This window comes from Exiguobacterium profundum, from assembly GCF_001909285.1.
GTDB lineage: Bacteria > Bacillota > Bacilli > Exiguobacteriales > Exiguobacteriaceae > Exiguobacterium > Exiguobacterium profundum.
The window spans coordinates 394,864-449,716 of record NZ_MRSV01000001.1 but is presented as its reverse complement, the minus strand read 5'-3'; the positions used below and the strand labels follow the sequence as shown (position 1 = coordinate 449,716).

The window sequence follows — 54,853 nt, the reverse complement described above, 5'->3', positions numbered from 1 at the left end:
TTGTAAAACTTATTTTTGCCTCATCGTTCAGTTTTCAAAGTTCGTCTGCCGCTCTTAGCGACTCATTTATAATAGCACCTGTAATTATATCCGTCAACTATAAAAAGAAAGTTTTTTAAAAAAGAATAAATAAAGACGATTCCATTTCATTTTGTTGAATGGAATCGCTAGTTTCTTCTTATTGTAATGCAACAATGCTCACATCGGTTAATCGCGATAAATCATATTCTTTCTCCCCTGTCGCTTCAAGCACAATCGGTTGTTCGACACGATTCGTATAGGCATGTATCGTTCCTCGTACTCCACTGCTCAATAAAACAGGGCGACCGATTTCATAAAATCCAAGTAATGTCGCAAGAAGCGACAAAGCTTCTCCATCATAGGCTTTGTTCTGCCACATATAGAAATATGCTTCCTCTGGAGAGAGCGGCTTTCGGAACGTTCGGGGTGCTGTTAACTGACAGAAGCGATCGGCGACAATAAATAGAGGAGAGGCTGGATTCAACTCGCGTTCCGTCAGGCGTTTCGGAAACCCGGATCCATCCAATCGCTCATGATGCTCGGTAATCAATTGATACACTCTTCCTCGTAACGTTTGAGTACTCGGGAGCATCGATGCCGAAACGAGTGGGTGTTGATACAATAGCTCCCGTTCCATTTTTGTGAAATAACGCATATGAGACCATTTCCGAATTTTAGCGTAGCTCGCATCTGCAAAATAAGAAGCAATCCCGTAATCAAATTGGAGTTGATGTTCGTCCCCTCGATATTTCGATAAGGCACGGGCGACGAGCGCTCGATAGACGGAATGGTAAATGACATGATTTTTCCGCAACGGCTGATGCGTAAAGAAATGAACGATCGCTGTAAGCGGAACTTCCTGACGAAATAGTTGATGAATGAATTCTAGACCTTCATATGGGTTAGGTGCGATCCGTTCTTCCCACTGATTATAATGTTTCTCATATTGAAGGACCTGATTACAGAGGCGCTGTTCTTCTTTAGACGTGAAGAGCTTCTGTTCAACAGGTGCGACATCGATATCTTCGATTTTTAAGAAACGGAGCAAACGTAAATGTTCATTGGTTAAGTGGATTCCGGCTTCTAAAGAAGAAACGGGTGACAATAGCGTCATCCCAACATGTACAGTGGATAAGTTCAAACGCACGCGAATCCCTCCTAATATATGAAAAGGTCGAACGGAAACACCGTTCGACCTCTCGTCTTACTCATTCACATCAGACGATTCATCGGTTTCAGGTGCTTCATCCTCAAACCCATTCTCCAAATCGACTGCTGATTCCTCTTCTAACTCATCTTTTTTTAACTTTGCGATAGTCGCTAAACGATCGCCCTCTTCGATGTTCATCACTTTCACACCGCGAGTACTTCGACCCATTTGAGAGATCGTTTGTGAATCAATCCGAATCGCAACACCGAGTTCGGTCATCAGCATGATGTCATCGTCTTCATCGACGACACGCATCCCGACGACTGTTCCACGATCTGTCTTAATTCCGATGATACCGGAACCGCCACGACCTTGTGTGCGGAACTGTTCCATGGCCGTACGTTTTCCGTATCCTTTTTCAGTGATAATCAAGACGTCTTGCGTGGTACGAACGATTTCCATCGAGACGACCAAATCGTCTTCCTTCTTCAATCGAATCGCGCGAACGCCTCGTGCCGTACGTCCCATCGAACGAACTTCTCCTTCGAGAGGGAAGCGAATCGACATACCTTGGCGTGTGACGATCAACATTTCATCGTCGCTCTTCGCTAAACGGACCGTAACGAGTTCATCTGTCTCATTCAAACTGATGGCACGTAGACCGTTTTTTTTTTTTTGGGCGTATGCCGAAAGTGGCGAACGCTTAATCAATCCTTCTTTCGTGATGAAGACGAGAGACAACTGCTCGTCCGCTACTTCTTCAGACTCATCCTGTGTCTCTTCCGCTACCGTTTGGTTAGCCAAGTAACTATTGAAATCGACAGGAATCATCGTTTCGACTTTTTCACCTTTGTCGATTTGAAGCAAGTTAATGATCGGCATCCCTTTCGCGGTACGGCTCATCTCAGGAATTTCGTATCCTTTGAGACGGAAGACGCGTCCGAAGTTGGTGAAGAACAGGATGGTATCGTGTGTCGACGCGGAGAGCAGACGAAGCACAAAGTCTTCATCATTCGTTCCCATACCTTGTTTCCCACGTCCACCACGGCGCTGTGTCCGATATGAATCCGATGGGATCGACTTGATATATCCTTCGCTCGTGAGCGTAATCATCATGTCGCGAACTGGGATCAAATCTTCGTCCTCGAGTTCAACGATATCCGTACGAATCACCGTACGACGAGCATCACCATATCGCTCTTTGATTTCGATTAACTCGTTACGAATGATATCGAGTAGCAATTCTTCGTCTCCGAGAATCGCACGAAGTTCTTCGATTAACGCTTTCACTTCACGATATTCGCCTTCAATCTTCTCACGTTCCAAACCAGTCAAGCGTTGGAGACGCATATCTAAGATTGCTTGCGTCTGTTCAGTCGAAAGTCCAAAGCGGGCAATCAACTTTTCACGAGCCTCGTCACCTGTGCGTGTGCTACGGATGATGGCGATGACTTCATCCAAGTGATCCAAGGCAACACGAAGACCTTCTAAAATGTGGGCACGTGCTTCCGCTTTGTCTAAATCGAATTGCGTCCGACGACGCACGACCTCTTTTTTGTGTTCGATGTAGTAATAGATTGCTTGTTTGATGTTCAACGTTTTTGGACGACCGCCTACAAGCGCGAGCATGTTAACACCGAACGTCGTTTGCATCGGTGTTTGCTTGTACAAGTTATTCAAGATGACACTCGCATTCGCGTCGCGGCGAACTTCAATCACGATGCGCATCCCGTTACGGTCTGATTCATCGCGTAAGTCCGTGATTCCCTCGATTTTCTTGTCGCGAACCAAATCGGCAATCTTTTCAACGAGACGCGCTTTGTTGACTTGGTAAGGAATCTCGTGCACGAGGATCCGTTCACGACCATTTTTCAAGACCTCGATTTCAGCTTTCGCACGCATCGTAATCGATCCGCGTCCAGTTTCATATGCACGACGAATCCCACTACGTCCCAAAATCTCTCCCGCAGTCGGGAAATCAGGACCCGGGATATGTTGCATCAATTCTGCAATCGTGATGTCCGGGTTGTGAGAAAGCGCCAGTACACCGTCGATGACCTCGTTCAAGTTATGAGGCGGAACGTTCGTCGCCATACCAACGGCAATCCCGCTCGTCCCGTTCACAAGGAAGTTCGGGAAACGTGCCGGAAGTACGACTGGTTCTTTTTCTTCACCATCGAAGTTTGGTTGATAATCAATCGTGTTTTTTTTTATGTCTCGTACGAGTTCCATCGCAATTTTAGACATACGTGCCTCGGTATAACGCATCGCAGCGGCCGAGTCGCCATCGACTGAACCGAAGTTCCCGTGACCGTCGACTAATTCGTAGCGATAACTGAAGTCCTGAGCCATGCGGACCATCGTCTCATAAACGGCTGAGTCACCGTGTGGGTGGTACTTACCGATGACGTCCCCAACGACACGCGCCGACTTCTTATGTGGCTTGTCCGCGCGAATACCTAGTTCGTTCATCGCATATAAAATACGACGGTGAACCGGCTTTAATCCATCTCGCACGTCCGGAAGGGCACGTGATACGATGACGCTCATCGCGTAGTCCATGAACGACGTTCGCATCTCCTGGCTAATATTTATATCCTTGATATTTTCTTGTTCTGCCATTCGTTATTGCCTACCCTTCTTATTAAATATCGAGGTTCTTCACGTAATGGGCGTGAGATTGAATAAAGTCACGGCGTGGTTCGACGTTGTCACCCATGAGCGTTTCGAAGATTTCATCCGCTTCGATTGCATCTTGCAGGTCGACACGAAGCATCGAACGCGTTTCCGGGTTCATCGTCGTATTCCATAACTGTTCAGGATCCATCTCTCCGAGACCCTTGTAACGTTGAACGCTATAACGTGCATTTTCAGGAAGTTGTGCAATCGCTGCCTGCAACTCACGGTCGTTTTGAACGTAGATGGTTTCTTTCCCGTGCTTCACACCATAGAGTGGTGGTTGCGCGATATAAACATATCCACTTTCAACGAGTGGGCGCATGTAACGATAGAAGAACGTCAACAATAACGTCCGAATGTGCGCACCATCGACATCGGCATCGGTCATGATGATGAGTTTATGATAGCGCGCTTTCGATAAGTCAAACTCATCGGCAATCCCTGTTCCGAGAGCCGTGATGATGGTCCGAACTTCTTGGTTGGCCAAAATCTTATCAAGACGTGCTTTCTCAACGTTGATGATTTTCCCTCGAATCGGAAGGATGGCTTGGAAGTGACGATCACGTCCAGATTTCGCAGAACCTCCCGCTGAGTCACCCTCAACGATGTATAGTTCAGATTTCGATGCATCTTTTGACGAACAGTCTGCCAATTTCCCTGGCAATGAACTGACTTCGAGAATCCCTTTACGACGTGTCATCTCGCGTGCACGTTTCGCAGCAAGACGCGCACGTGCCGCCATCAAGCCTTTGTCGACAATGAGGCGGCCGACCGACGGGTTCTCGAGTAGGAATTGTTCGAAAGTGTCGCTGAACAATGTGTCCGTTGCCGTACGCGCATCGGCATTCCCGAGTTTTGTCTTCGTCTGCCCTTCAAACTGAGGAGAAGGGTGCTTGACCGAAACAATCGCCGTCAATCCTTCACGGACATCATCCCCTGAGAGGCTACCATCGGCTTCCTTCATCAATCCGAATCGCTTCGCATAATCATTAATGGCACGGGTGAGCGCCGTCTTAAATCCAGTCTCGTGCGTCCCACCTTCATGCGTCGGAATGTTGTTCGTGAATGAATAAATGTTACTTGCGAAACCTTCGTTGTATTGAAGCGCGATCTCGACTTCGATTCCGTCTTTCGTACCGTGTACGTACACAGGCTCCTCATGAATCGACGCTTTTGACCGGTTCAAGTGCTCGACATAAGACTTGATTCCGCCCTCATAGTGATAGTTCCGTTCAATCGTCTCGTCACTACGATCATCTTTAGCCACGATTCGTAACCCTTTGTTCAAGAAGGCGAGCTCACGTAAGCGTGTCGCTAACAGATCAAAGTCATATTCGAGTGTCTCCTGGAAGATGTCTCCGTCTGGGAAGAAACGAACTGTCGTCCCAGTCGTGTCAGTCGTCCCGACGATTTCGAGTTCACCTTGTGGGACACCACGTTTGAACGATTGGTAATATACGTTTCCATCGCGACGAACGAACACTTCAAGTTTCGTCGATAAGGCGTTAACAACCGACGCCCCGACACCGTGAAGACCACCTGATACTTTGTATCCGCCACCGCCGAACTTACCACCTGCGTGCAACACCGTGAAAATAACTTCAACGGCAGGTCGACCCGTTTTCTTTTGAACATCGACCGGAATCCCACGTCCGTTGTCTTCAACAACGATCGAGTTCCCTGGTTCAACCGTCACTGTGATCGTGTCACAATAACCAGCGAGCGCCTCATCGATTGAGTTATCGACAATCTCCCATACCAAATGGTGGAGACCGCGAGAGCTTGTGGAACCGATATACATCCCTGGACGTTTACGGACAGCCTCTAAGCCTTCAAGGACTTGAATCTGATCGGCGCCGTACGCTTGCAATTCTTTTTCATTTTCATTACTCATCGGTTATTTTCACCTACTATACATGATTTGGTGTTCCTTCTTGCCACGATTACACGGACTCCGTTTCAACCTCACCTTGTTTCACGTGAAACACTTTAGCTTGTTGAATGGTCTCATGTGCAATCCCGTCAATGTTTGTTGTAGTCAAAATCGTTTGTACTTTCCGTCCCATCGTATCGAGGAGATGGGTTTGGCGATGATCGTCAAGCTCAGATAACACATCGTCTAATAACAACAGAGGATATTCGCCTACTTCTTCATGAATCAATTCAATCTCAGCTAGCTTCAATGACAAGGCCGCCGTTCGTTGCTGACCTTGTGAACCGAACGTTTGAACGTTTCGATTGTTGACATACAATTCAAAATCGTCACGATGCGGACCAAACAAGGTCACACCTCTTCGTCGTTCGTTCTCTCTTATTTTATCAAACTTTTGACGATACGTTTCAAACATCTGTTCTTTTGAGAAGCGTTCTTTTTGGAACGTGTCGGAAACGTATTGAATCGTCAGTGTTTCGAGTTCTCTCGTGATTCCGGAATGGATGGGATTGGCCCATTTTTTTTTCTGGTCGATGAAGTGATAGCGTCTCATCACAATTTTTACGGCAAGTTCAATCAATTGATCCGTCAAGACTTCAAGTAACGTCTCGTCGCCACCTTTTGTGGATAACTGCTTCAACAAGGCGTTCCGTTGTTTCAACGTCTTCAAGTATTGATTGAGCTCGTGTAAGTACACCGGACTGACCTGACCGATTTCCATATCTAAAAATCGCCGTCTCCCTTGCGGACTGCCTTTGACGATGGCTAAGTCTTCTGGGGCGAACAAGACGACGTTAAATGCGCCGACATAGTCACTGAGACGACGTTGTTCCAAATGATTGAGCTTTGCTTTCTTGACTTTAGGAGAAAAAGAGAGACTCTGCACCGATTCGCCCGTCCGTTTATGAATCCGTCCTTCGATACTCGCAGCATCGGCTTCCCAACCGATTAACTCACGGTCTTGTGTCGTCCGATGCGATTTTGCGAGCGCAAGTACGTAAATCGATTCGAGAAGATTCGTTTTTTCTTGGGCGTTCTCACCAATCAGAACATTCGTCTGTTCTGAAAAATCTAGCTCGAGGGTTTCGTAGTTGCGATAGTTTTGCAATCGGATCGACTTTAAATGCACGTCAGTTTCCCTCGATTTGATATTCCCCGAAGCCTTCGACTTCGATTGTATCTCCATCTCTTAATTTACGACCGCGGCGCTGGTCCTGCTCACCGTTCACTTTAATCATGACATCCTCTAAAAAGAACTTTGCTTGTCCCCCACTCGAGATGATATCAGCTAATTTTAAAAATTGTCCGAGCGTTACATACTCGGTTGTAATCGACACTTTTTCCATGTCGTCACTTCCTTTCTCACATGATGATCTGAAAAAATCGCCATACATATTAGTTTATCGAAAATCAACGAATAAGGCAAAAAGAGGGATGACAAGGCAAGACACCTCATCATCCCTATCCGCAGCTTACGATGTGCGGACTGGCAAAATCAGTTGAAGAACACTATCTTGTTCAACCGGTCGTAAAATGAACGGTCGCATCGAACCCGTGAACTGGATTTCGATTTCAGATGCATCGAGTGCGCGGAGCGCGTCCATCACGAATTTCGAGTTGAAGGAAATTTTTAGTTCTTCTCCTTCAAGAGACAGGATGCTGACACGTTCCGATACTTTTCCGACTTCCGGCGAGTGTGAAGAGACTTCAACTGCCGTTGTATCTTCCGCCACAAATTTAATGACGTTGTTGCGATCGGCACGTGCTAAGAGCGATGCACGGTCAATGGCCTGTAAGAACTCTTTCGCATTCATCCGAACCGCTGTGCGATATTCTTCCGGAATGAGACGTGACGTGTCTGGATAGGCACCGTCTAACAAACGAGAGAAGAATGAGATGTTTTTCATACGGAATAAAATTTGTTGGTCCGTTAAGACGATTTCAATCGGCAACTCTTCACGGTCGAGTAATTTTGCCAATTCGTTGAGTGAGCGACCAGGAACGACGACATTTTGGAACGTCAAATCGTTATCTGTCTCAAAACGTGCGCGACGAAGCGCCAGACGGTGGCTATCGGTTGCGACACATGTAAGGAAGCCCTTCTCTGCTGAGAAGTTAACCCCTGTCAATACGGGACGTGTCTCCTGTGAAGAAACAGCGAAGCTCGTCTGACGGATGATGGTCTTCAATAGATCAGCCGGCAAATAGAAGCGACGATCACTCGCAAGTTCAGGTAGGCGTGGATACTCATCCGGGTCGAGACCGTTTAAATGGAACTCTGCCTGACCAGACTCAATGCGCGTCATGAAGTTCGGTGAAACTTCGAGTGTGACCTCGTTCGTCGGTAACTTCTTCACGATTTCTCCTAAGAAGCGTGCGTTCAACACGACGCTTCCAGCACGTTGAATTTGAATGAGTTCAATTCCACCCTCTTCGATTGGAATCAAGCGTTCAATCGAAATCTCGGTATCACTTCCTGTCAGTGTTAAGCCATCCGCATGTGCCTCAAGTTTCAAGCCTGTCAAAATTGGAATAGTCGTTCGTGAAGCCACAGCTTTTGATACGTCTTGTACGGCTTGCATGAATACATCTCGTTGAATCGTTAAATGCATGTGGATAATTCCTCCTAAGGTGAAATGAGTCCATTTCCTAATAATATAATAGTATTAATTAAATCATAATAGTAATAAGGGCTGTGGATACTGGGGATAAGTCCCCTAAGTCATACGTGTTAAGCGATTTCGCCTGTGAATAACTTGTGGATAACTGAGGTGGTTTATCCACAGGATATCCACAGAGAATTCTTCATTAGTTAGAAAGTGCCTTCTTCAACGTTTGAATCGTCTCTTGCATTTCCACATCGTTCTTTAGAAGGGTGCTAATTTTTTCATGTGCATGAATCACAGTCGTGTGATCACGCCCTCCGAACTCTTCCCCGATTTTTGGCAAGGAGCTCTCCGTCATCTCCCGCGAGAGATACATTGCGATTTGACGTGGGAATGCCAACGTCTTAGTTCGCTTTTTTGAGTTCAATTCTTCTACTTGAATGTTGAAGTGTTGACCGACAACTTCTTGAATATCGCGAATGACAATTTTCTTCGCTTCCTGGACAGGCATGATATTATGAAGCGCTTCGGCTGCCACGTCCGGGTCGATTGGTCGCCCGACAAGTTTTGCATAAGCGACGACTCGTGTCAGTGCCCCTTCTAGTTCCCGAATGTTCGTATCGATTTGATTCGCGATATACAGCATGACTTCATTCGAGATATCAAGCCCTTCCGCGGTCGCTTTTTTGTGAAGAATCGCAATTCGCGTCTCAAGGTCCGGTGGTGTGATGTCTGTGATTAGGCCCCATTCAAAGCGTGAACGAAGTCGATCCTCTAGCGTCGGGATTTCTTTTGGTGGTCGATCACTTGAAATCACGATTTGTTTCTGATCGTTGTGCAATGCATTGAATGTGTGGAAAAACTCTTCTTGGGTTTGTTCTTTCCCTGCTAAAAACTGAATATCATCAATCAATAGTACATCAATGTTTCGATAACGGTTCCGAAACTCACCGGTCTTATTATCCCGAATCGAATTGATAAATTCATTTGTGAACTTCTCAGAAGAGACATAGGCAATGCGAGCCCCCGGTTTTTGACCTTTTACATAATGACCAATCGCATGCATCAAATGTGTCTTACCAAGTCCAACGCCTCCGTATATGAAGAGCGGGTTATAGGCGCGTGCAGGTGCTTCGGCGACAGCAAGTGATGCGGCGTGGGCAAAACGGTTCCCCGATCCGATGACAAACGTCTCGAAAATGTATTTGTCATTCAGTTGACCAAGATCCCCTTCCTCTTTTGAAGGTAATAGCACGGGCTGTTCTTTTGTTTCTGTCACGGCGATGGACTCATTTGACGATCCATCCGCTGGAGCATACTTGTGTGCTTGAGATTCCTCGATGAAATGAATTTCAAGCTTGTTGTTTGTGATCTCTTCAACCGTATCTTGTAACAGAGAGAGATACTGTCGCTCTAACCACGTGACGATAAAACTGGCGGGTGCCGACACAACGAGCGTCGTTCCCATCAATGATATCCCCTCGGTTGATTTCAACCACATGTCAAAACTGGCTTTTGGAGTTCGTTCTTCTTCCTCGATTACCGATAAGACATTTCTCCAAATCTCGCGAGCATTCTTCAATGAAAGACCTCCTTTACTCACATGTTGGGTAAAACTTATTCACACGATATACACATACACTATTCTATAGTAGAAACTAGGGTTATCCCCAGAGAACAAAAACTGTGGATAAAGTTATCCACATGGTGTTCATTATGGGGATAACACTTATCCACAGCCTGTGTATATCTTGGAATCACGAATTGTTCATCCACAAGTTTGTGCACATTCAGTTTAGCAAAATAAAATAGACGTGGCAATGCTTTTTTTTATTTATCCACAGATAAAGAAAAGTATCCACACCCACTTATCCACATGCTGTGTGTTTTGTGGATAACCTGTGGATATATTGTGGATAAAGCACTAATGATAGAATATGAGATGAAAAAGTTATACACAAAAGAGGAAGAAGTGAAATGAAAGATTGTTTTTGTAAAAGAAGAAAAAGAAAAAATAAAGAAAAAAAAAAAGAAAAAAGAGGAGTTATTCACATATAAATGTGGATAACTTCGAGATTTTGTGGATAAAATGGCTCAACATGGCTATTTATAAAGACCGTTTATAAAATACGTAAAGGTTGTGTATACATTCATCCCCTACTCGTCCTTCGGATAAGGATCGAATCCATGTGGATGAATGCTTTCTGAGTGCCTCATTCTATGAATTTGAAAACCATCCGAAAATACATTGACAATTGTTGAATCGATTTATATAATCTTAAAGACTGCCTTAAATGAAACTATAACTTGCTAATAGAGCGTTAATCTTGAGGAGGTGCTGTAACCATGAAACCAACTTTCAACCCTAACAACCGTAAGCGTAAGAAAGTTCACGGATTCCGTGCACGCATGGCGACTAAAAACGGTCGCAACATTCTTGCTGCTCGTCGTCGTAAAGGCCGTAAAGCCTTGACTGTATAATTCCGAATGAAGATTGCCCGGGGATCCTTTCCTCGGGCAATTTTTTAGTTTGTCACAGAAACGTAGTATTTCATGGATTCTCCCTCGTTCAAATGATGTGGATATGATATGATGTTAGTTGACGATTTTTGAAGCGAAGGATGGAGTGAGAATAAAGAAAAAAGAATACCGCCTGCAAAAGAATGAAGAGTTCCAAGCGGTGTTTCGCGAAGGACGCTCCGTGGCCAATCGTCAGTTTGTCGTCTACACGCTCAAAGCGGATCAAACACATTTCAGAGTGGGTCTTTCCGTCAGCAAGAAACTTGGAAATGCTGTGGAACGGAACCGGATGAAACGATTGATGCGTGAGTCGCTTCGCTTGCTCGAACCAAACGTTGCACCGAATGATTATGTCATCATCGCTCGAAAGCCTGCGACCGCATTGACGCAGTCGGAAGTAACCGAGAGTTTGAAACACGTATTCAAACGGGCCAAGGTTTGGCAAAAGCAGGGCCGGTGACCATGACAATCTGAATTTATTCTCTCATATAATTAGAGTCTGATAAGATTGCCCGATCGACGTGTGCGTTAAAAAGAATTGATAAAGAAAGCGTAGGAGGAACTATGAGCAAAAAGCTAAAATTAGGATTACTCGCTGCCATGACCGCGGTCATCATGCTGATGGCAGGCTGTGTGGATCCGTCTACCATCCAAGCCGAACCAGTAACGGCTGACACAGAAGGTTTCTGGGCGAAGTACTTTGTATGGCCGCTCGCATGGCTTTTGAAGGAAGTTGCTTACTTGGTCGGTGGCCCGTGGCAATACGGGATTTCAATCATCATCGCGACGATTATCGTCCGGTTATTGATTCTCCCACTCATGATCAAGCAGACGAAGAGTATGGGTGCGATGCAAGTGTTGCAACCAGAAATGCTGAAGCTTCGTGAAAAGTACAGCTCAAAAGACCAGGAAACACAACGTAAACTCCAAGAAGAGATGATGAAGCTTTATCAGGAATACCAAATCAACCCGCTCGCGGGATGTTTGCCGATCTTGATTCAAATGCCGATTCTCTTCGCATTCTATGATGCGATTCGCCGTACACCTGAGATTTTCGAAGCGAACTTCTTATGGTTCGACCTCGGTGCTCCGGATCCAACGTTCGTCTTGCCGATCTTAGCGGCAATCTTGACGAACGCACAACAAAAAATCTCAATGGCGGGTCAAGAACAGAACCCGCAGTTGAAGATGATGCTTTATATCTTCCCGGTTATGATCTTCGTCATGTCGATCAACCTCCCAGCTGCCCTTTCGTTATACTGGGTAGTCGGTTATATCATCTCGATCATCGTCACGATGGCAATCATGCTCCCGATGCGTGAGAAGATGAAGGTTGCGGCTGAAGCGAAAATCGCTGCGAAAGAAGCAGAGCGTGCAGCGCTTGCTGAAAAAGAAAAGAAAAACAAAAAGAAAAAGCGTAAATAATCGCTAAGCTGAGTGTCTTCTGACGCTCAGCTTTTTTTTTGGGATTGCAAGCCGGTCAGAGGGGAATAGAGATAGAAACGAGTAAACGGAGGTGTGGGAAAATGGAGGCATTCATTCAGCGTTTGGAACGTTCGACGTTATGGCAAGCGGTCATTTATTTTGTACTTGGTGTTCTCATTTTGTTATATCCTCGATTTTTCTTTTTTGTCATGGTGTATGTCATTGCCGGTTATTTAGCAATCATGGGGATTTGGATGATCTTTCAAGGGTTGCGTCGACGTCAGGGAGGGTTGCCACCCACTTTCTTTATGGGTCTCATCTATTTGATTTTGGCAGCGGTCGTCTTTTTCTTCGCAGAGACGCTAGCTAGTCTTCTCCCGATTTTGATCGGAGCCTTGTTCTTATTCGGTGGAATTATCCGCCTGATTCAGGCACTCGGTTACCGTCAATCGATGTCGGGACGATGGCTTTGGTTTTTTTTTGGAAGTCTATTGTGGATAGGTGTCGGGATTCTCATGTTGACGAATCCGTTCAGTAGCCTACTTGTCTTGTTCCAACTGTTCGGCGGCATTCTCATCGCCATCGCGATACTGGAACTGTTCCTCTATTTCACGATTCGTTCGACGAAACGCCAAAAAAAAAACTAAAAAACAAGCCGCCCTATATGCCAGGACGGCTTTTTTCTCGTTGAATCAACTGTTCCATGAACGGTCCGAACACGTTGTAGCCAGGTAGTGATGCGAAAAAAGTTTGCTCTACCTGAAGTCGCTCCAGATAGATGTGGGCGGCTTTTTCGTGTGAGGCGGGGGTCAAATGGTCATAAAATGAGCGGAGGTCGATTTTTTGTCGCTGCGTCACATCTTTTAAACCAAGGGAAGCCCGGTCCGGTGTGTGGTGAGCGGCTAACACATATGCGAAATGGACCATTCCTTGCCGGAGCATCTCCGTTGCCCACATCGCGTTGCCTCGATTGCGTGATTTTGTATATTGGAAAAAGAACCACACGGTATCGAACGCATGGTCACTGATTGCCGCTTCGTCTAATTGCAAGGAAGTGGCGTGTCTAGCAAGTCGCTGTTGTGGGTCGTAGAGCACATGAATCGAGTCTTGATGATTCAACGTCTCTTGCGTGACCGTGAACAGGTCGAGGTGAAGAAAATCATCAAAGACGGCGATGAGTTGTGGAGCGACGATGTGAATCTCGTCTTTTAACAGAATCGGACGATAGGCGGTTACATGCTCGAGGCGTCTAGATAGAAAAGAGACCTCTTCATCGGGGTGTACCATGACATAGAGGTCGATATCTGAATGTTCATCGGCTTCTCCCCGACCGAATAAACCCTTCATAAAAATCGCTTGAACCGCTTCATCGTGCTCTAATCGTTCGGTGATGATTCGGATTGCGTCTTGCTGTTTCATCTTTAGATCATCTCTCTCCTATGTAAATATATTCCTTTATTGTACGAAAACGATGAGTCGAATGGCAATGACTTTATCAATGGTCCAACTCTTTCGTTCAAGTCGAATATCGTGTATAGTAGGTTCGTTATGCATATGATAGAAGAAGATGTTTAGGTTTGGAGGGAGAAAGATGCTAGAGTTTGACACGATTACAGCGATTTCGACGCCGATGGGTGAAGGTGCCATCGGGATCGTCCGACTATCGGGCGATTTGGCGGTCGAAACGGTGAACAATGTGTTTTCTGGGAAAGACTTAACAACAGTCGATTCACATACGATTCATTATGGAACGTTAAAATATCCTAATACGGGCGAAATCGTCGATGAAGTCATGGTCAGTATTATGCGCGCGCCGAAGACGTTTACGCGAGAAGATGTCGTCGAAATCAATTGTCACGGAGGCGTCGTAGCGGTCAATCGTGTCCTTGAGCTCATTCTCGATCAACCCGACATCCGCCTAGCAGAACCGGGCGAGTTCACGAAGCGCGCCTTTTTAAATGGTCGGATCGATTTATCTCAGGCGGAAGCGGTCATGGATTTGATTCGCGCGAAGACGGACCGAGCAATGAACGTTGCGATGGCGCAAATGGAAGGACGTTTGTCACGTCTCGTTCGCGAGTTACGTCAACAATTGCTCGAGACGATTGCGGCGGTCGAGGTCAACATCGACTATCCAGAATATGACGCAGAAGAGATGACCCAGGCCATCGTCGAAGAGAAAGCGGGCGAGGTCAAACGTGTCCTCGAACAGTTACTCGAGACAGCGCGACAAGGGAAAATCTTACGTGAAGGCTTGGCCACGGCAATCATCGGTCGACCGAACGTCGGAAAATCTTCTTTGATGAACACGCTCGTTCAAGAGACAAAAGCGATTGTCACCGAAATTGCCGGTACGACACGTGACACAATTGAGGAATACGTCAACGTGAAAGGTGTTCCGCTCAAATTGATCGATACGGCAGGGATTCGCGAAACGGAAGATATCGTGGAACGAATCGGTGTGGAAAAGTCGAGAAAAGCGTTAGAAGCGGCAGATTTGGTCCTTCTCGTCTTGAACGGACATGAGGGATTGACTGTCGAGGATGAGGCGTTATTTGAGGCAGTTAAAGGAATGAATGCCATCATCATCATCAACAAGACAGACTTGCCACAAAACATGGATTCTTCTAAGCTAGAGAAACTAGCGGCAGGACGTCCAATTGTGGCGACATCGCTCTTGCTAGATGAAGGAATCGATGCCCTTGAAGCGGCCATCGCAAATCTATTCTTCGCAAAAGGTGTCGAGTCACAGGATATGACGTATATCTCAAACGCTCGACACATTCAGTTAATCAAACGAACGATTGGTCAAATTGATGAGGCGCTCGGTAGTGCCGTCATGAATATGCCGATCGACATGGTTCAAATCGATTTACGTCGTGCGTGGGATACGCTCGGTGAAATCAATGGAGATACCGTACAGGAGAGCTTGATTGATCAGCTCTTTTCACAGTTTTGTCTTGGGAAATAATAAGGAGGAACGAATATGGCTTATACGGCAGGCGAATTTGACGTCATCGTCATCGGGGCCGGACACGCAGGGATTGAATCAGCACTCGCATCGGCTCGAATGGGCGCGAAAACAGCGATGCTCACCATGAACCCTGATATGGTCGGATTCATGTATTGCAACCCATCAATCGGTGGGCCGGCGAAAGGGATCGTCGTACGTGAAATCGATGCGCTCGGTGGCGAGATGGGGCGTGCGATTGACGCGACATACATCCAAATGAAGATGCTCAACACATCGAAAGGGCCGGCGGTACGTGCGCTACGTGCACAGGCGGACAAATTCCAATACCAAAATCATATGAAGAAAGTGCTAGAAGATGAGCCGAATCTGCTGCTTCGTCAGGCGCTAGTCGAGCGCTTGTTGATTGAGGACGGAGAAGTACGTGGCGTGGTAACGAACACAGGTTCAGAATATCGCGCGAAAGCGGTCATCGTCACAACGGGAACGTTCATGCGTGGTCAAATCATCATCGGGGAATTGGCTTACGAGAGTGGTCCGAACAACCAAATGCCATCGGTCGAGCTATCGAAGCATCTTGAAGAGCTCGGTCTCGACTTAGTTCGATTCAAAACGGGAACACCGCCACGAATCGACGGCAAGACGATTGATTATTCGAAGACGGAGATTCAGCCAGGGGACGAGAATCCATCATTCTTCTCGTACACCTCGACGGACTTGGATCCGATCGAACAAATCCCGTGCTGGCTCACGTACACGAGCGAACGTACACACCAATTGATTGATGAGAACTTGCATCGCTCACCCATGTATTCGGGTGCGATTAAAGGAACGGGGCCCCGTTATTGCCCATCAATCGAAGATAAGGTCGTTCGCTTTAATGATAAACCGCGTCACCAAATCTTCTTAGAGCCAGAAGGTCGCGATACGGAAGAAATCTATGTCCAAGGCTTTTCGACGAGTATGCCAGAAGACGTGCAACATCAGATGCTTCGCACGATCCCGGGTCTTGAAAATTCAGAGATGATGCGTCCCGGTTATGCGATTGAATACGATGCGGTCGTACCGACACAGCTTTGGCCAACTCTCGAAACAAAAGCTGTCCCAGGTCTTTTCACAGCGGGACAAATCAACGGGACGAGCGGGTACGAAGAAGCGGCTGGACAGGGCATCATGGCGGGAATCAACGCCGCATGCAAAGTGCTCGGAAAAGATCCGGTCATCTTGGACCGTTCGCAAGCGTACATCGGCGTCTTAATCGATGACCTCGTGACGAAAGGTACGAACGAACCGTATCGCCTTCTCACATCACGTGCCGAATACCGTCTTTTGTTGCGTCATGACAATGCGGACTTGCGACTCAGCGACATCGGGTATGAGATCGGCTTACTTTCAGAAGATCGTCACACTCACCTTAACGAGAAGCGTGTAGCGATTGAAAAAGAAGTGAAGCGACTTGCGTCACTTGTCGTCAAACCGACACCTGAAGTCAATGCGATGCTCGAATCGGTCGGTGCGCACCCGCTTAAAGAAGCGACGCATGCCAACATCTTGTTGAAACGTCCGGAAGTATCTTATGAAGCACTCATGACGGTCGTTCCGTCAACGGAAGAATTGTCGTATGAAGTGAAAGAACAAGTCGAGATTCAAGTGAAGTATGAAGGTTATATTTCCAAACAGCTTGAACAAGTCGAGAAGATGCGTCGCATGGAAGAAAAACGAATCCCGGAAAACTTGGATTACGATGCGATCGGTGGTCTCGCGACAGAAGCGAAACAAAAACTAAAACAAGTTCGTCCTCTTTCGATCGGTCAAGCGTCTCGTATCTCAGGCGTAAACCCAGCAGACGTGTCAATCTTGCTCGTCTATATCGAACAAGGACAATACGCAACGGTGGAGTGAAACGATGAACGAATCTCAATTTATTGAAGCGTTACGAGCTGAAGGGTTTGAGCTGAGTGAGACACAACTCAGTCAGTTCAAGCGTTACTTCGAAATGCTCGTCGAATGGAACGAGAAAATGAACTTAACGGCCATCACGGACCGAGAAGAAGTATATTTGAAGCATTTCTATGATTCGCTCAGCGCAGCGTTTCATTTCGATTTCACGAAAGTCGAAACCGTATGTGATGTCGGGGCAGGAGCCGGATTCCCAAGTCTTCCGCTCAAAATTTTATTCCCACACTTACACGTCACGATCATCGATTCGTTAAACAAACGCATCACCTTTTTGAACGAGTTGGCCCTTGCCCTTGGACTCGAAGGTGTCGCGTTCCATCATGGTCGTGCCGAAAAAAAAAGAAAAAATAAAAAGTTCCGCGAACAGTTTGACGTCGTCACAGCACGTGCGGTTGCCCGCATGACCGTGTTGGCAGAATACTGTTTGCCACTCGCGAAAGTAGGCGGAAGCTTCGTTGCGCTTAAAGCGGCCAAGGTTTCTGACGAGATGGCAGACGCCAAAAACGCTTTAGCCGTTCTAAAAGGGAAAGAAAAAGCGACACACCAGTTCCTATTGCCAGGAGAGATGAGTGAGCGTAATATCGTAGTTGTAGAAAAAAAACGAAAAACGCCCGGGAAATATCCGCGTAAAGCGGGGACACCGGCGAAAGAGCCACTTATCTGATGATGTCGTTTCACGTGAAACAAAAGCAGATTCCAGTGGTGGAGTCTGCTTATTTTTTTACATAAAGGGGTGCCCGACGTTGAAGAATAGATTTGCGAAATTGTTCGGTGTGAATCGAAAAGACGAAGTTGCCGTGACGCAGATTGCGGAAGTTCGAGCGGATGACACGGTACAAGAACTCTCGTTATCACGGTTGCGTCCAAACCGTTATCAACCGCGTAAAGTGAAAGAACCGGCAAAAATTGAAGAGTTGGCAACGACGATTTCGGAACATGGACTCCTTCAACCAATCGTGGTTCGAAAGGCAGATGGGGACTGCTATGAAATCATTGCCGGGGAGCGTCGTTTCCGTGCGGTGAAATCGCTTGGTTGGTCAGCGATTCCGGCAATCGTTCGCGATATGGACGATGATACGACGGCTGCACTCGCCTTGATTGAAAACTTGCAGCGTGAGCAGTTAAGCCCGATTGAAGAGGCGGAAGCATATGATCGTTTACTGGCCTTGAACGGTTTGACGCAAGATGCGCTCGCGAAGAGTCTAGGCAAGAGTCAATCCACGATCGCCAATAAGTTGCGCTTGTTAAAATTGCCGGAGGATGTTAAGCAGTCGCTTCGCGATCGTCGGATCAACGAGCGACATGCGCGTGCGTTGTTGCCGTTGAAGGAAGAAGGATTGCAACTTCAAGTGCTCGCAGAAGTGTTAGAACAGGATTTTAACGTCAAGGAGACAGAAGAACGCGTCGCCTTTTTAACAACACCGATCGAAGAAGAGAAAAGAAAGCCGAAAAAACAACGTCGTCGGACGAAAAGTTTTGCGCGTGACACGCGAATCGCCATCAACACGATTCGTGACTCAATCGATTTGATTGGGAAAACAGGGATTGACGTCCAAACTGAAGAAGTAGACGAAGAGGAATTTGTTGAAATTCGAATTCGCATCCCGAAAACGCGGCCTCAAAAATGAGTCCGTGCTTTTTTATACAATGAAGGAGGTTTGTAGATGGAACGATTAGCATTAAAATTCATTCGCCCAAACCCGAATCAGCCCCGGAAACAATTTGAGGTGGAAAAATTAGAAGAGTTGCGTCAATCCATTGAGCGATATGGCGTCCTACAACCAATCGTCGTTCGAAAAGCGACAGGATACTATGAAATCATTGCCGGGGAACGACGGTTTCAGGCGGCGAAGCTCGCTGGGAAAGAAGACATTCCTGCCCTCGTCGTCACGGCGGACTCCGATCGCGTCATGGAGTTGGCGCTGATTGAAAACATTCAGCGGGCAGACTTGAATGCCATCGAAGAGGCTGTCGCCTATGAACAGTTGATGCAGACGCTAGGTCTGACGCAACAACAGTTGGCCGATCGCGTCGGGAAGAGCCGCAGTCATGTGACGAACAGTCTTCGCCTCCTTCGATTGCCGAGTGCCGTCCAGCATGCGGTCATGGTCGGAGATTTGACGATGGGACATGCACGTGCCATCACGGGTATGAAATCGGAACAAGCGATGGAACAGATTGCGAAACGGGTCATTGCCGAGCATTGGACGGTCCGTCGCCTCGAGCGTTACTTACAAAAAGAACAAAAAGAAAAAAAGACGCTGAAGCGATCGAACGCCGATATCGAAGCGGTCGAAGCGGTGCTTGCGGAGCGTCTTCAGATGGATGTGTCGATTCGTCCGCGCCGAAAAGGCGGCGTCCTCGAGTTGAAGTATTTTTCACAAGACGACTTGGAACAATTGTTGACGTTATTATCGCCTCAAGACTTTGATTCATCTCGTGACTGACGAAGACGCGTGATGGCCGCCTCTTCGTGATGCAGGCGCCCGATCCGTGTATCAAAATCGGCGAATCCGTCTGTGATGAAACGTGCGAGTTCATATACAAGATGGAGACGGGTATTCTGTAGAATCATCATCTCCATGAATCCACTTACGTTCACGACGGCTTTAATATTGTAAGCACCGACTGCCGGAAGTTCTTTTTGGACACCGGCCCCTGGAGCGAGCGGACCTTCCGAAAAGAAGACATAACCGACACTTGATAAACGTCCGAGACAGGCGTCGATAGCGATAATGAGCGGTTGATGGAAGCGCGTTTGAATCTCATGTAACGTTTCCACCAAATTGAGTGCGTGTACAGGCTTCGTTAATGTGCCGTATACATGTAAATTTCGGATATTACGTTCTTCTAAAAACGTTCCGACGAGCGGACCGAGTGAATCACCGGTCGAACGGTCCGAACCGATGCAAACAAGGACGATGGGGCGATGGATTTCATTGACCAACTGTTCATGAAGCTGGTCCGCAAGCAATCTGGATCCACTCCGCTCAGTGTGTTCAATGAAGAAAGAGTATGGTTTATGAGGTTTTAAGCGAAACGGCATGAATCTCATCCTCTCTTCTAAGCTGCCTATTCCTAGTTGCAGTTGGGGGATTGATCTCGTATTAACCCATTCCCAAAAGTGGAAAACTTCTAACTTCCGAATGCAGTGTTTGAGAAAAGTCGTGAAATATGTTTTGATGATTTAGAATCTACGACTTTGAGGTGAAAAGATGGCTTCGCAAAATACAGAAAAAGATTTAAATACGGTTGCCGATGAGACAATCGACAGCGTGAACCGATTCGTCGAGTACTTTAAAGATACAGACATGTGGATTGGTTTAGGGATCAAGCTCGCCGGTGTGGCGCTCATCATCCTTGGTTTATATATCGCAACACGCATTTTGACAACGATGGTCGAGCGCGTGTTTACGCTCCGCAAAATAAAAGAACATGATATCGTCGCCCAGCGACAGAATGAAACGTTATTAAAATTAGCCCAAAACACAATCCGCTATGTGATCGGGTTGATTATGGTCTTGACGGTGCTCGGACAATTCGGTGTGAATATCGCCGGTTTGATTGCATCAGCCGGGGTCGCGGGTCTTGCAATCTCATTCGGGGCACAAAGTTTGGTGAAAGACGTCATCACAGGGGCGTTCATCATCTTTGAAAACCAATACAAGAACGGGGATTACGTCAATTTGAACCAACAAGTCGACGGGACGGTCATCGAGGTCGGAATCCGGACGACGAAGTTAAAAGGATTAAACGGACAAGTGACGATTATTCCGAACGGACAAATCTTACAAGTGACGAACTACTCGCTTGAAAACAGCGTCGCTGTTGTCGATATTGGGGTTGCGTACGAAGAAGATATGTCAAAAGTAGAGCAAGCGCTCAAGGAAATTGCGAAAACGGTCGAAGCACGCTATCACGACTTGTTCATCAAACCAATCGACTTAGCTGGAGTGCAGTCGCTCGGACCGTCGGAAGTGGTGTACCGATTAATGGCGGAAGTCCCGCCGACCCAGCACTTCGCAGCTGGTCGAATTTTGCATAAAGAGTTAAAGGCTGGACTTGACGAGCGGGGGATTGAAATTCCATACCCACGTACGGTCATGATGCCACCGAACTCGGCTCCTAAAGGAGGAGAAGCAGAAAATGCAAAGTAAAACCTATGCATTGAACGATATAAAAGAAATGAAAAAACCACATGCCTGTAAGACGAACCGTTGGCAAATCACGCGTGTCGGGATGGACATTCGAATCAAGTGTCAAGGCTGCGGAGCCAGTGTGCTCATGCAACGCCGTGATTTCGATAAGCGATTCAAGAAAGTGCTTGAACAAGGGAACGCCGCCGAATAAGCGGCGTTTTTATTTAGGTTATGAACGTGAGTTGCGGTTTAATCGTGGACTATCTATAATTGTGAAGGATGTGACGGTGTGGTGTACTGAATGTACCCACTCCACAGACGGCTTAACATTTCCCGGGAAACACCGGATGAGGAGGAAATACTAGTGGGATTAACAGCAGGAATTGTCGGATTGCCAAACGTCGGGAAATCGACATTGTTTAATGCGATTACACAAGCAGGAGTCGAGGCGGCCAACTATCCGTTCGCGACGATCGACCCGAACGTCGGCGTCGTAGAAGTACCGGATGCGCGCCTTGATCGATTGACAGAAAACGTCAAACCGAAAAAGACGGTACCGACAGCATTTGAGTTTACAGATATCGCTGGAATCGTGAAAGGTGCGTCAAAAGGTGAAGGTCTCGGAAACAAATTCTTGGCGAACATTCGCGAAGTGGATGCGATTTGCCAAGTCGTCCGTTGTTTCGAAGACGAGAACATCACGCACGTCGCAGGCCGTGTCTCACCAATCGACGACATCACGACAATCAACCTTGAATTGATCTTAGCTGACCTTGAGCAAGTCGATAAACGCATCGCACGTGTTCAAAAAATGGTGAAGGCAAAAGATAAAGGTGCGGTACAAGAACTCGAAGCACTCGAAATCGTGCGAGATGTTCTTGAATCAGAGCGCCCGGCACGTGTCGCTGAATTATCAGAAGATCAACTCGCGATCGTCAAACACTTCCAATTGCTTACGATGAAGCCGATGCTTTACGTGGCGAACGTGAGTGAGGATGAAGTGGCAGATGCCGATTCGAACGAGTTTGTACAAGCAGTCCGTGATCACGCGGCAACAGAAGGGTCGAAAGTCATCGTCATCTGTGCACGAATCGAAGAAGAAATTTCAGAACTCGAACCGGAAGAACGCCTCGAGTTCTTACAAGATCTCGGAATCGAAGAGTCAGGACTTGATCAATTGATCCGTGCGGCTTACTCGACACTTGGTCTTGCGACATACTTCACGGCAGGTGAGAAGGAAGTTCGTGCATGGACGTTCAAACAAGGGATGAAAGCCCCACAATGTGCTGGTGTCATCCACTCTGACTTCGAACGTGGATTCATCCGTGCCGAAGTCGTGTCGTATGACGACCTTTCAGCAGCAGGAAACATGACGACGGTGAAAGAACAAGGAAAACTTCGTTCAGAAGGAAAAGAATACGTCTTCCAAGATGGCGACGTTGTCACGTTCCGCTTCAACGTATAAGTTGATTTACGGAAACGTATTGTAAAAGTCAAGGAAGTTTGATAGTATATTATGACGTGAGTAAAACAATTGTTTGCTCCTTGCTCCTACAACCGGTAGGGGCCGTTAGTCCAAGAGGAGGTGAAAGATAATGCGTAAATATGAACTTCTTTACATTATCCGTCCATCAGTTGATGAGGAAGCGAAGAAAGCTTTAATCGAGCGCTTCAACAACGTCATCACTGAAAACGGTAATACTGTTGAAAAAACAACAGACATGGGTAAACGTCGTTTCGCTTATGAAATCAACAAGATGCGCGAAGGACACTACGTTCTTCTTAACATCGTTGCTGAACCTAAAGCGATCTTAGAAACAGAGCGTCTCATGAAGATCTCTGACGACGTTGTCCGTCAAATGACAACAAAAGACGAGCGTTAATCCTTAACGTTTCGTATCGTGAAAGGGGAGCTTGGAGATGATTAACCGAGTTGTGTTAGTTGGTCGATTGACTCGCGATCCCGAAATGCGTTATACGCAGAGCGGAATCGCCGTAACACGCCTTACTCTCGCTTGCGATCGTCCATTCGCTGGACAAGATGGGAAGCGCGAGACGGACTTTATTGATTGTGTCGTTTGGCGCAAACAAGCAGAGAACGTAGCACAATACTTGAAAAAGGGCAGCATGGCCGGCGTTGACGGTCGCCTTCAAATCAGTAGTTACGAAGGACAAGATGGCCAACGTCGTTACCGGGCAGAAGTAGTCGCAGACAGCGTACGCTTCCTTGAACCACGCGGAGCCTCAGGGCAACGTGAGCAAGCACCATCTGGAGATGTCTTCGGTGGTGGTGAATCAAGTGGATCAGGATGGGGCGCAGGAGCCGCTTCGACTTCATCTCAGTCCTCGAATTCGAATAAAGGTTTTGACGCAGATCCGTTCTCGGGTGGCGGCAAAATCGACTTGTCAGATGATGATTTGCCATTCTAATCATCATGGACAATAAAAACTAACCTATAAAGGAGGTCTTCACATGGCACGTCGTCCAGGAGGTCGTCGTCGTCGTAAAGTATGTTTCTTTACGTCGAACAACATCACTCATATCGATTATAAAGACGTAGAATTGCTCAAACGCTTCGTTTCGGAGCGTGGTAAAATTCTTCCACGTCGTGTGACTGGTACTTCAGCGAAATACCAACGTCCACTTACTGTCGCTATCAAGCGCTCACGTCAAATGGCTTTGCTTCCATACGTTGCAGAGTAATTGTTTGACGAACGGCTTATCCTCTTGGATAAGTCGTTTTTTTGTTTTTCATCTCGTCTGTAAGTGTGTAAGTGAAACCGACGAATATGGTATGATAGAGCAGAAACCTTTACGATTCCATGGGTGAACATTACTCATTTTAGGAGGCATACATGCACAGTGGTGAAGCATTAACATCCGTGAAGAACCAATACGCGCGGCACATGATTCCATACGTGATTGGATTCCTTGTCTCGTTAGGATTGGCGTTCTACAACATTGTGGCGGCAATCACCCTGTTTATGGGCACGCTGATTTTTTTTTTCTATCAGCAAGTGACGATGCGAAAGGAGCGTAAAAATTGGGAACAGTATGTCCTCTCTCTCTCTCATCAAATCGAAGAGGTCGGAAAAGAAGCATTGACGACGATGCCGATTGGGATTTTAGTCTTTGACCAGGACCGACGGATCAGTTGGTATAACGAACAATCACGATTGATTTTCGAACTCGATATGGCGATTGGAATACCGCTTGATGCGCTCCATTCCGCCTTCGATGAATTGATTGAAGAAGAAGAGGATGAAGCCACGATTGAAGTGGGTGACCGTGTCTATCGTGTTTATTACAATCAAATCCATCAAACCCTCTATTTATTTGATATGACCGAAGAAGCGGAGATGGAACAAAAGTATGTTCAAACGCAGACGGTTATCGGTATTTTGTATTTAGATAACTATGACGAGATGTCGACTGCGGTGGATGAACAGGTCCGTAGTGAAGTCAATCGTCGGGTGACGGTGCTCCTCAATCAATGGGCGCAGCGGCATCATATCTACATGCGTCGTACAGCTGCGGACCGCTTTTTCCTCGTCATGAATGAACGGACGCTATCTGAACTTGAAAACAACCGCTTTTCAATCTTGGATGAAGTGCGTGATGCGACGAAGGAACAAAGAATCCCGTTGACGTTATCAATCGGGATTGGGTGCGGTGAAACGACATTGACGGAGCTCGGTAATCTCTCTCAGTCGAGTCTAGATTTAGGACTTGGCCGTGGTGGTGACCAGGCAGTCGTTAAGCGTCATAATGGGAAAGTTCGTTTCTTCGGCGGGAAGACAAATCCGACCGAGAAGCGAACGCGTGTCCGGGCACGTGTCATCTCGAACTCGATGCGTGACCTCATTCGGGAATCGAGCCGTGTCCTTGTGATGGGACATAAGAATCCAGATATGGACTCGCTCGGGGCTTCCATCGGTGTCATGAAATTGGCCGAGTTTGTCGGGCGCGAGGCGTATGTCGTCATTCCATCCGGTGAGACGAGTGTCGGCATTCAGCGGCTCGTCCATGAAGTAGAGAACGATGACTCGTTATACAGCCAATTCTTGACCGAGTATGAGGCGCAGCCACTCATCGATGAACAGACATTACTCGTCGTCGTCGATACACACCGTCCGTCCCTCGTCATTTCAAAAGACATTTTGGATCGGTCGGAGCGGGTCGTCGTCATCGACCACCATCGTCGCGGGGAAGAGTTTATCGAAGATCCGGTTCTCGTGTATATGGAGCCTTACGCATCATCAACGAGTGAGCTCGTCACGGAATTGATTGAGTATCAGGCGGGAAGTCGAAAGCTCTCTATTTTAGAGGCAACGTCACTTCTCGCGGGGATCATGGTCGATACGAAAGGATTTACGCTCCGTACGGGATCCCGTACGTTTGATGCGGCATCCTTCTTACGGATTCAAGGTGCTGACACGGTTCTCGTACAGCACTTCATGAGACAAGATCTCGATGCTTATATCGAGCAGTCTCAGATTTTGAGAAACACCGAAATTTATGCAGGTGGGATGGCGATTGCGGTCGCTTCTGACGACGAGGCACACCATCAAGTGTTGATTGCTCAGTCTGCAGACCAGTTGCTGAATATGGAAGGCGTCAAAGCCTCGTTCGTCATCGCCGTCTTACCGGACGGGCGTACGGGAATCAGCGCGCGGTCGCTCGGTGACGTCAACGTCCAGGTCATCATGGAAATGCTCGATGGCGGTGGCCATTTGACGAATGCGGCGACGCAACTTGAAGTGAGTCGCGAACAAGCGAAAGTCATGTTGAAAGAGGCAATCGATCATTACGTAACAGATGAAACTGAAGGAGAGGAATTAGAATGAAAGTCATTTTGAAAGTAGATGTAAAAGGACAAGGGAAAGCTGGAGAAGTGAAAAACGTGGCAGACGCTTACGCTAAGAACGACTTGTTCAAGAAAAACTTGGCAGTGGAAGCGACACCAGGAAACCTGAAAGCATTCGCGGCTAAAGAACGTCGTGCCGAAGAAGCAGCAGAAGAAGAGTTGAACGAAGCGAAACAACTCAAAAAAAAGCTTGAAAAAGAGACGATTGCCGTCACGACGAAAGCCGGTGAAGGCGGTCGCGTGTTCGGTTCGGTCACGAGCAAGCAAATCGCGGATGCCCTTAAATCAATGGGCTACAAAATCGATAAGCGTAAAATTGAACTCGAGCATCCGATCAAGGCGCTCGGTTTCACGAAAGTGCCAGTGAAGTTGCACCATGACGTCGTCGCGACGTTGAATGTACATGTACAAGAAGCTTGAAGGTGAGGTAGAGACGGATGAGTGATGCGATTCAAGTCAATACACCACCGCATAGCGTGGAAGCGGAGCAAGCCGTCTTAGGGGCAATCATCCTCGATTCGGATCGGTTGATTACGGCCTCAGAGCGGGTCGACCCGGACGACTTTTATCGTGTCAGCCACCAACGCATCTTTGAAGCGATGCTAAAGATCAATGACCGAGGCGAGCTCGTCGACTTGGTCACGCTCAGTTCCGAGTTACAGGCGCAAGGGATTTTGGACGAAATCGGGGGCCTCAACTATTTGGCGGAGGTCGCGGAATCCGTTCCCGCCATCGGGAACATCGGCTATTACTTGAACGTCGTCGACCAAAAGGCGGCACTCCGTCGCCTGATTCGAACTGCGACCAACATTGTCTCGGATGGTTATGAGCGTCAAGATGAGGTGGATTCTGTTTTATCTGATGCCGAGCGAAATATTCTAAAAGTATCGCAGCGAAAAGGACAATCGAGCTTCCACCCGATTGGTTCTGTCTTATCCGATGCGTACTCGACGATTGAAAAGCTGCATCAGTCGAGCGGTGAAATCACCGGGATTGCGACCGGGTTCACGGATTTGGATAAGATGACGGCCGGTTTCCAACGAAACGATTTGATTATCGTGGCCGCCCGTCCATCTGTCGGGAAGACCGCGTTCGCCTTGAACATCTCGCAAAACGTCGCGGTCCGTACGGGTGAGAACGTCGCCATCTTCAGTTTGGAGATGGGTGCCGAGCAACTCGTCATGCGTATGTTATGTGCGGAAGGGAACATCGATGCCCAGCGCCTCCGGACCGGTCGTCTTGAAGCGGAAGATTGGGGTCGTCTCTCCCTTGCGATGTCGTCGCTCTCCCAAGCAGGCATCTACATCGACGATACACCGGGTCTTCGGGTCAACGAAATCCGAGCCAAATGTCGCCGATTGAAGCAGGAACATGGTCTCGGGATGATCATGATTGACTACTTGCAGCTCATCGTCGGGAACGGGAAACCGGGCGAGAACCGCCAACAAGAAGTATCGGAAATCTCACGTACGCTCAAAGCAATCGCACGGGAACTACAAGTACCGGTCATCGCCTTGTCTCAGCTCTCACGTGGCGTAGAGAGTCGTCAAGACAAGCGACCGATGATGTCCGATATCCGTGAATCGGGAGCAATCGAGCAGGATGCCGATATCGTCGCCTTCCTCTATCGTGATGACTATTACGATAAAGAGAGTGAAGACGCCAATACGATTGAAATCATCATTGCGAAACAACGTAACGGTCCGACCGGTACGGTCAAGCTCTCCTTCAGGAAAGAGTACAACAAGTTCGTCAATATGGAGACGCAAGCCTTCGCACCACCGATGTAACGTCGGTGGTGTCTTTTTTTGTATTTTATTAGATCAAAATGACGAACGAATAGTTACATCTTATATAAAACGTTCGGTATTCAATTGACTTTCTTGCTTTTCAAGTGTACACTTACGGATGGTTTGAACAGAACGTTGATTAATAAGGAGGATTCATTATGTCATCAGTAGTCGTAGTGGGAACGCAGTGGGGCGATGAAGGGAAAGGGAAGATCACCGATTTCTTATCGAAACAAGCCGAAGTCGTCGCGCGTTATCAAGGGGGAGACAACGCTGGTCACACGATCGTCTTCAATGATACGAAATATAAACTTCACCTCATTCCGTCTGGGATTTTCTATTCGGATAAGACGTGTGTCATCGGGAACGGGATGGTCGTCAACCCGAAATCACTCGTGACAGAACTCGCTTACTTACATGAACGGGGTGTGAGCACGGATAACCTCCGGATCTCGAACCGGGCGCATATCATCTTGCCATACCACCAGCTTCAAGATCGTCTCGAAGAAGAGGCGAAAGGTGACGCGAAAGTCGGTACGACACTGAAAGGAATCGGTCCAGCGTATATGGACAAGGCAGCACGTATCGGGATTCGCATCGCCGACCTTCTCGACAAAGAAGTGTTTGCGGAGAAGCTAAAGACTGAACTTGAACTAAAAAATCGCATGTTCGTGAAAATGTATGAAGTCGATCCAATCGAGTTCGATGACATCTTTGAAGAATACTACGCGTATGGTCAACAGTTCGCGAAATACGTGTGTGATACATCGGTCGTGTTGAACGATGCGCTCGACGAAGAGAAAAAAGTTCTCTTTGAAGGGGCTCAAGGGGTCCTTCTCGATATCGACCATGGAACGTATCCGTTTGTCACATCGTCGAATGCTGCATCAGGCGGCGTATCGAGTGGTGCCGGAATCGGGCCATCGAAGATTCATCACGTGGTTGGTGTCTGTAAAGCATATACGTCACGCGTTGGAGACGGTCCGTTCCCGACAGAGCTCGACGATGAGATTGGTCATACAATCCGTGAAGTCGGGAAAGAATATGGAACGACAACAGGTCGTCCACGCCGTGTCGGCTGGTTCGACTCGGTCGTCGTGCGTCACTCACGCCGCGTCAGTGGGATCACAGATCTTTGCCTCAACTCAATCGATGTGCTGACAGGTCTTGAGACGCTTAAGATTTGTACATCGTATGAGTATGAAGGAAAGCATCTTGACGAGTATCCACCGAACTTCCGCGTCCTTGAGAAGTGTGTACCGGTATACGAAGAGCTTCCTGGCTGGACAGAGGATATCACAGGGGTTCGTCGCTTTGAAGACCTTCCGGAGAACGCACAGCGTTACGTGCGTCGCATCGAGGAATTGACAGGAATCGAATTGTTGACGTTCTCGGTCGGACCGGCTCGTGAACAGACAGTCATCTTGCGTGATATTTACGAAGCATAAGAAAGGGAGCCACCGGGCTCTCTTTTTCTATTTCCACGGAAATGGACCACGCTTTCTAAGCTGTTTAAAAAGAGTTACAATGTAGGCATGTACGTTTAATGATAAGAGGAGGACTCACTGAATGGATCGTACGATTTTAGTGGTAGATGACGAACAACCAATCGCAGATATATTGAAGTTTAAACTTGAAAAAGAAGGTTACCAGGTGCACGTTGCCTATGACGGTGAAGAAGCACTCGTCAAAGTAGAAGAGATTCAACCGGATCTCATCTTGCTCGACATCATGCTTCCGCTCAAGGACGGCATGGAAGTATGCCGTGAGGTGCGGAAGAAATACGATATGCCGATCATCATGTTGACGGCAAAAGATTCCGAGATCGACAAAGTACTCGGACTAGAGCTCGGCGCAGACGATTACGTCACAAAGCCGTTCAGCTCACGTGAATTGTTAGCCCGTGTCAAAGCGAACATGCGACGTCATGCGACAGCACCGGCGCCAGAAGCAAAAGGAGCCAACGCGAACGATATCGTGATCGGCGACTTGACGATTCATCCGGATTCGTACATGGTGACGAAACGGGATGAGAAGATCGAATTGACACATCGCGAGTTCGAATTGATTCATTACCTCGCCCAAAACATCGGGCAAGTGATGACGCGGGAGCACTTGCTCCAAACGGTATGGGGCTATGATTACTTCGGTGATGTGCGTACCGTGGATGTCACAGTACGTCGTCTTCGTGAAAAAGTTGAGGACAATCCATCGACTCCGACGTATATCATTACGCGTCGTGGCGTCGGGTATTATTTGAAGGCAGGAGAAGAAGATTAAACGATGAAACGGACGAACTTCTTTAAATCAATCCAGTGGAAGCTCGTCGTCATCTATGCGCTGCTCATTCTCGTTGCGATGCAAGTCATCGGCGTGTACTTTGTGCGTTCTTTGGAACGGCAATACATCAACAACTTCTCGCAGTCACTTGTCGACCGGGCGAACCTACTGAGCTATAACATCAGTGAGGGGACTGCCGCGAACGAGAGTGACTTGACCACGGACCAGCAGTTGAACCAGTTACTGGATCAGCTGCTGTCTGAATTTACAGAGAGCACGACGCTAGCTGACGACATTCGAGAAGTCCAAATCATCGACACGAACAGTGTCGTCCGGGCAACCTCGAACCAAAATAATCAAAGTCTCGTCGGACAACGGACCGCGAGCACGTTCATTCAAAAGTCATTCGCGACAGGCGGGGCGCAAGAGACGCTCGTCTATGAAGATTCAAATGACCGAATGCGCGTCGTTGCCGTTCCGATCAAGTCGGAAGTGGACGGTACGACGACCGGGATGATCTATATCGAGGCATCGATGAAGTCCATCTACAACCAGATGGAACAAGTGACACGTATCCTCGCAACAGGGACGTTGATCGCACTCATCATCACCTCGTTCCTCGGAATTCTCTTATCGCGCACCATCACGCGACCGATTGCCGATATGCGGAGGCAGGCCGTCGAGATGCGGAAAGGGAACTTCTCACGAAAAGTTAAAGTGTATTCGGATGACGAGGTCGGTCAACTCGCTTACGCATTCAATGAATTGACGGACGAGTTGATGGAGGCGAACGCGACGACGGAAGCCGAACGACGCCGCTTGACGAGTGTCCTTGAGAACATGTCCGACGGTGTGGTCGCGACCGATCGCTCGCTACGGGTCATTTTGATGAACGACCAGGCGCGCGATATGATTGGGGTCGATGAAGAAGAGGCGATGGGGACGAATCTACAAAATCTCCTCGCATTCGAAGAGGAAATCATCATTCCGGAAGACGGCACGATGCCGACAAAACTGATTGACCTCAGTACAGACGAAGAATTGTTCCTCGTTCGTGCCTATTTTTCACCGATTCAAAAACATAGTGGACCAATCACAGGTCTCATCGTCGTCTTGCATGACGTCACGGAACAAGAACAGGTCGAACAGGACCGCCGTGAATTCGTTGCGAACGTCAGTCATGAATTGCGGACACCGCTCACGACGATGCGTAGTTACTTGGAGGTTCTTGCAGAAGGTGCTTATCAGGATGAGGAATTGGCGCCACGTTTCTTAGAGACGACGCAAAACGAGACGGAACGGATGATTCGCCTCGTCAATGACTTGTTGCAGCTCTCGAAGATGGACAGTAAAGAATATAAGATGCAGAAGGTGAAATTCGACTTCGTGCAGTTCTTTAACGATATCATCGACCGTCATGAGATGACGAAAGGGGATGCGATTCAATTCCGTCGCAAACTGATGAAGCGTCGCGTCTACGTGCATGCCGATCAAGATAAGATGACTCAAGTCATCGACAACATCATCACGAACGCCATCAAGTTCTCACCAGAAGGTGGGACGATTACGTTCCGGACGATGCTTCGGGCGAAACGCCTCGTCATCGGCATCAAAGACGAAGGGGTCGGGATTCCGAAGTCGAACTTAAAGAAAATTTTCGAACGTTTCTATCGTGTCGATAAGGCGCGGGCGCGTAACATCGGCGGTACCGGACTCGGTCTATCGATTGCCAAGGAAGTTGTATCCGCTCACGGTGGCGACATCTGGGCAGAGAGTGAATTTGGAAGAGGTACAACGATTTACTTCACAATCCCGTTCGATACGATTGTGGAGGTGAATGATTGATGAAACGGTTTACGATTGCAAAGCCGGAACTGTGGAAGTCGTTCATTTTGCTCACGTTAATCGTCACGTCGATTGTTCAAACCATCATCTTGTGGGACTACCATCCCACGTATCAGGCCGTCCAATCTGAAACGCAACTCACGACGGTGGACGAGTCATTGCAGCGTCGAGCGGACCAGGTCATCATTCCCGTTCAAGCGGTCGTGCATGACAACAATGCTGTGTTCGCTTCAAAGAATACACCGAAGCAACTGATGCGTGTCATTCGGGATTCGTTTGAAGCGAGTGAGTTCAAGCAACTCGCTGTGAAAAACGTCCCGAGTTTCTATACGGATATCAACGAGGGACTGGAGTTGATCTTACCGGAGGCCTACTATGCGGACACGCTCAGCTATATGCTTCCGGGAACGTATAGTCTGTCTGGGAAGATTCCACAGCGAATCCTCATCTATATGGATGACAGTGCGTTCAACATTCGTGCCATCATGAGCGACCAGTCCATTTGGGAAGGGAAGTTGACGAAAGTCGGAAACGGCGATGTGAACAGTCTTTTCTTAAAAAACTCGAGTCGAACGATGAAGCGCGTGACGTATACGGATGAACGCGTGAATTATATCCCGGTCGTCGGACCTGAGATGAATGAGTTGTTCGCGTATGACGTGTCGTCGATTCAAATCGACACTCGTCTCGACTGGATGCGAGATACGTTCTTCCCAGGTGACCCGAACGTTCAAGAAGTCGACCCGGCAAGCTCGGTCGGGGCGTTGACGAATGGTGTCAGTGTGGCGGAATATGATGCGAAACTGAACGCCAGTCGCTATCGAAACCTGTCTCGGAATAGCACCGAGCGTGATACAGCAATCGGGTTAGATTCCATTGTGGAATTCGTGAACTTCCACGGGGGATGGGTCGATGAAGCGTCTGAGAATCAAGGGCTGTCCCTTCGATTCGATGCCATCACACCGGCCAATAAAGGATTTGAAACGACCGTGTTCCGTTTTCACGTGAAAGGGTATCCCGTCTTCAGTCAGCGTGAGGCGTTTATCAACAACGATGCCATCGACTTATCCACATTACGTGTGGAAAACGACGGGGCACAGGTCCGGTCAATCACACGTAACCACTTGGAAATCGATCGCCTGATCACAGTCGGCACGACACAGTTGGCTGATGCGGATGAGGTACTCGGTACGCTCATCAACTCCGGACGATTTGAGAACGTGACCGAGATTCGAATCGGTTATGAGATCGAATATAACGAGGACACAAGCCGCTATGTGACGTTTTCACCGAACTGGTTCGTGCGTGAGGCGGGCCGTTGGGTCCCATACAATCAAGGAGACGATTGGACAGAAAGGATGATGTATCGTGGATTGGAGTAAAGCGAAATCGATTTTAATCTTCGCCTTCCTCGCCTTGAACATCTATCTGTTGTTTCAATTGCTGACGGAAACATGGGCGACCGAAGTCGTGACGAATGACAACACCTCGATCACGCAGATTTTAGACCAGCGGAACGTCGATCCGGCAAAATTGCCACGGATGGGTCGAGATATCGGCTATTTGACGGGTTCGTCTGAAGAGATGTCAGCTGAGATGATCACGAAAAATCGGGAGGCGCAGCTCGCGACGACGCTCGACAACATGCAACTCGAAGTCGAGTTGAAACAACCCGTGCCGCTCGATGCGAAGGATTTGCGGACGACCGCTTCGACGTTTGTGGCGGAATATGTTCCGTTTGGAAACGAGTACGCCTACTGGCAATACGATGAAAAAACGAGACAGGTTGCTTTCGTACAAACATTCGAGGACAACAAGATTTTTTCAGCACCTGAAGTCGAGGGTGGCACGGAAATGTACATCGGTCCGTCCCTCATCCTCATTCAGTTGAACGAGTCGTTCGAAGTGACGGATTATAAACAGCGTCATTTAAAAAACCTCTCCTCAAAAACGCAAGATGACCTCGTGTTGACGGCCAGTGAAGCCATCTCACAACTCGCGTCTCGGAAGTACTTCCAACCGAACCAGGAGATGCGGGCCATCAATACCGGATTTTACAGTTTACCGCTCGACAGCTCTGGCAGTTTGATTATCATGCCACCGCTTTGGTCGATCGGAATTGATGATCAGGTCTACTTCGTCAATGCAATCGATGGAACAGTCGAGCACGTGGAGTTTGAAACGAAAGAATGAAAGGAGTGATTGCGTGACTTTACAGTATAGTGTGTTAGCGAGCGGGTCGACCGGAAACGCCCTCTATATCGAGACGGAACGGACGAAGCTGCTCGTCGATGCCGGATTGACCGGAAAAGCGATGCAACAGCGCATCGAAGCCATCGATCGGTCATTTGACGGAATCGACGCACTGCTCGTCACCCATGAGCACTCCGACCATATTAAAGGTGTCGGGATATTAGCACGTAAGTATAATTTACCGATTTATGCGAATGCGAAGACATGGGCGGCGATGGAATCACTGATTGGAAAGATTGATCCTGCCTTGAAGTTTCAAATCGAAGTCGGAGATGTGAAACAGTTCGGGGATATTGAAATCGAGACATTCAACGTAAGCCATGATGCGGCAGACCCGATGTTTTATCAGTTTGCCCATGACGGGAAACGATTAGCCCATATCACCGACACGGGTTATGTCTCGGACCGGATGAAAGGAATCATCCGTGGAGCGGACGACTTCATCTTTGAGTCGAACCATGACGTCTCGATGTTGCAGATGGGGCGTTATCCATGGAGTGTCAAACGACGAATCCTCGGCGACTATGGCCACGTCTCGAACGAGGATGCAGCCATCGCGATGAGTGAGGTCATCGGTGACCGCACGAAACGAATCTATTTGGCCCATTTAAGTAAAGACAACAACATGAAAGAGCTCGCACAGATGAGCGTCTCACAAACACTCGGCATGCGAGACGTCGACTTAGGTCGAATCAAATTGTGCGACACGGACCCGACAATCCCCACTTCACTCGTTTCTTTATAAGGAAACTTGGGAAAAGACAGTTATCACACTGTCTTGAAGGGGGGACGCGTCGTGAACGAAGAGAGACACCATGAGTATGAACCTCAAGACGTCGAACCTGAAGTACACGAAGCAACAGAAGAGAAATCGACGTATCCGTCTCGGAGCGAATGGCGACCGAAGCAAGAGGAGCACGTACGCCATAAGCCGAGACCAAATATAAAACCGTTGTTACTCGGAGGGGTTGGCGGATTCTTAGGAGCGGCTTTGTTTTTTGTCATCGTGATGCTCTGGGATTCGCCGACCTCTCGTTTTGTGACGAATGAACTGACGCGGACCGAACAGGCCGTCACCGTCACCGAATCGGACGTCACGACCGCTGTCCTTGGGGCGAAGACGTCCGTCGTCAGCATCACCAATATCCAGCGTGCGTTCACCTCGGACTCGCAATGGGAGGCGGGTGCCGGATCCGGTGTCATCTATAAAGTAGAAGGAAACACGGCCTATATCGTCACGAACTTCCATGTCATCGAAGAAGCGGACGAGGTCAACATCGCCTTTTCCGATGGTCAAATCGCATCGGCAACCATTTTAGGCGAAGACCCGCTCAACGACTTGGCTGTCGCTGAGGAAGAGTTACCAAAAAACATCGATGTGGAGCCGATTGTTCTCGGTGACTCCACCGTTCTCCAAGCTGGCGAGACCGTCATGGCCATCGGAAATCCGCTTGGTGTCTTCTCAAACTCGGTTACGCGTGGTATCGTCAGTGGTGTCGAGCGGACGGTGCCGGTCGATACGAACAGCGACGGCTTGATGGATTATAACGCGGAAGTCATTCAGACGGATGCGGCCATCAACCCGGGGAATTCGGGTGGTGCGCTCATCAACATTCGTGGAGAGCTCGTCGGAATCAATTCGATGAAAATCGCCGAGGCGAGCGTAGAAGGGGTTGGATTCTCCATTCCCGTCAACGTGGCGCTACCGGTCATTGACATGTTAGAACGCGACGGCAAGGTGACGCGGGCACAGCTCGGTGTCACGATTCAGGAAGTCATCGCTGTACCCGGAAACATCCGAGAAGAGTATGGAATCTCCTTCGACCAGGAAGACGGTGTCTTCGTCGAAGAAGTGACACCGGGTAGTCCGGCTGAAGAAGCGGGACTGCGTGTTGGAGATGTCATCACGAAAATCGGAAACCGGGAGATCAAACGATACGTCGATTTACGCGATGCGCTCTATCGTGATGCGACGGTCGGTGATACGATTACCATTGAGTATTTACGTCGCGGGGAAGCAAGAAAAACCGAGGCGACATTAACTGAAGCAACATAAAGAAGCGGCGACGCTTCTTTTTTAAGGAGGAAAAAATAAAGAAAAAAAAGTATGCAAGGAACATGTTGAAATCGCTTTAGACATCATTGTGGATGAAACAGGTGAATACCCGTTGCTAGAGGAATTATCCACAAGTGAACACGTGACATGTGAGTTCTGTGAAGCCGATGCAACATATATTGTGTCAAGCAAAAACTAATTATCAACATGTGGATTTGTGGATAACTCTGTGGATAACCCTATGGAAAAAAACAAAAAAACAGTGGAAAAAGGAAGAATTGGATGAATATTTCAATTATCACGGTCGGAAAAATGAAAGAAAAATATTTAAAACAAGGAATTGCCGAGTATACAAAGCGGCTGTCTGCCTACGCAAAAGTGCAGGAAATCGAGAACTCAGACGAAAAAGCACCCGAGCATTTGAGTGAGGCAGATATGTTACTAGTAAAACAAAAGGAAGGCGAGCGGATTTTGGCGAAGATATCCCCAGATACGCACGTCATCGCGTTGGCGATTCAAGGAAAGCAGCGGACGAGCGAAGAGTTCGCCCGTGAACTCGATCAACTCGCGACGTATGGAAAGAGTAAAATCGCCTTCGTCATCGGAGGATCGCTCGGTTTGTCGGACGATGTGATGAAGCGAGCCGATGATACGATTTCGTTCTCGAAGATGACATTCCCCCACCAACTCATGAAACTCGTGTTGTGTGAACAGATTTATCGGGCGTATCGAATCAATCGGAATGAACCGTATCATAAATAAATAAAGTAAAAAAATCTTTAACAATATCAAATTTTAAGTGAATTTGGTGTCCTACTATATTAATTAAATATTGTAAACTCGAGAGATCTTAATAAATTTTTAGATATATCTTTCATGTTTTCTCAATTCAAACTATATATTTTTATTTATGAAAATCAAAAAGACTACAGATGAAAATAATGTCTGTAGTCTTTTTAATGCGTTATGGGGTTGCAAATTATAGAAATGACTAAATAATATTAAAAGTTTTTTCATCTTCAAATATTCTATTTATAAGCTCCAATTTTTCATCTGATTCAAACATCTCGAATTCATGAATTGAAGCAATGATTATTTGATTTTCACTAAAATCACTTTTTAATATCTGAAGAGTTTCTTCAATATTAACTTTATCAAGTTCCCTACCGCTTGGCGAATCTAATACTATTGGAACTTTGTAACCTAAATAATTTTGTAACTCAGTAATATAAGCCATTTTGAAGGAGAAAACAATTTTATGTAGTACAGCTCCACTTAATGACTTTAAATCTGAAGTAAAAATATAATCTTTCTTTTGATTTATATACTGACCAACGTTCAGAAGGTCGGCGTATTTTAAAATATTTGAATGCAAGTTATTTAATACAGTGTTGTTAGCAGAAATTTTTTTTTTGATTTCAGCATTTAATAATTTCTTTTGTTTTTTTAAAGAAGATATAGTTTTTTCCAAATGTTCGAAAGGTATATTAACTTTAGAAATCAAATAATCAACTTTTTTTATTTCACTTTGAAGTGAAAATAAGTTGCTTGATTTTTTTATTTCTAATTCTAACTCTTTTATTTCTTTATTAACTTTAGAAAAATCATTTTTCAGCATTAATAGTCGAGTTTCAATATATCTTTGGTTTTCAGAAAAATGAATGATGTTATCTTTTTTTACTGGGATTTCTAGCCCAGTTTCATTATCTTTAACTATCAGGTTCATTTTTTCAACATATTCGATGAATTTGCTATTTTCGTTCAAACTTTCTTCTAAATCATTAATTTTACTTTTTTATTCTGATTTTTTAATTGCTAAAAAATTTAACTTGTTTTCTAAATTCACTGTGTAATCTGAAGAAAATATAGAGTTTGAGCTTTCTTCAGACAAATGACTTTTGTATTCAATAATATTAAGTATTTGAGTATACTTTTTTAATTCTAAGTTAATACTTTCTAACTCTATTTTTTTTTTTGTTAAGTCTCTATCAGAAAGCCCTTCTATAAAATCTTCTATTTTAAATTTCAAATTACCAATAACTGTACCTCTATTTAGTAAGGTCCATCCTTTTTTTTTATCCATATATATTGCACCAAGTAGGTTGTTGAGCACATTAGAGTTGTTTACTCCCCAAATTTGAGAAAATACTAAATTTTCATAAAANCACATTAGAGTTGTTTACTCCCCAAATTTGAGAAAATACTAAATTTTCATCATTCGGCAAAAAAAAGTTTGAAGAGGAACCATCTTTAAAACGTATAAATAAATGATTATTTTCACGCTGAATTTCCTTGATGCCATCTGCATTATCTAAAAACAAAGTTGTCTTAACTTTAGAAAAATTAATTCCTTTTGTTTGAGGGATGCTATATCCCATAGAATAGAAAATCATTCTAAGTAGAGTCGATTTTCCTGAACTGTTATTTAAACTATGAATAAGTGTTTTTTTGCCAAAGTCAACCGTCCTTTTTGAACCTTTGTAGTCTAGAATTAAAGAAACTAGTTTCATAAGCCCACCTCCTTATTGAGTCGTTTTATCACCTTAATTTTTTTGATTATTCTCCATAGAATTAATTGAGTTACAGGTTCAGACATGTCATCTAATTTCCCATAAAATATCTTTCTTGAGTAATAAAGACAATGTTTATCAATAAATTCTCTGGCGGCATTTCTTTTATTTTGATAACTTTTACTTTCAGTAAAATCTAAAAAGTGGTTACTTACTTCATTAAACAAAGTAAATTCAAGGGTCTTTTTTTCAATAAAGCCTGTATATATACTCTCGATAGCATCTTCTTCTGATACATCTAGATTAAATTCCTCGTAAAATTCATCACTAGTAGTATCGAGTGAGTATACTATTATTGGCCATGCAAAATCTTTTTTGTATATATTTATTTTTTTTGATGAATTTTGCGTAAAAAGAAGTTGATAGTGAGTAAAAATACTATTTATTTGCGGTGACTTTAAGCCTAAACTATCGAGAAGATTCTCAACACGCTGTTTAATAACACGATATCTAGTTTCATCGTCATCACCAAAAAACGGCAGGGTAGTAATTCGCAAACGATTATAATCAAATTTATCTAAAGATAAATTCTCACTAATAGAAACTTCATGAACATATTTTTCTATCTTCGCTTTAATCTTAGGTGGTAGTTCATTAAATGAATAGTCTGTAGCACCTACTCCAAAAAGCCCACCAAATTCTTTAAATACGAAAGGATTAGAAATGTTTGATCCATAATAAAGAACAGAGTAATCGGTTTTCGAAGTTGCATCAATTAATGTCTTAAGTGCATTCTTAAGATGAGAATTTGTATTAGACGAATTGTACGGCTCTAGTTGTGATTTTGCTTGAATAAAAGTCCTACGGCCGTCTTCATAAAAAAGTTCAATATCTTCTGTTGGACCTTCGACTTTAACTCTGCTCAATGACTTTAAATCTTTAGAAGCAAAATATAAGGCTAAATTACTTTGAAAGTCCCATCCAAAAGCACCGGCTTGTGCATTTCTATCTGTCATTATTATCGGACCCTTCACTTTAAAATAAGTACTATAAAAAAAGAAAAAAGGATTATAAAGTTAATTATATCCTTTTATTAAAACAAAAAAATTGAATATTTCAAAATTTTTAAATGAATTAGTGAAAGCCCTAATAATCATATGCTCTGTATAAAAAAGCAATAAAGCAGAATTCTAACTTTTTTACCTTAACCCTAACAAAAATAATTAAATTAAAGAATAGACTTAAAAACCTCATTTTGATTCGATAAGGAGAACCGTACCATAAATAACATGAAATTCAGACGGTTTTATTATCAACCGTCTATTTTTTATATCATAAAAAAATGAATGGCATGTTCTCTTCCTAACTCATGTAGTTTTATCATTCATGTTTTATAATGAACGTATCAGAATGAGAGGGTGAGATGAATATGGCTGTTCCAGGCTACCAAGAATTTATGTATCCGTTTTTACAACATTTAGAAGATGGTAAAGAACATACGTTGCAAGAACTTTATATATCACTCGCCAATTATTTTCACTTATCCGACGAGGAAATCGCAGAAAAACTTCCAAGTGGCAAGCAAACATTACTCGTGAATCGAATCGGATGGACTAGAACGTATTTAAGTAAGGCAGGATTAATTAAAGTGGTAAGAAGAGCGGTCTTCACAATTACGGATGAAGGATTGAGAGTGCTTGAAGATCCTCATGTAACAAAGATTGATCGAAAATTTTTAATGAAATATAAGAGTTTTATTGAATTCATGAGTCGCACTTCGGATGAATCAACGAAACACATCGCCCCTCCAAATGATACTCAGACGCCATTAGAGCTAATCGACTATAACTTTAATGTACTTAAAACTGAATTGCAGGAAGTGATTTTAGAAAAAATCTTAGATTGTTCTCCAGCTTTTTTTGAACGACTGATTGTAGATTTAATTGTTGCCATGGGGTATGGAGGATCAGTTAATGATGCTGGAAAGGCGATTGGGAAATCCGGAGATGAGGGAATTGATGGCATCATAAAAGAAGATGTATTGGGATTAGAAATGATTTACTTACAGGCAAAGCGATGGAAGACAGATTCAACAGTTTCGCGACCGGATATACAAGGATTCGTAGGTAGTTTAGTAGGAAAAAAAGCGTCAAAAGGTATTTTTATGACTACAGCTAAATTCTCAAAAGAAGCAAGAATGTATGCGGAATCGATAGATAAACGAGTGATTTTAATTGATGGAAAAGAATTGACCAACTTAATGTTTATATACAATGTTGGTGTGTCTATTGAAGAAATGTACACAATTAAGAAAATTGATTTAGATTTCTTTGATGAGTGATCATCTAACATATTCTTAAACCTCGAAACGTATGTACAGTAGACGATATATAGATGAGTGCTTGAATCAAACCTCAAGTACTCATTGTTTTTATACTGTGACGAAGGGAGTGAAGCAGATGGTGTCATCGTATTCGAAAATCTACAATCTATTACGTCAATCCGACTCTAATCCCTATGAAGATTACTTGACCGAAATCATCGCTCCGATTTTCGAACAACCGGATCTATTGACGGATTTTTTTAAACGGTTTGCGAATGTGAACCTTTCTGAAATTAGTCGTGTGAAGGCATATACACAAAAAACGTACAGTAAACTACATACACATGATACCGACAGTCGACCTGATCTCGTCACCACGTTTAGCGAAGGGGACACTAAACATCTCGTCTTCATTGAGAACAAGTTAGGTAGCGGCGAGGGACATCATCAATTGAAACGTTATCGAGAACATCTTGAGCAAAGTGAGGCAGAAGGATTTTCGACATATCTGTTTTATATCACCCGATACTTTGACCCAAAACATGTCGCTTCAACCTCAACCAAGTTCTTTCAATTGCAGTGGTTTCAACTCTACATATGGCTTCAGGAATACAGCAATCAGGATTTATACTACAGACAAGTACTCAAGTATATGGAGGACATTGAATTGAATAAATCAAGAACATTCCTACCTCAAGATGTATATGCGATTCAAAACTTAGGGAGAACCATTTCGATGTTGGATCAATGTTTGAATGAACGAACGACGCATACATTTACGAATTTGTTTGGAAAGCCGAAACCATGGGGGAATCGTGCGATTGAACTCCGTGAGTACAATCGATACGTCATTCAGAATGATCAGAGTGATTGGAAATATATCGGTTGTGGATTCAGTTTTGAACAAACCGATTATCCTGAAGTGTCTGTTTACATAGAGGTCCATCCAAACAGTAAGCATAAATCGGTTCTGATGGATGCGTTTAAACAATTCGCAGAAGTGAATGAGGGATGGATCTATGAAGCGCCAGAAGATCGAGATGACTGGTTTATGTTGTACACTGATGAATCATTGACGGATTTCTTAAGTGCACCAGACCATATCGATGCGATTGAGACGTTTTTCATTCAAAGATTAGAAAAATTGAATGAACTGAAACAGGGTTTGTCACAATTGAATTGGATTGTAGTCGAGTAAAACTTGATGATGCTGAGTGAGTAGATGGGTCTCAAACCATCTACTCTTTTATTTGAAAAAAACTAATTTAATTGAATAAAAATTAAATTTATGGAATTAAAGTAGGTATAATATGTATATGAAGGATTCGTTACATAATTTTAGAAGGTACTTGAATACATAAAAAGGAGATTGATTATGAAAAGAATGATTGGAAGAGTTTCATTTGTTTTACTCACGCTCATCTTGATTGGTGTCATTGCGATTGTAATGATCAAGCCGAGTGTATTTTCAACTAATCAACAAGCTGATGTATCGCTCGTCAAAGATCGACTCGTCGAATTGACGGAGTTGACAACGTTAAAATATGAATACAGCAACGTTATTGTTAGTCGAAACACGACATCCGTATCGTTAATCGGATTAAAAGACGTCAAACTAGCCGAAGCAATCAAGCTGATTGAATACTCAGGATACCTCAAAGCAGGTACGGACCTCTCTAACATGGAGGTCTCTTATAATGACACGACTGAGCAATTGAACGTCACTGTACCGCACTCTACCATTTTAGACAACGTAGCGAATACAGATGATGCGAAAGTGACAGATGTAAAAGGGACAATTTTTTCTGACTATCCCTCGCAATTGATTTTTGATGAAATCAATAAAGAAAAAGCGAAAATGGAAAAGACTAAGATTGACCAGGGTTTGTTGACAGAGGCCGATGAGCGCATTGAAGCGTTCTTGACAGAGTTTTTAAAGAATAGCGGTTATGAAACGGTGGCAATCGAGTTCAAATAATCGTTGTATCATTATGATCTGATAGGTTGAGAAGATCGTGCCAGAAGTGTACGAGGAAGAACCACTCGATCTACAACTCGAATATGTTTTATCATCTCCTGAGACCGCATCGTAATGATGTGGTCTTTTTCATGCAAAGAATCGCTCCACTCCAAGCTTTATCTCCTATGAAGAATTGAGGATTTCGAAAAATTGTGATAGAATCACAAGGCAAATGATTATCATTATCAGTCGATAAGAATAGATGGAATCGAATAAGTTTGAGTGAACGTGAAAGGATGAATATAATGAGCACGCTTGAAGCATATAACATGGCATTTCGAAATGGATTGGAACTAGAGGACGATGTGGTCCTTGAAGAGATGAAGCTCGGGGAATCAACGGAGTGGGATTCGATTGGACATATGACCCTCATCGCCGAGATCGAGGATGCGTTTGACGTCTATATCGACTCGGATGAAATGACAGAGTTCCATTCGTACCATTCTGGCATCGCGTTGCTGCAGCGCCTCGGTGTGGACATCCAGTCATGACGCTTTTTCACACACTCGAGCAGTACATGCATCGTGAGGCGGTCTATGCGGACCGCTCTTATTCCTATAGAGAGATGCTGGAAGTCGGGGACTCGATTTGTCAGGAGGTCGGCGAACGGTCGCTCGTCTTCTGCTTATGTGCCAACCGAGTCGAGTCGCTCTTCGGATACATCGGCTTTCTCCGTGGACGGGTCGTCCCGGTCTTGCTCGATGCAGATATTCCAGTAGACCAATTGCAGAAGTTGATGGAACGGTATCAACCGACGCACGTCTGGGCTCCGGAGACGAGGGAGGATTTGGCGAACTCGTTGGATGCCTTCTATGGCTATGGTGGCTACGCCTTATTTGAAACCGAAACATCGGTTCGCCACCAACTTCATGAGGAGCTGGCCCTTTTGTTGACGACATCAGGTAGTACCGGAAGTCCGAAACTTGTTCGCCTCACATACAAAAATCTGACGGCGAACGCTTCATCCATCATCGACTATCTCGACATCGATCAGACAGATAAACCGATTACGACCCTTCCGATGAACTATTCGTATGGACTCTCCATCATCAACAGTCATCTGTTGAAAGGGGCGACCCTCATCCTGACAGACCGCTCGATCGTTCAAAAGGAGTTTTGGGAGCTGTGTCGTGCCGAGCAGGCGACGACGTTTGGTGGGGTCCCGTTTCATTACGAGATGTTGAAACGATTAAAGTTTGAGACGTATGACCTCCCCAGTCTGAAGAAGTTGACGCAAGCCGGTGGCAAGTTAGATCCGAAGCTTGCGCAGCACTTCGCGACGGTATGTGCAGAGAAAAGGATTCAATTTTTCATCATGTACGGTCAGACGGAGGCGACGGCCCGGATGTCGTATTTACCGGATCAGATGCATGCGAAAAAAGAAGGAAGCATCGGAATTGCCATCCCTGGTGGATCGCTCACGTTGCGTGACGAATCCGGAAATGACATCAAAGATGCGAATGTGATAGGCGAGTTGGTATATCAAGGCGACAACGTGTCGTTTGGGTACGCGACCTCGTTAGCTGACCTTTCAAAAGGTGACGACAATCAAGGTGTCTTGCGTACGGGTGACATGGCGTATCGCGACGAGGATGGATACTTCTTTATCGTCGGTCGAATCAAGCGCATGATCAAATTGTATGGCAGTCGAATCAGCCTAGACGAAGTCGAGGCGCTCCTTCGAGAGCATGGACATGACTGCGTCTGTGCCGGCGAAGACGACCAGTTATACGTGTATACGTTACAAGATGACGTCGCACGCATTCAAAAAATCATCAAAGAACAAATCAAGGTGAAAGGTGTTCGGGTGATGCAAATTGACGAGATTCCGCGGAATGCGTTCGGGAAGATTCGTTATGCCGCATTGCCGAAGCGAGAACTTGTGACCACCTGATTGTCAGGAATCGGTACATCGTCAAGTTTCATAACATCAGGTGGTAAATATGACTTTTATTTCGATTGAATTTCTCTTATTTTTAACATTCATCGTTGGAACGTACTATGTGGTTCCACATCGATATCGGTGGGTGCTCCTTTTGTTGGCGAGCTATGTCTTTTACGTCACGTTGAGCGTTCAATTCATCCCGCTCCTGCTGATCAGTACTGCCTTTACGTACGTCATCGGGATTTTGATCGAGAAGCAAGAGAGGAAAGAACAGAAAAAACGGCTCATGTGGGTCGGTGTCTCGGTGCTCGTCTTCTTCCTCGGCTGGTTCAAATATTTTAATTTCGTCAATGATTCGCTCCGTTCGTTCGCCGCATGGAGCGGATTTGATTATGACGTCCCGTATAGAGAAGTCGTCTTACCGTTGGCGATTTCCTTTTATACGTTCCAGGCCATCAGTTATGTCGTGGACGTCTCGCGAGGGAAGCAAAAGGCGGAGCGTCATTATGGCTATTTCTCGGTCTATTTTGCCTTCTTCCCGCAACTTGTGGCGGGTCCGATCGAGCGGGCGAAAAAACTGTTGCCGCAGTTGAAGACGGAGCAACATCTCGACTATGACAACATCAGCTACGGCATCCAGCGCATCATTTGGGGTTTCTTCAAGAAGACATTGATTGCCGATCGGTTGGCCCCGATTGTTGCAAGTGTGTTCAATAGCCCGGACCCGACCGGTTCGGAGATTGTGCTCGCGACGATGTTGTTCTCGATTCAACTGTTCGCGGACTTCTCGGCATGCAGTGACATCGCCATCGGCTGTGCACGCTTACTCGGGATTCGCTTATCGGAAAACTTCAAGCAACCGCACTTCGCCGTATCGATTGCCGACTTCTGGAACCGCTGGCATATCACGCTTTCGATGTGGCTACGAGATTATATCTTCATGCCACTCGCAAAAGGAAAGAAGAAGCGCGAACAGATTTATGGTGCCATCCTTGCGACGTTTTTAGTAAGTGGCATTTGGCACGGAGCCGCATGGAACTTCGTCTTATGGGGACTCATTCATGGAATCTATCGCGTCTTCGGAGATCATACGAAACAACAACGTGAAAAAATGGCGTCATGGGTCGGATTTGACCGTGTGCCGACACTGCATCGGTGGTGGAAAATCGCCATCACGTTCCAGCTCGTCTGTTTCTCACGTGTCTTCTTCCAGTCGCACTCCATGGCGGAGGCGTTCTCGCATGCCAAACTGTACGTGACGCCTTCTTCATGGGCACCGTCAGGCATGTTGCAGGCGATTCAAATCTTCTCATTGCTCGATTTGATCATCTTCCTCGTCGTCTTTGTCGTCGTTCATCTGTTCCAACATATCGAGCGGACGAGAGGTTCGGCTTGGGATTGGATGGCACGTCAGTCTGCCGTGACGAGTGTGGCCATCAACTTGTTCTTGATTATCTCAGCGTTCTTATTTGGCGTGTCGAGCCAAGGATTTGTATACGGTGGGTTCTAAGATGGATGGAAAGGAATTAGCATGAAGCGTTTAGGAATCAAAATAGGTGTCGTATTACTCGTCATCATCGCAATCTTCATTCCCGTCAACGAGTTCGTGAAAGAGTCGTGGGAATATAATAATAACCGAGCTGTCCTTGCCTTCAAGGAAGACCCTCACCCGGTCGACATCATCAATCTCGGGACGTCCCATGCGATGTACGGGTATTCATTCAAGTCGCTTGGATTGTCGCATCTGGATTTGGCGTTACCGAGTCAGCCAATCGAATATGACTTGAAGATGTTAAAAGAATACGATGAACATCTGAAGCCAGGTGGGGTCGTGATCGTGTCGTTATCACAAATCACCTTCAGCAATTCGAACGTCGGACGGAAAGAAAATTACTATCGCGTGTTGGAACGGAAAGACTTGGAGTCGGTTAGTTGGTTCAACTACTATACGCACGAACGCTTCCCTGCATTGAACAGTGGGAGTGCCTACGCCGCCATTTCCCGGGAAATCCGAGATTTTCGCTTTGATGTGCATAAGCCATGGGAGAATGGGGGGCTGAACTATTCCGAGCGTAAGTATGAGGAAGTCGCCGCTCAATACGAGAATGCCGTGAACAATCACAAGATTGAAGAGAATATGGCATATTTACAAGACATCATCGATTATTGTAAGAAGCAAGGCTATCGCGTCGTCTTAGCGATGGAGCCTGTCCATTCATCGTATCATGCGTATTTCGACGAAGCGGTCATGGAACGCCTCGTATTTCAGCATTTAGAAAAATTGGATATCGATGTCCCATTCCTCAACTACATGGGGGACGAACGGTTCATTCACAAACAATCCTTCTTCCATAACCCGGACCATTTGAATGGGGACGGGCGAAAGTTATTGTCTACGCTTGTTTATGAAGATTTGAAGCGGTTGGGGTATGTACAAGGAAAATAATCTGATCTTCATTCAAAAAACGATGCTCGCAAAAGTCCAAAATACCGCTAGCATAGATGTATATGTAATAAGTACAGTCTTGCCTGACACTTGTTGCTTAGAGAAACGTTGGAATAATCGATTGGCAATCGTCTGACCGATGACGACAGATAGAAAGATAATCACCATTTCAGTGAATAGTGAAAAGTCGTTACGGAAAATAAACATCATTGCGACAAAGAGAATCATGGAACTGGCTAGCGTGATGAAGAAACGTTGTTTATTCAAGTGAATCTCTCCTTTCTCTCATTGATACGTGTATGCTGAAGAAAAGATTCAACGAAATGGGGGATGGTTCCAATCGAAACAATCTATTTAGCCGGAGGATGTCTATGGGGCGTCCAGGCATTCGTGAAGACGTTACCCGGCGTCCTCTCGACCGAAGCAGGTCGGGCAAATGGGACGACGGACACGTTGGATGGGGAATATGACGGATATGCGGAATGTGTCAAAACGACGTTCGATCCGGATGTGGTGACGGTCGAAAAATTGATGCACTATTTATTTGAAATCATCGACCCATACAGCATCAATCAACAAGGAATCGATGTCGGCGAGAAGTATCGGACGGGCGTCTACAGTGAGGAGTCACGACACTTGGTGGAGGCGCAAGCGTTTATTGATCGACGATCGGATGCGGAACGAATTGCTGTTGAAGTGAAGCCGCTCACGAACTATGTGCGAAGTGCGGACGAGCATCAGGACCGCCTGACGCGTTGTCCGGACGATTATTGTCATATCCCGAAAGACTTATTAACAAAATATCAGAACGGTTAATTATCAAAGGCGTCTCTTCTGAGATGCCTTTTTCATTTTTTTCCAAATGAGTAAAGCCAAATGCATGTGTTTCCTGTCTAATAAGTGTAAGGGAAAAAACGAAAAGGGGGGACGTTCGATGAAACGTCTCATTCAAAAAGCGCAACGAGGCAATGATCAAGCATTCTTAAAGATCTTTCAGCATTACGAGGCCGACCTATATCGGATGGCCTACGTATACGTCAAAAATCCGGACGATGCGCTCGATGTCGTACAAGAAGTCGCTTATCAAGCATTTAAAAAGATCGGGACGTTACGGGAACCACAATTTTTGAAGACGTGGCTGATGAAGATCACCATCAACTGTGCGCTCGATGTCATGAAGAAGAGACAAAATGTGATTCAATTGAAGCCGGAGTTTGAAGAGTCAATCGGAATTGCGGAAACGGATTACGCGATAACGATGACACTCGCTGATATGATGGATTCTCTTCATGAGGATGAACGCAGTGTGGTCGTGCTGAAATATTATCAGGACTACACGTTTCAACAAATCTCAGATTTATTGGAATGGCCGATTGGTACGGTGAAGACAACCTTGTATCGGGCCGTCGATAAATTGAGACGAGAATGGAAGGAGGCTGATTGCTATGGATCGTGAGATGAAACGGATGTTGGCGGACATTGAAATCCCAAGTGAACTGCGTGAGCGGAGTCGCAAAGGTGTGAAGCGAGCGAAACAAGAAATGCGCCGGGAACCAGGATTTATCCGTCGGCGGTTGATGACGGTCGGAATCGCAGCGGCACTACTCATCCCGACTGGTGCATTCGCTTATCAATCCCTCTTGGCGGATGAGTTATACGGTTCGTTTGACGAGATGAAAGTACATATCGTCAGCGCTACTTTAGAGAAATATTTGTTATTGGATGCCAAATTGAATCAAGCGAAAGGAGTATTGGGTGAGGCAGAATATAAAGAGTTCGAACGAGGTCTGAGCGCCTTCACGGATACGCGAATCGCTTATGGAAATACGAACGGAAATGTCGATTATGAAGCGATTCCGAAGGCGGAACGAGCGGAAGTGAAGCAGGCTCTTGCTGATCTTCAACCATACTTCGATCAATTGAACGATCAGCCTGCTGCACGTGACGTGTTGACAGCTGACGAATATGACGCGTACATCGAAGCGCTCATGCGAGAAGAGTCGATTCGAGTACGTGCTGGTGAGTACGTCGAAGACATGCCGGATGAGTTGCGACAGTCTTATGAAGAGGCAATCGCGATTATTCGAGAGGTCGATCGGAAGCAACAACAAAACTAGTCATGGTTCATAATAATGGGAAAATATGTTATCTTCATCATGTTCTAATTCAGAAAATGAAAAAGAGGTACAAACATGTTCACATTCGGAATCATTGGTGGCGCGAGTCTACTTTTAGTGGCGTTCGTCTTCGGCGTGACATATCTTGTCGTCCGATCCATTGTAAAAATGATGAAAAAGTAAAAGAAGGAGTCGGTCACTCAAATCGAGTGATGGACTCCTTCTTTTTACGTCCGTTCGAGAACATTCACGAGCATCTGATGGATGACAGTATGATCGTTCGGGTCATGAAGCTGATAGGGACTGCCGGGGAGCGTATATACATCTTTCGCTCCGACGTACGTGATGTGGAGTGTCAAGGAACCATCTTCCTGACACGCCGTCGTCAGTTCCAACTCACCACTGATGACACCGACTTCTTCCGTCATGACACCGTGGGTTGCCTTAAAGATCGAAGTGATTTCGTTCATTCGAAGACTCCTTTTCTAACTCAGTAACTGCAAGCATTGATGGCTGTCGTGAGTGCTGACTTCTCTGCGGATTGAAGGCTCAAGCCCCAACGACTCTTCGTCTCGACCCACATCTTCGCATACGCACAACGCGCCCCAGTGCGAGGTGGTTGCCATGTCGACGGGTCTTGGTCTCCTTTTGAACGGTTCGATGAAGCGGACACCGCAATCAATTGAGGACCGTTCAAGTCGTTCGCAAAGCTTTGACGTTTGGTTGTCGTCCAGCTACTTGCCCCAGAGCGCCATGCTTCAGCGAGCGGGACGACGTGGTCGATATCAATGTCAGAGGCTGAGGTGAACGTGATTCCGTCATAGTAACTGTACCATGAGCCAGTCGCAACCGGACATTCGTCGACGACCGAGTCAGCGTCTCGTTTCAAGACGATGTGACGCGTGTTACAACCGCTTCCTTGACTCGACCAGTGCGGGAAGAGGTCACGACTATACCCCGTCATCGACCCTTCATTTTTGACAGTGAGGGCATTCAGTTTCGTGAGCGCGTCCGCTTTCGATGGGATGTTCGGTGGGAAAGCAGAGACTGGTGTAGCGTCAAACGATGCGGAAATCCAGACGAGCAAGGCGACAAGTGCGACAGACATAAGTTTCTTCAACATATAAAGCCTCCTACTATGTATTTGGAATGAACACTTGTCGAGCAAGTGGGCAACCTTTCATCAAACAACTAGTGAGACAAACATCACGCGATAAATTCAACTTGATCATACACAGGACGATTTTGAAAAAGTGTGAAAATCTGCAAAATGATTAGAAAGACTATCGCAAATCCTTCTCTAGCATTAATGGACAATCCGGTGTTATTTCTTTGGAACTAGTGAGCGATCAGGACTGGTATAATGGGTGACATGGATGGAGAGAAAAGAAGAGGTGGATGGAATGAACAAGAAAGAGATTGCGGCGATTCGCCGACAGTTTAAAGTAAATGCGACAAAGCTAAAGATTGCTGACTTATATACGATTTACATCCGACAGGAAACGAATGAGATTTATTACGAAGAGTTGCGTCCGTTCCCGTTCTTAGAAGAAGAGCAGCAGGAGCTGTTTTTGACGAACTTCAAAAAAGTGCTCGGTGGAAAACTTGATGAAAAACTGTTCGAAGTGAAGTTCCAATATCCTGAGGAAGGTCAGGTCGACCATACGCAAGGCTTGCTGTATGAAGGACTTCGTACGGAAGAGACCGACGTCTGGACGGACTATATGCAACGCATCGCGTTGAAGATGGTGAAAGACACGCCGTTTGAGAAGGATATGGTCGTGACGTTCATCCGGGGGAATTATAATAAGCCGACGAATCGGTACTCGGAAGAGTCTGAGATTCACGCGAACGATGAGGTGTATACGACGAAGTTCATCCTCGGCAGCATCAGCCCGACAGAGCTTCCGAAAAAATCACTCGTCTTTGACTTCGTCGAGCGGGAGTTCAAAGCCAGTCTGATTGTGAATCCGATCATCAAACTCGAGGCGCCGATCGGTGGATTCTTATTCCCGTGCTTCACGGATAACGCAGCCGATGTGAACCATGTGCTTTATTCGGCACACAAAGCGCATCAACCGGATATGACGTTCATTGAAAACGTGTTGAACGGTTCGGAGATTGTCACGGCAGTGGAAGAGAAGGCGGTCTTCGAAGAAGTGGTCAAAGCGGTCATCGGAGAAGAAGTCAATTCCCGGACTCTCGCGACCGTTTATGATGAGATCAATCAAATCATTGTCGCCGAAGAAGAGAACGAACAGGAAGAAGAGAGAGTAGCGATGCTCGACTCCCGTGCCGTCGAGGTCGTCTTACGGGCGAGTGGTGTGGAAGATGTGACGACGGAGAAAGTCGAGCAGGCGTTCAAGCAAGTCGTCGACGATACGAAATATGAGATGAAAGCGACGAGTGTCGTTCCGAAGTATACGTCAAAATCAATCAAGATTAATACAAAGGTCGCAAATATCTCGGTCAGTCCGCAAGACTTGAAATACGTGAAGCAGGTGAACTATAAAGGGAAACCGTGCTTGTTGATTGAAGTGGAAGAGGAGACGGAGATTGAAGGGTTCAAGCTCATCTCGGAAGAGTCGTTAGACTAACTGTGGGAAAATTGTTGCATCCGTTCGAGTCGATGAGAAGAATCATGTGTCTATTTCGGGATACACAGGGGATGTTCAAGATTTTCGATTCCAGCAATGAATCCAAGACACAACTCTTGGGCTCTTTTTTGACAATCGATGTGACTTTAGCAGTGGAAGGAGGGAAAGCCCTGTACATAGCCTAAGCATCGTCGGGGATATGGTACGACCGGAGAGGATGTAGGTGATTATTTTCTAACATCCTTTACATAGATGAAGCTCAACTTACTATTCTCGGAAGGTATAAAAACCCTCTAATGTAATGAGTAACAAATAATTATAGTATTAAAAATGACTCAGTAATAATACCGGAGTCATTTTTTGAATTTATTGATCAGAATTTTTATTGGTACGCAGTGTCGATGTATTCATCTTTTCTTATGGCCTTGGCATAATAAGTTACTCTTCCAGTAGGTGTGCCATAATGATATTCGGTCGATTTAATATGTTGGAATGTAAAATCTCCTCGCACTCCTAACTTACTGTATCTACGAGCGTCTGCAGGGAAGGTAGACGATACTGAAACCGAATGAGTGAATCCGGTACTTAAAGTGAACTCTTTATATTTGTAACTACCGTTCACTGAGTAGGTTTTATTTGTAGTTAATACATGCGAGCTAACTTTTCTCCATTCAGGTGTTCCGCTATGATAACCAATCCATAGCTTTGAAGCATTCTTAGTGCTTATAACTTCAGGTTTCGTAATATATCCTCCAGTACTAAATGTTTGGTAGTTGCTAGGCGGTGAATATGATTCGTAATCTTCTTTCGATTGGAAAAACAGAATTTCTCCATTGTCTAACACTTTACTATAAGGATACTCAGATAATTCTGGGGAGATATTTTGTATAACGTCATTGAGATCTACAGTATCTATCTTTTCTGCGTTAGCAAAATCTACATTCGCTCCCCAAAACAAAAAAACGATAAAAGTCATGATAAATGTTTTTTTCATATTACCTCTCCTTGTTAATTTTTAGAGTATTTCGTGTGCGCTTCCACACCTATCTGGTAACATAAGGTAGTCGGATATCAACTGAAAGGTGGATAATTATGAAAAATTTGTCAGCTGTGATTTTACTATGTTCCTCTTTATGGATGGGTATTTATTTATATGGAGAATATGCTGTTAGTTCTGTCAAATTTGATATTTCTTTAGTAACATTTCCGGTAGCGCTTTTTATATTGTCTATCGTATTCTTTTTATCTCCTAAAGAAGGTTTTCAATCTAAAGAACATAAATTGAATGATTAATTAAGAATTCAGAAAAAACTCAATCATCTATAGAAAAACAAGGGAAAAGAGCATAAGGATAAACTGCTATCACTTTCTGTGATAGACCAGGCAGGACCTAGGGGGTTCCGTGATATCGTCAAAACTCCGGAAACGGCACGAAATATACCGCTTTTTTTATTCGTCTTTCGCAACGTACTTAATAGGAAGGGGGATAGGAAGGGGGAAATTACTCTCCCCCTTTTTATTGGTTTTTACATATCAGAGTTCTGCATTCGCTCTTAAAACGAGTAGGTCCATCTAGCCGATGCAACAAAGTAGATCGGTCACCAATGCGGTTCCATAATGTGAGTGAGGAAGGTTGAATTCAATCTTTGATACAGGTATGATACAGGTGAAAATGTTTTCTAAAAACCATATTTTTTTAGCGTTTTTCGAAAGCGCTTTCGGTTTTGGTAAGATAACCAAAAAACCTCAAAGACGAATATCATCTTTAAGGCTAGATTTGTATTACTTACGCGCTTTGCTTACTTTTAATTTCTTCCCTTTGACCGGCGTCGTCTCCATCGCTTGAAGGACAATCGAACCTTTTCCGTTCAAAATATCGACGTAAGTCATTTGATCATTGATTGTGATGATTCCGATGTCGTCAGCGGATACGCCAGGGATTTTGGCGATTGTTCCGACGAAGTCGACGGCGCGAAGTTTTTTCTTCTTCCCGCCACTGAAGTGAAGCTTCATGATGTCCTGGTTAATACGAGCCGTCTTGTTGTTTCGAACGACACGTCGGCCACTTAACTTCTGCTCAAAGGCATCTTGGTTAGCCGCGACTTCCGCTTCTGTCGGCGCATCGATCATCGGAATCTCGAATTGAACGTATGATTCAATCGCGTTGATGAGACGTTCTTCCTGACGGGTCATGAGCGTGATTGCTGTTCCTTGTTTGCCGGCACGTCCGGTACGACCTGTACGGTGCACGTAACTTTCTTTTTCGACAGGAACGTCATAGTTGATGACGAGTTCGACGTTATCGACATCGATTCCACGTGCTGCGACGTCTGTCGCGACGAGGTAGCGGAAGTTACCCATCTTGAAGCCGTTCATGACGGCGAAACGGTCCTCTTGCTCGAGTCCGCCGTGGAGGCGTTCAGCCGAGTAACCGGCTTTGTCGAGTTCGGCGTACACCGT

The 54,853-nt window shown here is 45.7% G+C and carries 55 protein-coding genes (1 of these 55 cut by a window edge); 39 read left to right on the top strand and 16 right to left on the bottom strand.

Annotation, left to right across the window (positions count from 1 at the left end; all coding sequences use genetic code 11):
• Window positions 1-178: 178 nt before the first annotated feature.
• The 7 genes from BBB58_RS02405 to dnaA form a co-directional block, all read right to left on the bottom strand.
• Entirely contained in the window at window positions 179-1,168 is a 990-nt protein-coding gene (locus BBB58_RS02405; protein WP_074035268.1) for an HD-GYP domain-containing protein, read from the bottom strand.
• A gap of 57 nt (window positions 1,169-1,225) precedes the next feature.
• Window positions 1,226-3,793, bottom strand: a complete 2,568-nt coding sequence (gyrA, locus tag BBB58_RS02400; protein WP_074035266.1) for a DNA gyrase subunit A — start codon at window positions 3,791-3,793, stop codon at window positions 1,226-1,228.
• Between the two features lie 22 nt (window positions 3,794-3,815).
• On the bottom strand, window positions 3,816-5,744 hold the full coding sequence (gene gyrB / locus BBB58_RS02395; protein WP_074035264.1) for a DNA topoisomerase (ATP-hydrolyzing) subunit B: 1,929 nt from the start codon (window positions 5,742-5,744) through the stop codon (window positions 3,816-3,818).
• A 49-nt stretch (window positions 5,745-5,793) separates the two neighbouring features.
• Window positions 5,794-6,912 carry a DNA replication/repair protein RecF gene (gene recF / locus BBB58_RS02390; RefSeq protein WP_074035262.1) on the bottom strand — a complete coding sequence of 373 codons (1,119 nt, stop codon included), beginning with the start codon at window positions 6,910-6,912 and terminating at the stop codon, window positions 5,794-5,796.
• Window position 6,913: 1 nt separating this feature from the next.
• Window positions 6,914-7,129, bottom strand: coding sequence for a S4 domain-containing protein YaaA (gene yaaA / locus BBB58_RS02385; RefSeq protein ID WP_015880213.1), 216 nt, complete (start codon window positions 7,127-7,129; stop codon window positions 6,914-6,916).
• Between the two features lie 126 nt (window positions 7,130-7,255).
• Window positions 7,256-8,395 (bottom strand): DNA polymerase III subunit beta, encoded by a 1,140-nt coding sequence (dnaN, locus tag BBB58_RS02380; RefSeq protein ID WP_026824743.1) that lies wholly within the window; start codon window positions 8,393-8,395, stop codon window positions 7,256-7,258.
• A gap of 196 nt (window positions 8,396-8,591) precedes the next feature.
• Window positions 8,592-9,971: a chromosomal replication initiator protein DnaA gene (gene dnaA / locus BBB58_RS02375; RefSeq protein ID WP_074035260.1), complete on the bottom strand. Its 1,380-nt coding sequence runs from the start codon at window positions 9,969-9,971 to the stop codon at window positions 8,592-8,594.
• A 764-nt stretch (window positions 9,972-10,735) separates the two neighbouring features.
• Here dnaA and rpmH point away from each other — a divergent pair.
• The 4 genes from rpmH to BBB58_RS02355 all read left to right on the top strand — a co-directional run bounded on the left by rpmH (window position 10,736) and on the right by BBB58_RS02355 (window position 12,981).
• On the top strand, window positions 10,736-10,870 hold the full coding sequence (gene rpmH / locus BBB58_RS02370; protein WP_015880216.1) for a 50S ribosomal protein L34: 135 nt from the start codon (window positions 10,736-10,738) through the stop codon (window positions 10,868-10,870).
• Between the two features lie 124 nt (window positions 10,871-10,994).
• Window positions 10,995-11,369, top strand: coding sequence for a ribonuclease P protein component (gene rnpA / locus BBB58_RS02365; protein WP_338082749.1), 375 nt, complete (start codon window positions 10,995-10,997; stop codon window positions 11,367-11,369).
• A 104-nt stretch (window positions 11,370-11,473) separates the two neighbouring features.
• Complete coding sequence (yidC, locus tag BBB58_RS02360) at window positions 11,474-12,334, top strand: membrane protein insertase YidC (RefSeq protein WP_074035258.1); 861 nt, start codon at window positions 11,474-11,476, stop codon at window positions 12,332-12,334.
• Between the two features lie 101 nt (window positions 12,335-12,435).
• Window positions 12,436-12,981, top strand: a complete 546-nt coding sequence (locus BBB58_RS02355; protein ID WP_074035256.1) for an HdeD family acid-resistance protein — start codon at window positions 12,436-12,438, stop codon at window positions 12,979-12,981.
• A 13-nt stretch (window positions 12,982-12,994) separates the two neighbouring features.
• Here the strand turns inward: BBB58_RS02355 and BBB58_RS02350 are convergent, their stop codons facing one another.
• Window positions 12,995-13,753, bottom strand: coding sequence for a nucleotidyltransferase domain-containing protein (locus BBB58_RS02350; protein WP_074035254.1), 759 nt, complete (start codon window positions 13,751-13,753; stop codon window positions 12,995-12,997).
• Window positions 13,754-13,925: 172 nt separating this feature from the next.
• On the opposite strand from BBB58_RS02350, the gene mnmE reads away from it, so the two are divergent.
• The 5 genes from mnmE (at window position 13,926) to BBB58_RS02325 (ending at window position 19,711) form a co-directional block, all read left to right on the top strand.
• Entirely contained in the window at window positions 13,926-15,305 is a 1,380-nt protein-coding gene (mnmE, locus tag BBB58_RS02345; RefSeq protein WP_031424082.1) for a tRNA uridine-5-carboxymethylaminomethyl(34) synthesis GTPase MnmE, read from the top strand.
• Between the two features lie 15 nt (window positions 15,306-15,320).
• On the top strand, window positions 15,321-17,207 hold the full coding sequence (gene mnmG / locus BBB58_RS02340) for a tRNA uridine-5-carboxymethylaminomethyl(34) synthesis enzyme MnmG (protein ID WP_074035252.1): 1,887 nt from the start codon (window positions 15,321-15,323) through the stop codon (window positions 17,205-17,207).
• Window positions 17,208-17,211: 4 nt separating this feature from the next.
• Window positions 17,212-17,928 carry a 16S rRNA (guanine(527)-N(7))-methyltransferase RsmG gene (rsmG, locus tag BBB58_RS02335; RefSeq protein WP_074035250.1) on the top strand — a complete coding sequence of 239 codons (717 nt, stop codon included), beginning with the start codon at window positions 17,212-17,214 and terminating at the stop codon, window positions 17,926-17,928.
• A gap of 79 nt (window positions 17,929-18,007) precedes the next feature.
• On the top strand, window positions 18,008-18,892 hold the full coding sequence (gene noc, locus BBB58_RS02330) for a nucleoid occlusion protein (RefSeq protein ID WP_074035248.1): 885 nt from the start codon (window positions 18,008-18,010) through the stop codon (window positions 18,890-18,892).
• Window positions 18,893-18,928: 36 nt separating this feature from the next.
• The gene (locus tag BBB58_RS02325; protein ID WP_074035247.1) at window positions 18,929-19,711 is read left to right on the top strand and encodes a ParB/RepB/Spo0J family partition protein; all 783 of its coding nucleotides are present in this window, start codon (window positions 18,929-18,931) and stop codon (window positions 19,709-19,711) included.
• On the opposite strand, the gene yyaC is transcribed toward BBB58_RS02325, so the two are convergent.
• Window positions 19,684-20,310, bottom strand: coding sequence for a spore protease YyaC (gene yyaC, locus BBB58_RS02320; RefSeq protein WP_074035246.1), 627 nt, complete (start codon window positions 20,308-20,310; stop codon window positions 19,684-19,686). The two genes, BBB58_RS02325 and yyaC, sit on opposite strands and share 28 nt — an antisense overlap.
• A 169-nt stretch (window positions 20,311-20,479) precedes the next feature.
• Here yyaC and BBB58_RS02315 point away from each other — a divergent pair, with 169 nt between their 5' ends.
• The 18 genes from BBB58_RS02315 to rlmH all read left to right on the top strand — a co-directional run bounded on the left by BBB58_RS02315 (window position 20,480) and on the right by rlmH (window position 37,257).
• The gene (locus tag BBB58_RS02315) at window positions 20,480-21,421 is read left to right on the top strand and encodes a mechanosensitive ion channel family protein (RefSeq protein ID WP_074035244.1); all 942 of its coding nucleotides are present in this window, start codon (window positions 20,480-20,482) and stop codon (window positions 21,419-21,421) included.
• A complete protein-coding gene (locus BBB58_RS02310) occupies window positions 21,411-21,614 on the top strand; it encodes a DUF951 domain-containing protein (protein ID WP_074035243.1) in 204 nt (67 codons plus the stop codon). Before BBB58_RS02315 ends, BBB58_RS02310 begins: the two co-directional genes overlap by 11 nt.
• A 153-nt stretch (window positions 21,615-21,767) precedes the next feature.
• The gene (gene ychF / locus BBB58_RS02305) at window positions 21,768-22,868 is read left to right on the top strand and encodes a redox-regulated ATPase YchF (RefSeq protein ID WP_074035242.1); all 1,101 of its coding nucleotides are present in this window, start codon (window positions 21,768-21,770) and stop codon (window positions 22,866-22,868) included.
• 130 nt (window positions 22,869-22,998) lie between these two features.
• Window positions 22,999-23,286 (top strand): 30S ribosomal protein S6, encoded by a 288-nt coding sequence (gene rpsF / locus BBB58_RS02300; protein ID WP_074035241.1) that lies wholly within the window; start codon window positions 22,999-23,001, stop codon window positions 23,284-23,286.
• Window positions 23,287-23,323: 37 nt separating this feature from the next.
• Window positions 23,324-23,833, top strand: a complete 510-nt coding sequence (gene ssb, locus BBB58_RS02295) for a single-stranded DNA-binding protein (RefSeq protein ID WP_015880231.1) — start codon at window positions 23,324-23,326, stop codon at window positions 23,831-23,833.
• 43 nt (window positions 23,834-23,876) lie between these two features.
• Window positions 23,877-24,107: a 30S ribosomal protein S18 gene (gene rpsR, locus BBB58_RS02290; protein WP_015880232.1), complete on the top strand. Its 231-nt coding sequence runs from the start codon at window positions 23,877-23,879 to the stop codon at window positions 24,105-24,107.
• Window positions 24,108-24,259: 152 nt separating this feature from the next.
• Window positions 24,260-26,251 carry a DHH family phosphoesterase gene (locus BBB58_RS02285; protein WP_074035239.1) on the top strand — a complete coding sequence of 664 codons (1,992 nt, stop codon included), beginning with the start codon at window positions 24,260-24,262 and terminating at the stop codon, window positions 26,249-26,251.
• Window positions 26,248-26,691, top strand: coding sequence for a 50S ribosomal protein L9 (gene rplI / locus BBB58_RS02280; protein ID WP_074035237.1), 444 nt, complete (start codon window positions 26,248-26,250; stop codon window positions 26,689-26,691). The genes BBB58_RS02285 and rplI overlap by 4 nt, the downstream gene beginning before the upstream one ends.
• A gap of 17 nt (window positions 26,692-26,708) precedes the next feature.
• A complete protein-coding gene (gene dnaB / locus BBB58_RS02275; RefSeq protein WP_015880235.1) occupies window positions 26,709-28,061 on the top strand; it encodes a replicative DNA helicase in 1,353 nt (450 codons plus the stop codon).
• Between the two features lie 158 nt (window positions 28,062-28,219).
• A complete protein-coding gene (locus tag BBB58_RS02270) occupies window positions 28,220-29,509 on the top strand; it encodes an adenylosuccinate synthase (protein WP_074035235.1) in 1,290 nt (429 codons plus the stop codon).
• A 121-nt stretch (window positions 29,510-29,630) separates the two neighbouring features.
• Window positions 29,631-30,341, top strand: a complete 711-nt coding sequence (gene yycF / locus BBB58_RS02265; RefSeq protein WP_015880237.1) for a response regulator YycF — start codon at window positions 29,631-29,633, stop codon at window positions 30,339-30,341.
• Window positions 30,342-30,344: 3 nt separating this feature from the next.
• Entirely contained in the window at window positions 30,345-32,186 is a 1,842-nt protein-coding gene (walK, locus tag BBB58_RS02260; RefSeq protein ID WP_074035234.1) for a cell wall metabolism sensor histidine kinase WalK, read from the top strand.
• Complete coding sequence (gene yycH, locus BBB58_RS02255; RefSeq protein WP_074035232.1) at window positions 32,186-33,568, top strand: two-component system activity regulator YycH; 1,383 nt, start codon at window positions 32,186-32,188, stop codon at window positions 33,566-33,568. Before walK ends, yycH begins: the two co-directional genes overlap by 1 nt.
• Window positions 33,555-34,379 carry a two-component system regulatory protein YycI gene (locus BBB58_RS02250; RefSeq protein WP_074035230.1) on the top strand — a complete coding sequence of 275 codons (825 nt, stop codon included), beginning with the start codon at window positions 33,555-33,557 and terminating at the stop codon, window positions 34,377-34,379. Before yycH ends, BBB58_RS02250 begins: the two co-directional genes overlap by 14 nt.
• A gap of 13 nt (window positions 34,380-34,392) precedes the next feature.
• A complete protein-coding gene (locus BBB58_RS02245) occupies window positions 34,393-35,184 on the top strand; it encodes an MBL fold metallo-hydrolase (RefSeq protein WP_074035228.1) in 792 nt (263 codons plus the stop codon).
• Window positions 35,185-35,235: 51 nt separating this feature from the next.
• Entirely contained in the window at window positions 35,236-36,495 is a 1,260-nt protein-coding gene (locus tag BBB58_RS02240) for a S1C family serine protease (protein ID WP_084543020.1), read from the top strand.
• Between the two features lie 70 nt (window positions 36,496-36,565).
• Window positions 36,566-36,694 (top strand): CxxH/CxxC protein, encoded by a 129-nt coding sequence (locus tag BBB58_RS02235; RefSeq protein ID WP_074035226.1) that lies wholly within the window; start codon window positions 36,566-36,568, stop codon window positions 36,692-36,694.
• An 83-nt stretch (window positions 36,695-36,777) separates the two neighbouring features.
• A complete protein-coding gene (rlmH, locus tag BBB58_RS02230) occupies window positions 36,778-37,257 on the top strand; it encodes a 23S rRNA (pseudouridine(1915)-N(3))-methyltransferase RlmH (RefSeq protein WP_074035225.1) in 480 nt (159 codons plus the stop codon).
• A gap of 229 nt (window positions 37,258-37,486) precedes the next feature.
• Here rlmH and BBB58_RS15225 read toward each other — a convergent pair whose 3' ends face one another.
• Window positions 37,487-38,260, bottom strand: coding sequence for a hypothetical protein (locus BBB58_RS15225; RefSeq protein ID WP_208606700.1), 774 nt, complete (start codon window positions 38,258-38,260; stop codon window positions 37,487-37,489).
• Window positions 38,261-39,001: 741 nt separating this feature from the next.
• On the bottom strand, window positions 39,002-40,021 hold the full coding sequence (locus tag BBB58_RS02220) for a hypothetical protein (RefSeq protein WP_074035223.1): 1,020 nt from the start codon (window positions 40,019-40,021) through the stop codon (window positions 39,002-39,004).
• A gap of 413 nt (window positions 40,022-40,434) precedes the next feature.
• Here BBB58_RS02220 and BBB58_RS02215 point away from each other — a divergent pair, with 413 nt between their 5' ends.
• The 7 genes from BBB58_RS02215 to BBB58_RS02185 all read left to right on the top strand — a co-directional run bounded on the left by BBB58_RS02215 (window position 40,435) and on the right by BBB58_RS02185 (window position 47,679).
• A complete protein-coding gene (locus tag BBB58_RS02215; protein ID WP_074037860.1) occupies window positions 40,435-41,346 on the top strand; it encodes a restriction endonuclease in 912 nt (303 codons plus the stop codon).
• Between the two features lie 118 nt (window positions 41,347-41,464).
• Window positions 41,465-42,526, top strand: a complete 1,062-nt coding sequence (locus BBB58_RS02210; protein ID WP_074035221.1) for a PD-(D/E)XK nuclease family protein — start codon at window positions 41,465-41,467, stop codon at window positions 42,524-42,526.
• 177 nt (window positions 42,527-42,703) lie between these two features.
• On the top strand, window positions 42,704-43,306 hold the full coding sequence (locus BBB58_RS02205; protein ID WP_074035219.1) for a DUF4230 domain-containing protein: 603 nt from the start codon (window positions 42,704-42,706) through the stop codon (window positions 43,304-43,306).
• Window positions 43,307-43,593: 287 nt separating this feature from the next.
• On the top strand, window positions 43,594-43,839 hold the full coding sequence (locus BBB58_RS02200) for an acyl carrier protein (protein ID WP_074035217.1): 246 nt from the start codon (window positions 43,594-43,596) through the stop codon (window positions 43,837-43,839).
• Window positions 43,836-45,242: an AMP-binding protein gene (locus BBB58_RS02195; RefSeq protein ID WP_074035215.1), complete on the top strand. Its 1,407-nt coding sequence runs from the start codon at window positions 43,836-43,838 to the stop codon at window positions 45,240-45,242. The genes BBB58_RS02200 and BBB58_RS02195 overlap by 4 nt, the downstream gene beginning before the upstream one ends.
• 49 nt (window positions 45,243-45,291) lie before the next feature.
• A complete protein-coding gene (locus BBB58_RS02190; protein WP_074035213.1) occupies window positions 45,292-46,743 on the top strand; it encodes an MBOAT family O-acyltransferase in 1,452 nt (483 codons plus the stop codon).
• A gap of 21 nt (window positions 46,744-46,764) precedes the next feature.
• Window positions 46,765-47,679, top strand: a complete 915-nt coding sequence (locus BBB58_RS02185; protein WP_074035212.1) for a hypothetical protein — start codon at window positions 46,765-46,767, stop codon at window positions 47,677-47,679.
• A gap of 12 nt (window positions 47,680-47,691) precedes the next feature.
• Here BBB58_RS02185 and BBB58_RS02180 read toward each other — a convergent pair whose 3' ends face one another.
• Window positions 47,692-47,946, bottom strand: coding sequence for a hypothetical protein (locus BBB58_RS02180; protein ID WP_074035211.1), 255 nt, complete (start codon window positions 47,944-47,946; stop codon window positions 47,692-47,694).
• A 72-nt stretch (window positions 47,947-48,018) separates the two neighbouring features.
• On the opposite strand from BBB58_RS02180, the gene BBB58_RS02175 reads away from it, so the two are divergent.
• The 3 genes from BBB58_RS02175 (at window position 48,019) to BBB58_RS02165 (ending at window position 49,796) form a co-directional block, all read left to right on the top strand.
• Window positions 48,019-48,495: a peptide-methionine (S)-S-oxide reductase gene (locus BBB58_RS02175; RefSeq protein WP_074037859.1), complete on the top strand. Its 477-nt coding sequence runs from the start codon at window positions 48,019-48,021 to the stop codon at window positions 48,493-48,495.
• A 118-nt stretch (window positions 48,496-48,613) separates the two neighbouring features.
• Window positions 48,614-49,135 (top strand): sigma-70 family RNA polymerase sigma factor, encoded by a 522-nt coding sequence (locus BBB58_RS02170; protein WP_074035210.1) that lies wholly within the window; start codon window positions 48,614-48,616, stop codon window positions 49,133-49,135.
• Window positions 49,125-49,796 carry a DUF3600 domain-containing protein gene (locus tag BBB58_RS02165; protein ID WP_074035209.1) on the top strand — a complete coding sequence of 224 codons (672 nt, stop codon included), beginning with the start codon at window positions 49,125-49,127 and terminating at the stop codon, window positions 49,794-49,796. The genes BBB58_RS02170 and BBB58_RS02165 overlap by 11 nt, the downstream gene beginning before the upstream one ends.
• 227 nt (window positions 49,797-50,023) lie before the next feature.
• On the opposite strand, the gene BBB58_RS02160 is transcribed toward BBB58_RS02165, so the two are convergent.
• Together BBB58_RS02160 and BBB58_RS02155 are read right to left on the bottom strand one after the other, a co-directional pair.
• The gene (locus BBB58_RS02160; protein ID WP_031424128.1) at window positions 50,024-50,266 is read right to left on the bottom strand and encodes a hypothetical protein; all 243 of its coding nucleotides are present in this window, start codon (window positions 50,264-50,266) and stop codon (window positions 50,024-50,026) included.
• Window positions 50,267-50,286: 20 nt separating this feature from the next.
• Window positions 50,287-50,919: an HNH endonuclease family protein gene (locus BBB58_RS02155; RefSeq protein WP_074035207.1), complete on the bottom strand. Its 633-nt coding sequence runs from the start codon at window positions 50,917-50,919 to the stop codon at window positions 50,287-50,289.
• 280 nt (window positions 50,920-51,199) lie between these two features.
• Between BBB58_RS02155 and BBB58_RS02150 the strand changes: the two genes are divergently transcribed.
• Window positions 51,200-52,393 (top strand): DUF4317 domain-containing protein, encoded by a 1,194-nt coding sequence (locus BBB58_RS02150; protein WP_015880257.1) that lies wholly within the window; start codon window positions 51,200-51,202, stop codon window positions 52,391-52,393.
• A gap of 382 nt (window positions 52,394-52,775) precedes the next feature.
• Here BBB58_RS02150 and BBB58_RS02145 read toward each other — a convergent pair whose 3' ends face one another.
• A complete protein-coding gene (locus tag BBB58_RS02145) occupies window positions 52,776-53,387 on the bottom strand; it encodes a hypothetical protein (protein WP_074035206.1) in 612 nt (203 codons plus the stop codon).
• 98 nt (window positions 53,388-53,485) lie between these two features.
• On the opposite strand from BBB58_RS02145, the gene BBB58_RS15030 reads away from it, so the two are divergent.
• On the top strand, window positions 53,486-53,686 hold the full coding sequence (locus BBB58_RS15030) for a hypothetical protein (RefSeq protein ID WP_143180212.1): 201 nt from the start codon (window positions 53,486-53,488) through the stop codon (window positions 53,684-53,686).
• Between the two features lie 489 nt (window positions 53,687-54,175).
• On the opposite strand, the gene BBB58_RS02140 is transcribed toward BBB58_RS15030, so the two are convergent.
• A protein-coding gene (locus BBB58_RS02140; RefSeq protein ID WP_074035205.1) for a DEAD/DEAH box helicase crosses the window boundary here: on the bottom strand, window positions 54,176-54,853 show its final stretch. The gene runs 768 nt beyond the window's last position; 678 of the gene's 1,446 nt are visible here — the last part of the coding sequence; the start codon falls outside the window, past its right edge — the gene reads right to left on this strand; the stop codon is at window positions 54,176-54,178.

Bases quoted from the DNA above. Each gene is read 5' to 3' on its own strand.
- BBB58_RS02315 (WP_074035244.1), top strand. From the start codon at position 20,480: ATGGCTTCGCAAAATACAGAAAAAGATTTAAATACGGTTGCCGATGAG.
- yycH (WP_074035232.1), top strand. From the start codon at position 32,186: ATGAAACGGTTTACGATTGCAAAGCCGGAACTGTGGAAGTCGTTCATT.
- dnaB (WP_015880235.1), top strand. From the start codon at position 26,709: ATGAGTGATGCGATTCAAGTCAATACACCACCGCATAGCGTGGAAGCG.
- rsmG (WP_074035250.1), top strand. From the start codon at position 17,212: ATGAACGAATCTCAATTTATTGAAGCGTTACGAGCTGAAGGGTTTGAG.
- BBB58_RS02355 (WP_074035256.1), top strand. From the start codon at position 12,436: ATGGAGGCATTCATTCAGCGTTTGGAACGTTCGACGTTATGGCAAGCG.
- yidC (WP_074035258.1), top strand. From the start codon at position 11,474: ATGAGCAAAAAGCTAAAATTAGGATTACTCGCTGCCATGACCGCGGTC.
- rlmH (WP_074035225.1), top strand. From the start codon at position 36,778: ATGAATATTTCAATTATCACGGTCGGAAAAATGAAAGAAAAATATTTA.
- BBB58_RS02160 (WP_031424128.1), bottom strand. From the start codon at position 50,266: ATGAACGAAATCACTTCGATCTTTAAGGCAACCCACGGTGTCATGACG.
- BBB58_RS02195 (WP_074035215.1), top strand. From the start codon at position 43,836: ATGACGCTTTTTCACACACTCGAGCAGTACATGCATCGTGAGGCGGTC.
- BBB58_RS02200 (WP_074035217.1), top strand. From the start codon at position 43,594: ATGAGCACGCTTGAAGCATATAACATGGCATTTCGAAATGGATTGGAA.
- BBB58_RS02165 (WP_074035209.1), top strand. From the start codon at position 49,125: ATGGATCGTGAGATGAAACGGATGTTGGCGGACATTGAAATCCCAAGT.
- rplI (WP_074035237.1), top strand. From the start codon at position 26,248: ATGAAAGTCATTTTGAAAGTAGATGTAAAAGGACAAGGGAAAGCTGGA.
- BBB58_RS15030 (WP_143180212.1), top strand. From the start codon at position 53,486: ATGAAAAATTTGTCAGCTGTGATTTTACTATGTTCCTCTTTATGGATG.
- BBB58_RS02145 (WP_074035206.1), bottom strand. From the start codon at position 53,387: ATGAAAAAAACATTTATCATGACTTTTATCGTTTTTTTGTTTTGGGGA.
- walK (WP_074035234.1), top strand. From the start codon at position 30,345: ATGAAACGGACGAACTTCTTTAAATCAATCCAGTGGAAGCTCGTCGTC.
- BBB58_RS02325 (WP_074035247.1), top strand. From the start codon at position 18,929: ATGGAACGATTAGCATTAAAATTCATTCGCCCAAACCCGAATCAGCCC.
- dnaN (WP_026824743.1), bottom strand. From the start codon at position 8,395: ATGCATTTAACGATTCAACGAGATGTATTCATGCAAGCCGTACAAGAC.
- mnmG (WP_074035252.1), top strand. From the start codon at position 15,321: ATGGCTTATACGGCAGGCGAATTTGACGTCATCGTCATCGGGGCCGGA.
- yyaC (WP_074035246.1), bottom strand. From the start codon at position 20,310: ATGCCGTTTCGCTTAAAACCTCATAAACCATACTCTTTCTTCATTGAA.
- BBB58_RS02210 (WP_074035221.1), top strand. From the start codon at position 41,465: ATGGTGTCATCGTATTCGAAAATCTACAATCTATTACGTCAATCCGAC.
- ssb (WP_015880231.1), top strand. From the start codon at position 23,324: ATGATTAACCGAGTTGTGTTAGTTGGTCGATTGACTCGCGATCCCGAA.
- BBB58_RS02270 (WP_074035235.1), top strand. From the start codon at position 28,220: ATGTCATCAGTAGTCGTAGTGGGAACGCAGTGGGGCGATGAAGGGAAA.
- rpsR (WP_015880232.1), top strand. From the start codon at position 23,877: ATGGCACGTCGTCCAGGAGGTCGTCGTCGTCGTAAAGTATGTTTCTTT.
- mnmE (WP_031424082.1), top strand. From the start codon at position 13,926: ATGCTAGAGTTTGACACGATTACAGCGATTTCGACGCCGATGGGTGAA.
- rpsF (WP_074035241.1), top strand. From the start codon at position 22,999: ATGCGTAAATATGAACTTCTTTACATTATCCGTCCATCAGTTGATGAG.
- BBB58_RS02185 (WP_074035212.1), top strand. From the start codon at position 46,765: ATGAAGCGTTTAGGAATCAAAATAGGTGTCGTATTACTCGTCATCATC.
- BBB58_RS02205 (WP_074035219.1), top strand. From the start codon at position 42,704: ATGAAAAGAATGATTGGAAGAGTTTCATTTGTTTTACTCACGCTCATC.
- BBB58_RS02310 (WP_074035243.1), top strand. From the start codon at position 21,411: ATGCAAAGTAAAACCTATGCATTGAACGATATAAAAGAAATGAAAAAA.
- yaaA (WP_015880213.1), bottom strand. From the start codon at position 7,129: ATGGAAAAAGTGTCGATTACAACCGAGTATGTAACGCTCGGACAATTT.
- BBB58_RS02150 (WP_015880257.1), top strand. From the start codon at position 51,200: ATGAACAAGAAAGAGATTGCGGCGATTCGCCGACAGTTTAAAGTAAAT.
- gyrA (WP_074035266.1), bottom strand. From the start codon at position 3,793: ATGGCAGAACAAGAAAATATCAAGGATATAAATATTAGCCAGGAGATG.
- BBB58_RS02190 (WP_074035213.1), top strand. From the start codon at position 45,292: ATGACTTTTATTTCGATTGAATTTCTCTTATTTTTAACATTCATCGTT.
- BBB58_RS02285 (WP_074035239.1), top strand. From the start codon at position 24,260: ATGCACAGTGGTGAAGCATTAACATCCGTGAAGAACCAATACGCGCGG.
- rpmH (WP_015880216.1), top strand. From the start codon at position 10,736: ATGAAACCAACTTTCAACCCTAACAACCGTAAGCGTAAGAAAGTTCAC.
- BBB58_RS02350 (WP_074035254.1), bottom strand. From the start codon at position 13,753: ATGAAACAGCAAGACGCAATCCGAATCATCACCGAACGATTAGAGCAC.
- gyrB (WP_074035264.1), bottom strand. From the start codon at position 5,744: ATGAGTAATGAAAATGAAAAAGAATTGCAAGCGTACGGCGCCGATCAG.
- yycF (WP_015880237.1), top strand. From the start codon at position 29,631: ATGGATCGTACGATTTTAGTGGTAGATGACGAACAACCAATCGCAGAT.
- BBB58_RS02220 (WP_074035223.1), bottom strand. From the start codon at position 40,021: ATGACAGATAGAAATGCACAAGCCGGTGCTTTTGGATGGGACTTTCAA.
- BBB58_RS02170 (WP_074035210.1), top strand. From the start codon at position 48,614: ATGAAACGTCTCATTCAAAAAGCGCAACGAGGCAATGATCAAGCATTC.
- BBB58_RS02155 (WP_074035207.1), bottom strand. From the start codon at position 50,919: ATGTTGAAGAAACTTATGTCTGTCGCACTTGTCGCCTTGCTCGTCTGG.
- BBB58_RS02215 (WP_074037860.1), top strand. From the start codon at position 40,435: ATGGCTGTTCCAGGCTACCAAGAATTTATGTATCCGTTTTTACAACAT.